Below are 44,634 nucleotides of genomic sequence, written 5' to 3' on the forward strand. Positions count from 1 at the left end.
CGGGCGCCCCCACCCCTCCTCCTGGGCTGGTGCGCGGCGGGTCACCCCGCCCCCCGTGGCGCCCCCGCCGCCCCCCCCCCGGGCGGGCGGGGCGCGCGACCAGCGCCGGGCCGGCCCGGCGCTGCGCGCCACCGGTGCCGCGCTGAGCATCCTCGCCGTACTGCTCCTCGCGTTCGTCGCGAATCTGGGGCCGCTCGGCGATCTGCGCCACGGCAGGGACCAGCAGGTGGCGAACTCCGCCCTGCGCGGGGAACTCGCCAACGCCACGGCGCCGGTCGGGCCGCGCGCCCAGAACGGCGAGCCGCTGGCCCTCGGCACCTCGGTCGCGCTGCTGGACATCCCGCAGCTCGGACTGCGGACGGTCATCGGGGAGGGCACCACCGCACAGGTGCTCGCCACCGGGCCCGGACACCGCAGGGACAGCGTGCTGCCCGGCCAGCCCGGCGTCAGCGTCGTGATGGGCCGTCAGGCCGCCTACGGGGGCCCGTTCGCGCATCTCGAACAGCTCAGGGCCGGTGAGACCTTCACCGTCAGCACCGGCCAGGGCAAGCACACCTACCGGGTGCTGGGCGTGCGCAGGGAGGGCGACCCGCAGCCGTCCGTCCTCGAAGCGGGCAAGGGCAGGCTCACGCTGATCACCGGCGACGGGCACGCCTTCCTGCCCGGCGGACTGCTGCGGGTGGACGCGGATCTCGTCTCCGCCGTCCAGCCCGGCGCAGCGCCGCTGTACACGGCCGGTTCACTGCCCGCCGACGAGAGGCCGATGGCCGTCCAGGCGTCCGCCTGGATGCCGCTGGTGCTCTGGGGCCAGGCCCTGCTGCTCGCCGCCGCGGCCCTGACCTGGATACGGGCCCGCTCGGGCCGCCGCGAGGCCTGGGTCGTCGGCGTCCCCGTACTCGGCGCGCTCGGCTTCGTCGTCGCGGACCAGGCCGCGCTGCTGCTGCCCAACCTCCTCTGACCGCCGGGCCTCCGGCCGCCGTATCCCCGGCCGCCCGGGACCCCGACCCCCCGCAACCCCCGCGACCTCGAAGGACATGACGTGACCGCCTCCACCTCCGACACCATCCCCCTTCCGTCGGCGGGGATCCCCGCCCCGGGCACCGCCGCCGAGCTGGAGGCGCGCCGCGTCTCGGCCTGGTTCGGTGACCACAAGGTGCTGGACCGGGTGTCGCTGACCATGCCGGCCGGAGAGGTCATGGCGCTGATCGGTCCCTCCGGCTGCGGCAAGTCCACCTTCCTCCGGATCCTCAACCGGATGCACGAGCTGATCCCGTCGGCCGCGCTCGCCGGCGAGGTGCTGCTCGGCGGGCAGGACATCTACGCGCCGGAGCGGCGGCTGACCGACGCCAGGAAGCGGATCGGCATGGTCTTCCAGAAGCCGAACCCCTTCCCGGCCATGTCCGTGTACGAGAACGTCACCGCCGGTCTGAAGCTCACCGGCGTCCGGCTCGGCCGGGACGCCAGGGACGAGCTGGTCGAGCACTGCCTGACCAAGGCGGGGCTGTGGAACGAGGTACGTGACCGGCTGCGCCAGCCGGGCGGCGCGCTCTCCGGCGGCCAGCAGCAGCGGCTCTGCATCGCCCGCTCGCTGGCGGTCAGACCGCGGGTGCTGCTGATGGACGAGCCCTGCTCGGCGCTCGACCCGACCTCCACCCGGCGGGTGGAGGAGACGATCAAGGAACTGGCCGGCGAGGTCACCGTCGTCATCGTCACCCACAACATGCAGCAGGCGGCCCGGGTCTCCGACCGGTGCGCCTTCTTCCTCGCCGAACAGGGCACGCCCGGCGGCATCGTCGAGCACGGCGACACCACCGCGATGTTCCACAGCCCGGCCGACCCCCGTACCGCCGACTACGTCAACGGCCGCTTCGGCTAGGTCGTACAGGTCCCCCGGGGACCCCTTGAACCGAACGCCCGTCGGGGTGCGTTCGAACGCGCGTCGCGCCAGGTGCCCTGCCTGGTGCGACGCGCGTAGTTCGTTGCGATGGAACGCGGTTTCCCACGATTGTTCTCGGTGTCTGTTGGTGACCTTGCCGTAACCAAGGGGCAACTTCCTGGCGAATCATCTCGTCAGGTAGTCGGTTGAATCCCACGTGTCACGAACGTCTCACTAGGTTGCACCTGCTGCTCCAAGGGCCGTAACCGCGGCCCGACTGGGACGAGTGGCAGGGGTGGGGACATGGGATCGCCCGATGAGACCGGGAGATTACGGAGCGCCGCCGGCGTGCGCTGTCAGACCGACATCGACGCCGACGGCCGCTACGGATGGCGCGTCGTCGCACAGAACGGGCGGGTGGTGGCCGTTTCGGCCATCGCTTTCGCCACGTACGAGCGGTGCCGCGCTTCTTTCGAGGAGGTCTGCCGACAACACGCGGTCCTCACCGGAGGTGTCCAGCACACGCAGGAGAACAACGGCTGGATGTGGATCGTCAGGGACCAGGGCGGACAGCGCACGATCGTGTCCGCCCGTTCGTACGAGCGGTACTCGACCTGCCGGGCGGCGTACGCCCGGTTCCGTGACCTGTTACGGGAGTTGGGCGACAGCGGCGACTTCCCGTGGAGCGGCCGTTGAAACGGATTTCGATCCTCATGCGCACAGGAGTCTGGCGCCGCGCATGGTTCTCCGCACGCCACTTGCACACGTTCGTAACCCGAAGTTGCCTCTAGGGCGCCCCTCGTTCACGTGAAGGTGCCCACGTGTCAACCGCGCCCCGTGAGCGTCTTGGTTGTGCTGAGACGAACAAGGGAGCGAACTGTGGCCGCCGGGGTGACCGGCCGGCCGTTCGGCGGTGATTCCGGCGAGGCGCCGGCCGTCGACAGTTCACGCGTGCTGTACGCCGACCCCGGGCTGCCCGACCGGATCTTCCGAGGGGTGGCCCGAGGCGGCGGTGGCCTGGTCCTCGCCGTCATGCTGCTGGTCGGCGGTTTTCTGCTGTACCGGGCGTGGCCGGCGCTCGACCGGGCCCGCTGGTCCTTCCTGACCACCGAGGCCTGGGAGCCGGACGCGGGCAATTTCGGTATCGCGGCCGTGATGGTCGGTACCGTGCTGATCGCCCTGGTGGCGATCGTGGTGGCGGTGCCGCTCGCGGTCTGCGCGGCGCTCTACATCTCCGAGTACGCGCGGCCCGGGATCCGCTCCACGCTGATCAGCGTCGTCGACCTGATGGCGGCGGTGCCCAGCGTGGTCTACGGACTCTGGGGGCTGTTCTTCTTCGAGGGCGCCATCCTGCCCACCGCCCGCTGGATCGCCACCTATCTGGGCTGGTTCCCGCCGTTCAGTGTGGTCGGCACCGACCCGAACGACCCGCTCTCCACCGCGACCGTCTACACCTCCTCGACCCTGATCGCGGGCATCGTGGTGGGCTTCATGGTCGCGCCCGTCATCTGCTCGGTGATGCGTGAGGTCTTCACCCAGGCCCCGGCCGGTGAGCGCGAGGGCGCCTACGCGCTGGGCGCCACCCGCTGGGGGATGATCCGCAGCGTCGTCCTGCCCTTCGGCAAGGGCGGCATGATCGGCGGCACCATGCTCGGCCTCGGCCGGGCCCTGGGCGAGACCATCGCCGTCTACCTGATCATCTCGCCGGTCTTCGTGATCCAGTGGCACATCATCCAGAGCGGGACCAGCTCGGTCTCCTCACTGATCGCGCTGCGGTACGGAGAGGCCAGCCCCTTCGCCATGTCCGCGCTGATGGCGGCGGGCCTCGCGCTCTTCGTGATGACCCTGATCGTCAACTTCGCCGCCTCGTCGATCGTCGCCCGCAGCCGCTCCGGCGCGGCGAGCGACGCGTAGCGCCATGAGCGGCTGTCCGCCGGACCTGTCCGGCCACCGGTTCCTCCGTCACCGCGGGACGGGCGCCCGCGCCCGGTCCGCCGCCGCCGGGGCGGGCTCACGCGCCCTGTACCCAACCGCCGCACGGGCCGGCGTCACCGGCCCACCGCAAGCCGTCTCTAAGGGGATTCACCCGCTATGACCCTCGCACCCGAGACGCCGCCGGCCGTCACGGCGGAACGGCGCACCGTGCTGCCCGCGAGCCGGCCGCGGCCCGCCGAGCCGGGCGGGGAGCGGCGGCGTTCCCTGGGGCTGGGCCGGGCCACGGACATCTACGCGCTGCTGGGCGCGGGCGCCGCGGCCACCGGCCTGACCGCGCTGCTCTTCGTATGGCTGCTGCCGTTCAACGGGGTGGTCGGATTCGTCTGCGTCGGGTACGCGATCTTCCTCGCCCTGTACGCGCTGCTGGTCTCCTTCGACGAGGACGCGGCGACCGTACGGGACCGGCTCGCCGGGGTCTTCGTCCGCAGCATGGGCCTGGTCCTGCTCACCGCCCTGGTCTTCGTGATCGTCTTCACGCTGTGGGAGGGCCGCAAGGCGCTGCCCCACCTCAACTTCTTCACCGAGGACATGAAGCTCTCGGGCCCGCTCGAACCGCTGAGCGTGGGCGGCATCCTGCACGCCGTCGTCGGCACGCTGGAGCAGATCGGTATCGCGCTGGTGCTCACCGTGCCGGCCGGGCTGCTCTGCGCGGTCTTCCTCAACGAGGTGCCGGGACGGTTCGCGCGGTTCGTCCGCACCGTCGTCGAGGCCATGACCGCGCTGCCGTCCATCGTCGCGGGTCTGTTCATCTACGCGACCGTGATCCTCACCCTGGGCACCGGCAGGTCGGGCCTCGCCGCCTCCCTCGCCCTGGCGGTGATGATGCTGCCCATCATCATCCGCGCCTCCGACGTGGTGATCAGGCTGGTGCCCGGCACGCTGCGCGAGGCGTCGTACGCGCTGGGCACCTCCCGCTGGCGCACCGCCTGGCACGTGGTGCTGCCCACCGCCCGCTCCGGTCTGACCACCTCGGTGATCCTCGGCACCGCGCGCGGAGTCGGCGAGACCTCTCCGGTGCTGCTCACCGCGGGCTTCAGCGCCGAGATGAACGCCGATCCGTTCGACGGGTCGCAGGTGTCCCTGCCGCTCGCCACCTTCGAGTTCGTCAAGTCGCCCGAACCGAACATGATCGCCCGCGGCTTCGGCACCGCGGCGACGCTGATGGCCCTGGTGCTGCTGCTGTTCATCATCGCCCGGATCATCGGCGGGCGCGCGCCGGGTCAGTTGACGCGCCGTCAGACCCATCGGCGGGTGCTCGCCTCACGCCGTGACGCCGAGCGCTTCGCCACCCGTACCCGCACCGGTACGGACGGCCACAAGCCGGCCGTACCCTCCGCCACACCCTTCAGGAGTTCCCCGTGAGACCCGCGACCGTCTCCCGTCTGGCCATGGGGCTGGCCGCGCTGCTCTGTGCGCTGCTGGCCATCGGGCCGCCGCCCGCCTGGGCGGCGACCTATCCGAAGATCAACGGCGCGGGCTCCACCTGGAGTGCCAACGCGCTGGACCAGTGGCGCCGCAATGTCGCCTCCAACTTCGGTATGACCGTCAACTTCGCCGCGACCGGATCGTCCAACGGGCGTGAGCAGTTCAGAAACGGCTCGGTCGACTTCGGTGTCTCCGAGATCCCGTACGGGCTCAAGGAGGGCGGCGTCACCGACACCCCGCCCACGCGCGGTTTCGCCTATATGCCGATCGTGGCCGGCGGTACCGCCTTCATGTACAACCTGAAGATCGGCGGCAAGCGGGTCACCAATCTGCGGCTGTCCGGCGATGTCCTCGCGAAGATCTTCACCTCGAAGGTCACCATGTGGAACGCGCCCGAGATCCGGGCCGACAATCCGGGACTTACCCTCCCCGCCCGCCGGATCGTGCCGGTCGTACGCTCCGACGGCTCCGGTACGACGGCGCAGCTCACCGCCTGGCTGGCCAAGGAGCACGGCCCGACGTGGAACGACTACTGCGGACGCGCCGGACGCGCCTCGCCGTGCGGTCTGACCTCGTACTTCCCGGTCGTGCCCGGCACCTCGACCATCGCCAAGTCCGGTTCGCTCGGGGTCTCCAGCTATGTGAAGCAGAACCAGGCCGAGGGCGCGATCACCTATGTCGAGTACTCGTACGCCATCTCGACCGGCTTCCCGGTCGCCAAGGTGCTCAACGACTCCGACTACTACGTGGAGCCGACCGCGTCCAGCGTCGCCGTGGCCCTGCTCGACGCCAAGATCAACCCGGACAAGAACTCGACCAACTATCTGACGCAGATCCTCGACGGCGTCTACGGGTCGAAGGACAGCAGGTCCTATCCGCTCTCCAGCTACAGCTACATGATCATTCCCACCTCGCTGGCCGGTGACCAGAATCCGATGACCGAGGCCAAGGGCCTCTCGCTGGGCACCTTCGCCAACTACTTCCTCTGCGACGGTCAGCAGATGGCCGAGGAACTGGGCTACTCGCCGCTGCCGAAGAACCTGGTCCTGGCGGGCTTCGAGCAGGTCAGGCGGATCCCGGGCGCGCCCAAGGACAAGATCAACATCGAATCCTGCCGGAACCCCACCTTCTCCTCCAACGGGACCAACACGCTCGCCAACAACGCCCCGCGGCCGAAGGCCTGTGACAAGAGGGGCACGACCCAGTGCTCGACCGGCACCGCGGGTGCCAAGGGCACGCAGACCCCGGTGAAGCCGTCGGCGCAGGGCTCGAACGGCGGCTCGGGCAGCGGCGGTTCGGGCGGCAGCACGGGCGGCAGCGGCGGTACGGGAGCGACCGGCGGTACGGGCGGCACCTCGGCCGGCACCGGGGGAGCGGGCACCACGGGCGGCGCCTCCGGCTCCCAGGACCCGTCCGCCGCGGCGTCCGGCACGTCCGGCGGAACGATCGACCCCGACACCGGCGAGCTGATCACCGAGGACGGCGCCTCCGGCGGCGACTCCTCGGTCGTCGCGAACCCGGTCACCCTCGCCTCGGGCGAGTCGTCGGCGCTGCGCGGCGCGCTGATGGGGCTCTCCGCCCTGCTGCTCGTCGGCGTCGTCATCGGCCCGCCGCTGACCGCACGCGCCCTGTCCGCCCGCTCCCGCCGCAGGGAGGGATCGGGATGAGCGTGCGCGAGATGACGGTGTCCCGGCGGGTCAAGGCCGGTCTCGGCGCGCTGGCCGGCGCCCTGCTGCTGGCCCTCGTACCGCTGCCGTCAGGACCGGTCCAGGCGGCGGAGGCGCCGCTGGCGGACGTCACCGCCGAGGACTCCGCGGTGACGAAGACCGGCAAGAAGGGCCCGCACGACGACTTCTCCGGTCTCAAGGTGACGGTCCATCAGACCAGGAATCTACGCGCGCAGGGCGTCGAGGTGAGCTGGACGGGCCAGGAGACGTCGGCCGCGAAATATATGAACTTCCTCCAGATCATGCAGTGCTGGGGGGACGACCCGGCGGGCCCCGAACGCGAGCAGTGCGAGTTCGGCGCGAACAACGCGGGCGAGCGCTTCATGGGTCTGCGGGCGCTGCCCAGGGGCCTGGACCCGGGGGAGACGGAGTACACCGAGGCCCCCGGCGGCGGCAACCCGTTCGTCCCGTTCCGGCCGGTGGTCGGGGAACAGACCGATACGGGCACCGACTGGACGTACTTCACCAACAACGACACCAACACCCAGCCCTGGCTGCGCACGAGGCAGGACGGCACCGGCGAAGCGATCTTCGAGGTGAAGACGGCGCTCGAAGCACCTCATCTGGGATGCGGCGAGGTCGACCCGGCAGCCGGGCGGACGACGCCCCGGCGGTGCTGGCTGGTCGTCGTCCCCCGTGGCACACACGATCCCGACGGTTCCTCCGACATCGGTATGGGACTGAAGACCTCCGGCCTGAGCCAGTCCAACTGGGACCAGCGGATCGTCTTCCCGATGGACTTCGGTCCGGTGGGCAACACCTGTGACGCCGACAAGGCCGAGCGCCGCGTCATCGGCTCCGAGCTGTTGACCGACGCCATCACGTCCTGGCAGACGCGGCTGTGCTCGGGCGCCGACGCGCGGTTCACCTTCAGCCAGGCGGGCGAGGAGTACACGCGCGGGCTCATCTCGAATCCCACGCCGAGTTCGCCCGGACTGGGCATCACCGTGGCGCCGGTCGAGGGCGGGGCGGAGGTCGTGCACGCTCCCGTGGCCGTCAGCGCCCTGACCGTCGGCTTCTTCTGGGAGGACGGGGACGCCGGGCAGGTGCACGATCTCAAGCTCAGTCCACGGCTGCTGGCCAAGCTGATGACCGGTTCGTACCCGTACGACGTACGGCAGATCACCTTCCAGAGTCCGGTTCCGAAGCATCTCGAAGGAAACGCGCTCTCCATCATCGTCGATCCGGAATTCAGAGAACTGAACCCGTACTTCGAGCGTCCTACGGCTCCTCAGCTCGGGCCCGACGGAATATTGCTTCAGGCCGGTAATTCGGATGTCAATTCCCTTGTCTGGCGCTATCTCCAGTCGGACACCGACGCCCGGGAATTCCTACAGGGAAAGCCTGACCCCTGGGGCATGAAGGTGAATCCCTCCTACCAGGGACTGGGTCTCGACAAGGACGCCCCTTTCGATTTCCCGAAGGCGGACCCGACCGAGACCGAGGTGTCGCTGGCACTCGGCGATGACCAGACGGGGAAGATCTCGTACGGACAGCAGGAGAAGTCGCCCTACTCCAACGACCTGCACAACGGAGCGCTGCGGATCCGGCGAGGGGCCAGCGGGGCGACCTTCGTCCCCGCCCAGGACCCCAACTCCCCCGGCGGTGTCAAGCTGGTGACCTCGGACGCCATCCCGGGCGACCGCAGGACGTACGGCATCGTCGACGCCGCGTCCGCGTCCCGCTACGAGCTGGACGTCGCCGCGCTTCCGAACGCCGACGGCGAGTACGTCAAGCCGACCGCCGACGCCCTGCTCAAGGCCGTCGACCGGATGCCCGACTCGGCCGTCAAGGGTGTGAAGGCACCCACCCCGGCCACCGCGAAGGGCGGTGCCTATCCGCTGGCGGCGGTCGCCTACGCCGTCGCTCCGCTGGACCAGCCCGCGAAGGTGCGCCAGGACTACGCGCGGCTGATCCGGTACGCGGCGGGCGCCGGGCAGACACCGGGCCTGGCACCCGGTGAGCTGCCGCCCGGATACGCGCCGCTGCCCGAGGCCCTGCGCGACCAGGCGTCGGCCGCCGCCGACGAGCTCGAACGCGGCAAGCCGGCCACCCCCGGCGGTGACGAGAGCGCTTCGAACGGTTCCGGCGGCTCCGGTGGCGGCGGTGCCGCCGGCGGCGGGTCCGCGGGCGGCGCCGGTGACGGTACGGCGGCGGCCGGCGGCACCGCGGACGAGGAGGCGGCGGCCGGCGGTTCCGCTACGGACGCGCCCAGCGCCTCCGCCACTCCGGGCGCCGCGGCGGGCGGCGGTCCGGGCCCCGCCAAGAGCGTCGCGGCCTCGGCCGGCGGACTGACCCCCGGCGAGGTCCTGGGCATCGTCCGCTGGGTGCTGCTCGGGGTCCTGGTCGCGGGCGGTGTCGCCGCGCTGGCCGGCCCCGTACTCCTGCGGCTCTCCGTACGACGGGCGGCGACGGGCGGCTCCGGATGATCTGACGGGACCGTGGCCCTGGAATTCCCGGAGTGGCGTTCCGCCCTCCGGGAATTCCGTGCAACCACCGGTGAATTCCCTAGGAGTCACCTAGGAAATGCCCTCGTAACCTTTTCCTTCAATGGAGTTGGTGGATCTCCGGCGGGAGAATGAGGAACTGTTCACGGTGTCGGCCGACGGGTCGGCAGCAACGAAATCCGGATTCCTCTTGACCGTCCATTCCTCGCAATCCGTTTTTCACGGAGGAGAACAGAAGTGAACGTCAAGTCCCGTATTCGCATGGCCGCCGCCGCCGGTGCCGTCGCCATGGGCCTCAGCCTCTTCGCGACCCCCGCGTCCGCCGACTCCGAGACCCGCCAGATCGTCGGCGTGGGCTCCGACACCACGCAGGACGTCGTCAACGGTCTGGGCAACGTCATCCTCGACCCGAACAACATCCCGGACAACCAGCTCATCCAGTCGTACAACGCGACGGGCACCGGATCGGTCACCTGCCGTGTCGGCCTCCCGATCAACCGGCCCAACGGCTCCTCGGCCGGCATCGACGCGCTGCGCAACGACCTCACCAACACCGCGATCGACTGTGTCGACTTCGCCCGCTCCTCCCGGGGCCCGGTCGACTTCAGCACGACCCGGCTGACCTGGATCCCGTTCGCCAAGGACGCGGTGACCGTCGCGGTCCGTTCGAACAGCGCCCTCAACGACAACGTCGGCTTCACCACCGCCGAGCTGCGCGCCATCTACACCTGCACCAAGATCACGCACAACAGCGTGGCGCTCAAGCCGCTGCTGCCGCAGTCGGGCTCCGGTACCCGCACCTTCTTCCTGGAGAAGATCGGCGTCACCGAGGCTCAGCTCGGCTCCTGCGTCAACGGCACCGTCCAGGAGCACGACGGCACCGCCCTGACGGACGTCGGCAACGTCGCCCCGTACTCCATCGCCCAGTACATCGCCCAGACCGGTGGTGTGGTGACGGACCGTCACGGCGCCACGGTCCTGGCCAAGGTGGACACCATCCAGCCCCGCATCGCCGGCAAGCTGAACACCGCCTTCCCGTACAACCGTGACGTCTACAACGTCGTCCCGACCGCCAAGCTGAACGGTGGCACCGCTCCCGACGCCGACCTGATCAGGGCCTTCGAGAGCATCCCGAACGCGAACCCGGCCCTGGCCACCACCGCCGAGATCTGCGCCCAGACGGCCGTCATCGAGAACTACGGCTTCGGCACGATCACCAACTGCGGCAACACCAGCGTCAAGGCCGAGCGCTGATGACCCGGGGCGGGCACTGACCACGGTCTCCGCCCCGGTTCTTCTCCCAGTACTCGCCGCACCACCAGTACTCACCGCACCACACGCCCCACCGCACCACACGCCCCACCGCACCACACGCCCCACCGCACCACGGCCGGGCACCCTCCACGGGTGCCCGGCCCCCGGTCCCCGCACCCGCGGCCGGCCGACGGCTCCAGGTACCGCGATCACGGAGGAGAGGCACAGCGTGAACATCACATCCGCCATCCGGTCGGCGGCCGTCGCCGTCACCGCCGCTCTCGCCGTGAGCTTCCTCGCCCCCGCGGCCGTCGCCGACCCTCCCCAGTACCGCCGGCTCGTCGGCGTGGGCTCCGACACCACGCAGGACGTGCTCAGCGGTCTGGGCTCCGTCGTCGCCGACCCCGACGGTGTTCCGCACAGCCTTCTGATCGGTTCGTACGACGCGACGGGCTCCTCGCCCATCAAGACCCGTCCCGTCGGCTGCCAGATCCCCCGGCCCAACGGGTCGCACGCCGGTATCGACGCGTTGCGCGTCGACATCGCCGCCGGTACGCACTGCGTCGACTTCGCCCGCTCCTCCGTCGGTCCGGAGGACATCGTGGAGACCCGGAGCAACCGGCTGACGTTCATTCCGTTCGCCAAGGACGCGGTGACCGTCGCGGTCCGTTCGAACAGCGCCCTCAACGACGGCGTGGGCTTCACGACCGAGCAGCTCCGTGACATCTACACCTGCGCGCTGACCACGCACGGCGGTGTCGCCCTGACCCCGCTGCTGCCGCAGCCGGGTTCCGGCACGCGGAGCTTCTTCCTGCGCCGGATCGGTGTCACCGAGCCGCAGCTCGGCTCCTGTGTCGACGACACCGTCCAGGAGCACGACGGCACGGCCCTGGACACGGCCGGCGACATCGCCCCGTACTCGATCGCGCGGTACATCGCCCAGACGGGCGGTGTGGTGGCGGACCGTCACGGTGTGACGGTCCTCAGCCGGGTGGAGGGCGTCGCGCCGCGCGTCAGCGGCAGGCTGAACACCGCCTTCCCCTTCACCCGTGCCGTCTACAACGTCGTCCGGACCGCCGAGCTGACCGGTGGCCCCACCCCGGACCCCGACCTCATCAGCGCCTTCGCCGGCCCCACTTCCACGGTCTGCGCCCAGGCCAATCTGATCCAGGTGTACGGCTTCGCCACACTCGGCTCCGCCTGCGGCAGCACATTGTGACGGGGGTGCGCTGATCAATATCCCTTCTCTCCCACGCAGGCCGGACACCCCTCCAGGTGCCCGGCCCGGCGGCGTATCCGGATCCGACCGGCAGCGGCGCCCGACACCGCACCTCGTGCCTGACCTACACCTACTAGGAGTAACGACCATGACACGCCTCGCGCGAGCGAGAACATTTCCGGCGCTGCTGATGTGCTGCGCCCTGATCCTGGGCGCCGCCGCCGCCGTGCTCGGCGCCGCGGCCACCGCGAGGGCGGCGGACCGGCTGGGTGATCTGACCCTCAGCCGGACCTCCGGGAACATCACCGACAACCCCCTGGTCCCGCATGTGACCACGGACGCGCCGTGCCCGGCGGGCCAGGGCGACGCCCTCCAGCTCCGGGTGGTCCACCCGACGACCGGACTGCGTCCGAGTCTCGGCCAGCTGAGCGCCGGCGGCTATGACGCCGCGCCCGTGGACGTCGACCTGCCGGTGTGGGGCACCTCCTTCGCCAACATCCTCGACGGCTGGTTCGGCGCCGAGTCCCATGACGGCACCTACACACTGCAGTTGGAGTGCCCCAACTGGGACGACACGAACGCGTTCGCGTTCTTCTCCACGAACATCGAGGTCACCGGCGACACCTGGACACTGCCGCAGGCGGAGGCCACCAGCGTCGAGCTGACGGCGGTCCCGGAGATCGAGTCCAGCCTGGGCGACACGGTGACCATCACGGCGAAGGTGACCCCCGCCGTGGCCGGTGACTTCACCCTGACCGCGAAGCAGCTCAACGCCGAGCCGGTCGAGCTGGGCAGCAAGGCGGCCGACAACGGCACCGCCGTGTTCACCACCACGGCCCTGCCCCTGGGCGTGATGAGCCTCGGGGCGCAGTTCACCCCCGCCGACCCGGACGCCTACACCGGTTCTGTGGGGTCCATCGCCGACTACACGGTCAAGCCGGCCACGAGCCCGTCCGGTTCCCCGTCGCCCAGCGGCTCCCAGAGCCCCGAGGAGCCCGCCGACCTCGAAGTCGTCGACGCGGACGGCAACCCGCTGGGTGAGAACCCCAATCTGGAGGCCGGTCAGAAGGTCGCCGTCACCGCCCGCGGCTACTCCCCGAGCGCTGTGGTGAAGGTCTCCCTCTCCGACAGCGAGACGGCCTTCGCCGACGCCACGGCGGACGCCGAAGGCATCGTGCAGGGCTACGACTTCACCGTCCCGGACGAGATCGCCGACGGCGACCACACGCTGACCCTCGCCGAGGACAAGGCGGACGGCCACAGCGTCGCGTTCGCCTTCACCACCGGCGAGGCGGCCGACCCGGACCCCAGCCCCGAGCCCAGTGACAGCACCGGCGAGGACGGCGGTACGACGGACGGCGCGACCGGTGGCGACACCGGCGGGTCGGACACCGGCGGTACGGGCGGCTCGGACGGCGGCAGCGGCAGCGCCGGCGGCAGCGGTGGCGGGGGCGGTTCGCTCGCCTCGACCGGCACCGGTGTCGCGGCGATCGGCCTCGGCTCGCTGGCACTGCTCTTCGTGGGCGCGGCCTTCGTGGTCGGCGCGCGCCGCAGGGGCATGCTCACGTTCGCCGCACCGGCCGGCCCGCCGGTCGACTGACGCGCGACGGACGGCGGAACGGGAGAGTGAGGGCTTCCGGGGGCAGACCGTATGTCTGCCCCCGGGCCCGCGCTCGTATCCGTACCCGTACCGCCGGCCACCCGCTCACCCCCCTCCACCCCTTCACTTCCCGCCCCACCACCACCCCTCCACCCCGAGAGCGAGGAGCGCAGCCACCGTGGCCGTTCTGATATCGCCGCCCTCCGCCCCCGCGCCGCAGGCCGGGGCCCGCCGGCCCGCCGGGCGCGGCGGAGGCGCCCCGACCGCCGCCCGTCCCGGGCTGGCGCTGGCCGGGGCCGCGCTGTGCGTGCTCGCCGCCGTGCTGCTCGGCTTCGCCGCCAATCTCACCGTCGTCGGGCATCTCAAGCACGAGCGTGACCAGCAGGTCTCGTACGACGAACTGCGCAAGCAGCTCGCCGAGGGCACCGCCCCGGTGGGCGGGCGCGATGTCGAGGGCAAGCCCCTCGCGCTCGGCGCGCCCGTGGCGCTGCTGGACATCCCGGAGCTCGGTGTCCACGAGGTGGTCGGCGAGGGCACCACCTCGGGTGTGCTGATGTCCGGCCCCGGACACCGCCGTGACACCCCGCTGCCGGGACAGGCGGGCACCGCCGTGATCATGGGCAGGCTGTGGGGGTACGGCAGTCCCTTCGCCAACCTCGACCGGCTCCCGGTTAACGCCACCTTCACGGTGATGACCGGTCAGGGCAAGGCGGAGTACCGGGTCACCGGCAGCAGGCGGGCCGGTGACGCCCTGCCCTCGGCCGCCGACCCCACCAAGGGCAGGCTCACCCTGATCACCGCCACCGGCCCCGCGTACACCCCCTCGGGGGTGCTGCGGGTGGACGCCGAGCTGACCGGTCCCGTACAGCCCAGCCCGCCGCGCGACCGGCGCTCCGGCTGGATCGGTACGGCGGAGGAGGCGCTCAAGGGCGACAGCGGAGCCTGGCTCGCGGTCTTCCTCTGGACCCAGGCACTCTTCCTCGCCGCGCTGCTCGCGGCCTGGGCACAGCGCGTCTGGGGCCGCTGGCAGACCTGGATCTGCGCCGTGCCCGTACTGGCCGCCCTGGGCCTGGCCTGCGCCGGCGCCATCACCCGCCTTCTGCCCAACCTGCTCTGAACCACCGGGAGTTGATCCATCATGACCGCCACCACCTCGCATGACCTCGCCGACACCCTGGGCCTGCCCGCGGTGGGCCGTGACACCGCCGCCTCGCTGGAGGCCGAGAGCGTCTCCGCGTGGTTCGGCGACCACAAGGTGCTCGACCGCGTCTCGCTCACCATGCCCGCGCACGAGGTCACGGCGCTGATCGGCCCGTCGGGCTGCGGCAAGTCGACCTTCCTGCGCATCCTCAACCGTATGCACGAGCTGATCCCGTCCGCCGGTCTCGCCGGACGCGTGCTGCTCGACGGCGGGGACATCTACGACCGGGGGCGCCGTATCACCCACGCCCGGCGCCAGATCGGCATGGTCTTCCAGAAGCCCAACCCGTTCCCCGCCATGTCCCTGTACGACAACGTCGTGGCCGGTCTCAAGCTCAACGGCATGAAGGCCCACCGCGGCGGCAAGGACGACCTCGTGGAGGAGTGCCTCACCAAGGCGGGCCTCTGGCGCGAGGTCAAGGACCGCCTCCGCCAGCCGGGCGGCGCCCTCTCCGGCGGCCAGCAGCAGCGCCTCTGCATCGCCCGCTCCCTGGCCGTACGACCCAGGGTCCTGCTGATGGACGAGCCCTGCTCGGCCCTCGACCCCACCTCGACCCGCCGGATCGAGGAGACCATCGCCGAACTCAAGTCGGAGGTGACGATCGTCATCGTCACCCACAACATGCAGCAGGCCGCCCGCGTCTCCGACTCCTGCGCCTTCTTCCTCGCGGAACAGGGCACCCCCGGAGTCATCGTCGAACACGGCGACACGGACGCGATGTTCAACACTCCCCAGGATTCGAGGACGGCCGACTACGTCAACGGCCGCTTCGGATAAGGGCTCCTGGCCTTCCAACGGCTCCGCCCTCCCCGGAGCCACGGACCTTGGACCGGTACGAGCGGCGGGCGCGGCGCGGGGGCGGGCCGTGCTTCGTCCGCGAGCGTACGTATCCGCTCCGGGCGGGCGGCCCGGCCCGAGGCCGGGCCCCCGGGCCTCAGCGCGCCGGGAAGGCGTGGCGGCGCGCGGCCGTGACCGTCGCCAGGGCCACGGCGATCAGTGGCAGCGTGGTCCAGGGCAGCGCGCCCGCGCCGGTCCCCGCGCTCTCCAGGACGACACCGCCCGCCAGGGACCCCGCCGCGATGCCCGCGTTGTAGACCGTCGTCTGCATCGACGTCGCCACATCCGCCCTCCCGGGCCCCGAGATACGCACCAGCGCGGTCTGCAACAGCGTCGGCGCTCCGCCGAAAGCGACGCCCCACGCCGCGACGGCGGCCAGCAGGACGGCCGGGTTCCGCCCGAAGAGCCCCAGCGCGAGCATCGCCGCCGCGATCAGGGCCAGGGCGCCCAGCAGCGTCGGCCGCGGGTGACGGTCGATCAGTACGCCGACGAGCCAGATCCCGCCCACCGCGGCGAGCCCGAAGACGAACAGGACCAGGCCGGCCCGGCCGGAGCCGAGGCCCGAGCGCTCGGTGAACGGCGCCATGTACGTGTACATCGCCTGGTGCCCCAGCAGCAGGAGCAGCGTGATGGTCAGCACCGTCCGGATGCCGGGCATGGCGGCGATACGCCACAACGGAACGCGCTCCGAGGCCGGTTCACCGGGAAAGTCGGGGACGCGCCACGCCACCCAGGCCACCAGCACCGCCGCCAGTACGGCCACCGTCGCGAAGGCGGCCCGCCAGCCCAGCGGTTGGGCCAGGGCCGTGCCCGCGGGGATGCCGAAGGAGAGCGCGACCGTGATCCCGGCCAGCACGATCGCGATGGCGCGGCCCCGGCGCTCGGCCGGGACCATACGGGCCGCGTATCCCGCGAGCATCGCCCACAGCGTGCCGCCCATGACACCGGCCGTCAGCCGGGCCCCGAAGGTCAGGGCGTAGTCGGAGGAGAGCGCCGTGACGGCGTTGCAGAGCGCGAAGCCGGCCAGTGTGCCGATGAGCACCGGACGTCTGCGCAGACCGCGCAGCACGGCCGTGAGCGGGATGGCCGCGAGGAAGGAGGCGGCGGCGTAACCGGTCACCAGGAACCCCACCCGGCTCTCGGACACCCCCAGACTCCGGCTCATGTCCGGCAGCAGCCCGGCGGGCAGCAGTTCGGTCATCACGGCCGTGAACGCCGCCGTGAACAGGGCGAGCAGCCCCAGGAGCGGCAGCCCGGGGTGCCCGGACCCCGCCTCGGTGCCGGAGCCGTCTCTCGATGCGATGGACATGCGAGCATGGTGAAACCTTCACACCAGTGTGAAGGCAAGCCCGCCCCTTGAGCCCGTCGCTTGGGGCCCGACCCCCGCACGGAGCGCCATGAAGATCGGTGAACTCTCCCGGCGCACCGGCGTCCCCACCCGGATGCTGCGCTACTACGAGGAGCAGGAACTGCTCCCTCCCGAGCGCGCCGACAACGGCTACCGCTCCCCCTCGTACGCCGCGTCCCCCTACGCCGCCTCCCCCTACACCGCGTCGTTCGGACGGGACATCCGGAGGGCCAGTTCCCGCAGAAGCGCCTCCGACGTGATGTCCGTACGGCCGCTGTCATGGACCTCGGCCAGCTCGGAGTAGACGAAGCTGAACGCCCCGATCAGCTGCATGATGGCGGGCAGCGCCGCCTCGGTCACCGCGTGCGCCGCCTCCAGCGGGGTGGCCTCGGAGGAGACCGTGAACGAGGGGAAGACCTCGGCGAGCAACGACCCGATCTGGCCCGCGCCCTGACCCGCCCCCGACTCGGCGCCGGCGGCCGGATTCCGGTCGGCGCTGCGGATCCACTCCGCGGACTGGGTCAGAATGCCGATGGCCCTGAGAACGACTTCGCTCTGTTCCATGAGCAGAGCCTAGGGTCTTTCGTTTGGATCAGGCTGGGTGAGGGAGCGGGGTCTGGTGCCGTGGATCGCAAGGCGGAGGAGGGAGCCCACGCGGAGCGTAGGCGACCGACGACAACGCGGCGAGGCGCGGTGCCAGGGCACGCGAGCCCAGCAAGATCCAAACGAGAGGCCCTTTAGGCGGCCCGCCCCGCTCCGCCCGGAGCGGAAGTCGGTAAAACCCGGACGCGGCCACGGAGTCCGACCTACTCTCGACATGTGTCAGGCGCGTCCGGTCGGGTGCTTGTCGTGGACGACAACAGGGTCATCCGGCAGTTGATCAGGGTCAATCTCGAACTGGAGGGTTTCGAGGTCGTGACCGCGGCCGATGGTGCCGAGTGCCTGGACGTGGTGCACGAGGTCATGCCCGATGTCGTCACCCTCGATGTGGTGATGCCGCGCCTGGACGGGCCACGCACCGCCGCGCGGCTGCGCGCGGACCCGAGGACGAGCCGGCTGCCGATAGCGATCATCAGCGCCTGTACGCAGTACGAGGTGGAGTCCGGGATCGCCGCCGGGGTGGACGCCTTTCTGGCCAAGCCCTTCGAACCGTCCGAGCTGGTCCGTCTCGTACGGCGGCTGACCCGCCGGGACGCCCCGCCCCCGCCCCCGCTCGACCTCGACGGCAGACACGGCGCGGGCCACGCGGGAAGCGCCCGGGGCTGACGGCGACGGACAGGCCGACCCCCGGTGAGCGCCCCCGGTGCCCGCATCGCGAAACCGGTTCGCGAAGTGGCCCCCCTCCTCCCCTACGCTGGTGCCGTGACCCCCGCAGAACTCTCCCGGACCGTGCGGCACGCCGTGTGCCGCGCGGTCGAGGACGACGTCCTGCCGGGGCCCGTACCCGAACAGGTCACCGTCGAGCGCTCCCGCCCCGGTGGCCGGGGGGACTACGCCTCCAATGTCGCGCTGCGGCTCGCGGGCCCGGCCGGCCGGCCGCCCCGTGAGATCGCCGAGATCCTGCGCGGCCGCGTCGACACCACCCGGGGCATCGCACGGGTCGAGATCACCGGACCCGGCTTTCTGAACTTCACACTCGGCCGGGACAGCCGGGCCGAACTGATCCGTACGATCCTCCGCGACCCCGCCCGGTACGGATACGGCGAGGCGCTCGCCGGTACGGCCGTGGCCTTCGCGCCCCCGCCCGCCGCCGACGTCCGCGCCCGGGTCTGGACCGACACCGTCGTACGGCTGCTCCGCGGCCAGGGCGCCGAGGCGGCCGTCGTACCGGGCGCCGTGGAGCGACCGGCGCTCGTACCCGCCGACCTCGGCCCCGGCCCCGGCCCCCACGCGGACACCGGCCCCGACGCTCTCTTCGTCCGGCTCGGGCGCGACGCCGCCCACTGGGCGCTGCTGCGGCCCGCCGCCCACGACCGTCCGTACACGGGCCCGGACCTCCTCGTGCAGCGCGAGAGCAACGCCCTGTTCCGGGTGCGGTACGCCCACGCCCGTACCCGCGCGGTCGTCCGCAACGCCGCCCAGCTCGGTGTGACGCCCGCCCCGGACCGGTACACCGAGGACACCCCGGGAATCCCGCCGGCCGAGCCCCCCGCCCGGACGACCCCCGCCCAGGCCACCGCCACCTCCGCCCTGTTCACCGCCCTCGGCGACCACCCCGCCGTCCTCGAAGCCGCCGCCCGGCTGCGCGCGCCCGACCGGCTCGCCCGCCATCTCGAACTCACCGCGGAAGCGTTCCTGTGCTTCCAGGAGAGCTGTCGTCCGCTGCCGATCGGCGACGAGAAACCCTCGGCCGCCCACCGCTCCAGGACCGCGCTCGCCGAAGCCGCTGGGGCCGTGCTGGCCGGCGGCCTGTCCCTGCTCGGCATCGATGCGCCAGAACACCTCTGACCGCCTGTCCGGGGCCCGCCCTCTGTCCGGGGCCCGCCTTCGTACGGCGCGGCTTCGTACGGCACGGCCGCGCCGCACACACCGAATCCCCCGAACAGCGCGTACGAACACCGCACACACACGAACACCGCACACGAACACCTCTGAGAGAGCCAAGAGAGCCACGAGATGAGCCGTTCCGCACACCCCGCAGGCCCCCGCCACGCGGATGTACTCCCCGAAGGGCACTACACCGCCCCGGCCGCCGATCTGAACGTTCTCGACGAGAAGGTCTGGTCGCGTACGGTCCGCAGGAACGAGGACGGCGTCGCCACCGTCGCGGGCATCGAGGTGACCCGGCTGGCCGAGGAGTTCGGCACCCCGGCGTACATCCTCGACGAGGCCGACTTCCGCGCCCGCTGCCGCGCCTGGTCCGACGCCTTCGGCGGTGACGCGGACGTGTTCTACGCGGGCAAGGCGTTCCTGTCCCGGGCCGTGGTCCGCTGGCTGAACGAGGAGGGGCTCAATCTCGACGTGTGCTCCGGCGGTGAACTCGCCACCGCGCTCGCCGCCGGAATGCCTGCCGAGCGCATCGCCTTCCACGGCAACAACAAGTCCCTCCAGGAGATCGAGCGCGCCGTCTCGGCCGGTGTCGGCCGTATCGTCCTCGACTCCTTCCAGGAGATCGTCCAGGTCGCGCACGCTGCCCAGCGCCTCGGTACCCGCCAGCGGGTGCAGATCCGGGTCACCGTGGGCGTCGAGGCCCATACGCACGAGTTCATCGCCACCGCCCACGAGGACCAGAAGTTCGGTATCGCGCTGGCCGGCGGGCAGGCCGCCGAGGCCGTCAGAAGGGCGCTCACGCTCGACGGTCTCGAACTGATCGGTATCCACTCGCACATCGGCTCGCAGATCTTCGACATGGCGGGCTTCGAGGTCTCCGCCCGCCGTGTGGTGCAGCTGCTCGCCCAGGTGCGCGACGAGCACGGGGTGGAACTGCCCGAGATCGACCTCGGCGGCGGCCTCGGCATCGCGTACACCTCCGAGGACGATCCGCGCGAGCCGCACGAGATCGCCAAGGCGCTCAGCGACATCGTCACCCGGGAGTGTGAGTCCGCCGGGCTCCGCACCCCGCGTATCTCCGTCGAGCCGGGCCGCGCGATCGTCGGGCCCACGGCCTTCACGCTCTACGAGGTCGGCACCATCAAGCCGCTCGAAGGACTGCGCACCTATGTCAGTGTGGACGGCGGCATGTCCGACAACATCCGTACCGCCCTCTACGACGCCGAGTACAGCGTGGCGCTCGTCTCGCGCCGCTCCGACGCCGAGGCGATGCTGACACGCGTGGTCGGCAAGCACTGCGAGAGCGGCGACATCGTCGTACGGGACGCGTTCCTGCCCGCCGACCTGGCGCCCGGGGACCTGATCGCCGTGCCCGCCACCGGCGCGTACTGCCGCTCGATGGCGAGCAACTACAACCACGCGCTCCGGCCGCCCGTGGTCGCCGTCAAGGACGGCGGGGCCCGGGTGATCGTCCGGCGTGAGACGGAGGAAGATCTTCTGCGTCTCGACATCGGAGAGTGAAATACATGTCTCGCAATCTGGACGGGGGACAGAAACCCCCGTCCAGTGAGTGAGACTGGTTCGGGTTCCCGCTTGAAAAAGCCGTGATGGATGAAAGGCGTAGGTGGATGATGCGTACGCGTCCGCTGAAGGTGGCACTGCTGGGCTGTGGCGTGGTCGGCTCAGAGGTGGCGCGCATCATGACGACGCACGCCGACGACCTCACGGCCCGGATCGGCGCCCCGGTGGAGCTGGCCGGAGTCGCCGTCCGGCGGCCCTCCAAGGTCCGTCAGGGCATCGACCCCGCCCTGATCACCACCGATGCCACCGCCCTGGTCAAGCGCGGTGACATAGACGTGGTGGTGGAGGTCATCGGCGGGATCGAGCCCGCCCGTACGCTGATCACCACCGCGTTCGAGCACGGCGCCTCCGTCGTCTCCGCCAACAAGGCGCTGCTGGCCGAGGACGGTACGACCCTCTACGAGGCCGCCGAGCGGCACGGCAGGGACCTGTACTTCGAGGCGGCCGTCGCCGGTGCCATACCGCTGATCCGGCCGCTGCGCGAGTCCCTCGCCGGGGACAAGGTCAACCGCGTCCTCGGCATCGTCAACGGCACGACCAACTTCATCCTGGACCGGATGGACACCGCGGGCTCCGGCTACTCGGAGGCGCTGGACGAGGCCACCGCGCTCGGTTACGCCGAGGCCGACCCGACCGCGGACGTCGAGGGCTTCGACGCCGCCGCCAAGGCCGCCATCCTCGCCGGGATCGCCTTCCACACCCGGGTCCGGCTGGACGACGTGCACCGCGAGGGGATCACCGAGGTCACCTCCGCCGATCTCGCCTCCGCGAAACAGATGGGCTGTACGGTCAAACTCCTCGCCATCTGCGAGCGCGCCGCCGACGGCCGGTCCGTCACCGCCCGTGTCCACCCGGCGATGATCCCGCTCAGCCATCCGCTGGCCTCCGTGCGCGAGGCGTACAACGCGGTCTTCGTCGAGGCCGACGCGGCCGGGCAGCTCATGTTCTACGGCCCCGGCGCCGGCGGCTCACCGACCGCCTCCGCCGTACTGGGCGATCTGGTCGCCGTCTGCCGCAACCGGCTGAGCGGCGCCACGGGCCCGGGGGAGTCCGCGTACACCCGGCTTCCCGTGAGCGGTATGGGCGAGGTCGTGACGCGCTACCACATCAGCCTCGACGTGGCCGACAAACCGGGTGTACTCGCCCAGGTCGCCACGGTCTTCGCCGAGCACGGCGTATCGATCGACACCGTGCGCCAGAAAGGCCGACAGGACGGCGACGGCGAGGCCTCCCTCGTCGTCGTCACCCACCGCGCGCCCGACGCCGCCCTCTCCGGGACCGTCGAGGCGCTGCGCAAGCTCGACACCGTGCGCGGTGTCGCCAGCATCATGCGTGTTGAAGGGGAGTAAGGGACCCATGACCAGCATCGGCACCCAGCGCGGCACCCACCAGTGGCGCGGCATCATCGAGGAGTACCGGGACCGCCTCCCGGTGACGGACACGACGCGGGTCATCACACTCCGTGAGGGGGGCACGCCGCTCGTCCCGGCGCAGGTGCTGTCCGAGCGGACGGGGTGTGACGTTCATCTCAAGGTCGAGGGTGCCAACCCCACCGGATCCTTCAAGGACCGTGGCATGACCATGGCCATCACCCGGGCCAAGGAGGAGGGCGCCCAGGCGGTCATCTGCGCCTCCACCGGAAACACCTCGGCCTCGGCCGCCGCCTACGCGGTACGGGCCGGCATGGTCTGCGCCGTACTGGTGCCCCGGGGCAAGATCGCCCTCGGCAAGATGGGCCAGGCGCTGGTCCACGGTGCGAAGATCCTCCAGGTCGACGGCAACTTCGACGACTGTCTGACGCTGGCGCGCTCGCTCTCCGACAACTACCCGGTGGCACTGGTCAATTCGGTCAATCCGGTACGGATCGAGGGCCAGAAGACCGCCGCGTTCGAGATCGTGGACGCGCTCGGCGACGCCCCGGACATCCATGTGCTGCCCGTCGGCAACGCCGGCAACATCACGGCGTACTGGAAGGGCTACACCGAGTACGCCGCCGACGGCATGGCGGCCCGTACCCCGCGTATGTGGGGCTTCCAGGCCTCCGGCTCCGCGCCCATCGTGCGCGGTGAGGTCGTCAAGGACCCGCACACCGTCGCCACCGCGATCCGGATCGGCAACCCCGCGTCCTGGCGGTACGCGCTGGCCGCGCGCGACGAGTCCGGCGGCTTCATCGACGAGGTGACGGACCGGCAGATCCTGTCCGCCTACCGGCTGTTGGCCGCCCAGGAGGGCGTCTTCGTGGAGCCCGCCTCGGCCGCCTCCGTGGCCGGTCTGCTCAAGGCCGCCGAGGAGGGCAAGGTCGACCCCGGGCAGCGCGTCGTCTGCACCGTCACGGGCAACGGCCTCAAGGACCCGGACTGGGCGGTCGCGGGAGCGCCCCAGCCGGTGACCGTGCCGGTCGACGCGACCGTCGCCGCACAGCGCCTCGGCCTGAACTGACACGGGAATCACACCGGGACCGCGCGCCGGGACCACGCCCCGGACACGCCCCGGTCGCCGCCCAAGGACGGCAAGACCGACAAAGGCGCACAGGAGAGACGCGACACGCATCGTGCGCCTCCTGTGCGCCCTATGTCGCCATACAACCTTCCTTCGATACGCTGTACCCCACCCGCCCCGCCGCATATGCCGCGGTGTTGTCGCCCCCGTGGCCCCCGGGCGTTCCGCATGTCCTCGAACATCTCGCAGTCGCCCCACACCACCGTCATAGTCAGCACAGTCCCCAGCACGCAGTCACGCCGTCACAAGGAGAGTCGTCAGAGCGATGGCCGGTCCCGCGTTCCGCGCCGCCGCCGTACGGGTGCGCACCCCCGCCACCAGCGCCAATCTCGGTCCGGGCTTCGACGCCCTGGGTCTGTCGCTGGGGCTCTACGACGACGTGGTCGTCCGCGTCGCCGACTCCGGCCTCCATGTCGACATCGCGGGTGAGGGCGCCGAAACGCTGCCCAGGGACGAGAACCACCTGCTCGTACGCTCCCTGCGCACGGCCTTCGACCTGCTCGGCGGGCAGCCGCGCGGACTGGAGGTCGTCTGCGCCAACCGCATCCCGCACGGCCGGGGTCTGGGCTCCTCCTCGGCGGCGATCTGCGCCGGGATCGTGGCCGCCCGCGCCGTGACCATAGGCGGGGACGCCAGATTCGACGACGCGGCGCTGCTGGAGCTGGCCACCGAGATCGAGGGCCACCCCGACAATGTCGCGGCCTGTCTGTACGGCGGATTCACGCTGGCCTGGATGGACGGGGGAGCGGCGCGCGCCATCAGGATGGATCCCGCCGGTTCCATCGTTCCGGTGGTTTTCGTCCCCGACAGTCCGGTGCTCACGGAGACCGCCCGCGGCCTGCTGCCGCGTACGGTTCCCCATGTGGACGCCGCCGTCAACGCCGGCCGCGCGGCCCTGCTCGTCGAGGCGCTGACCAGGCGCCCCGAGCTGCTGTTCCCGGCCACCGAGGACCGGCTCCACCAGGACTACCGGACCCCGGCGATGCCGCAGAGCATCGCCCTGGTCAACCGACTGCGCGCGGACGGCGTCCCCGCGGTCATCTCCGGCGCGGGCCCCACGGTGCTCGCGCTGGTCGAGGACGGTGCGGCCGACAAGGTCGCACGGCTGGCGGGCGAGGGGTGGGCGGCCAACCGGCTCTCCCTCGACGCCGGGGGCGCGAGCGTACTGCCGCTCGGCTCTTAGTCGCACAAGATTGCCGGTGAGTGAGAGGGGGAATGTTTGTTGGAGCCGGTAGTGTTAACCTCAAGTCTGCAACCGACGTCTTTGCGGCGCGGTGCTTCGTGTCCCGTTTCGGGGCCAACCTTCTTCCGGGAGCCTCCCCAACTGCCTGAGCAGCCTGCCTGAGCAGTTTTGAGCACGCACCGGAACCGGCACGACACCCCCCGTTTTTCCTAGCGGAGGGCCAGCAGGGGGACCTCGGGCCGGACCCATTTGCACGTATGCGTATTTCTCCGCCGTACCCGGCGGGACCACCGCCCCGGCACGGTCCACAGGATGGGACCGCCGTCGGACAGCACAACCGGTCGCCGAGCCAGAAGGCCGACGTCCGCTCCAGGGAAGGACCCTTCGTGAGCGACACCACCGATCTGATGGGCGTGACTGCCGACAACAGTGTCGACGCCACCGCGCCCGCCGCAGGTGCTGCCACTGGCACCACCGCACGGCGCCGCCGCTCCGGCACCGGCCTTGAGGGCATGGTCCTGGCCGAGCTGCAGCAGGTCGCGTCCGGCCTCGGTATCAGGGGCACCGCGCGGATGCGTAAGAGCCAGCTGATCGAGGTCATCAAGGAGGCGCAGGCCGGCGGCCCGTCCGCGCCCAAGACCGCCGAAGCGGACAGCGCCGAAGCCGAGGCCAAGCCGAAGCGGCGCGCCACCTCCAAGGCCCGTACGGGTGAGGCCGCGGCCGCCGGGGAGAGCGCGGGCGAGGCCGAGAAGGCCGTGGCCCCGCAGCAGATCGACATTCCCGGCCAGCCCGCCAGTGACGACCAGCCCGTGGGCGAGCGCCGCCGCCGCCGGGCCACCGCGCAGGCGGGCAGCCCGGAGACCACGGCGGAGGCCCCGGCCGACGTCAAGGCCGAGGCGCAGCCGGACAGCAGGGCCGAGGCCGCCGTCGGCGCCTCCGGAGCGGGAGCGGCGCAGACCGACGCCGACGGCCGGCGCGGCGAGCGCCAGGACCGCGGCCAGCGGGGCGAGCGCGGTGACCGTGACCGCGGTGACCGCCGCGACCGGCAGCGCGACCGCCGGGGCAAGACCGATGAACAGCAGGGCGGCCAGGCCGGCCCGAGCGCCGGCCAGAGCGCCGGCCAGCGCCAGCAGCGGGACAACCGCGGCGGCGGCCAGAACACCGGCCCCCAGGACGACTTCGACGACGAGGCGGGCGGCCGGCGCGGCCGGCGCGGCCGGTACCGCGACCGCCGTGGCCGCCGCGGCCGTGACGAGTTCGGTCCCGGTGAGCCGCAGGTCGCCGACGACGATGTGCTGATCCCCGTCGCGGGCATCCTCGACATCCTCGACAACTACGCGTTCATCAGGACCTCCGGCTATCTGCCGGGCCCGAACGACGTGTACGTCTCGCTCGCCCAGGTCCGCAAGAACGGACTGCGCAAGGGCGACCATGTCACCGGTGCCGTGCGCCAGCCCAAGGAGGGCGAGCGCCGCGAGAAGTTCAACGCGCTGGTGCGCCTCGACTCCGTCAACGGCATGGCGCCCGAAACCGGCCGCGGCCGCCCGGAGTTCCAGAAGCTGACCCCGCTCTACCCGCAGGACAGGCTCCGTCTGGAGACCGACCCGGGTGTGCTGACCACCCGTATCATCGATCTGGTCGCCCCCATCGGCAAGGGCCAGCGCGGTCTGATCGTGGCCCCGCCGAAGACCGGCAAGACCATGATCCTCCAGGCCATCGCCAACGCGATCACGGTCAACAGCCCCGAATGCCACCTCATGGTCGTCCTCGTGGACGAGCGCCCGGAGGAGGTCACCGACATGCAGCGGTCGGTCAAGGGCGAGGTCATCTCCTCGACCTTCGACCGCCCGGCCGAGGACCACACCACCGTCGCCGAGCTGGCCATCGAGCGCGCCAAGCGCCTGGTCGAGCTGGGCCACGACGTGGTCGTCCTGCTGGACTCCATCACCCGTCTGGGCCGTGCGTACAACCTCGCCGCGCCCGCCTCCGGACGCATCCTGTCCGGTGGTGTCGACTCGACCGCGCTCTACCCGCCGAAGCGCTTCTTCGGTGCCGCGCGCAACATCGAGGACGGCGGTTCGCTGACCATCCTGGCCACCGCGCTGGTCGAGACCGGCTCGCGCATGGACGAGGTGATCTTCGAGGAGTTCAAGGGCACCGGCAACATGGAGCTGAAGCTCGACCGGAAGCTCTCCGACAAGCGCATCTTCCCGGCGGTGGACGTGGACGCGTCCAGCACCCGTAAGGAAGAGATCCTGCTCGGCGGCGAGGAACTGGCCGTCGTCTGGAAGCTGCGCCGGGTGCTGCACGCCCTCGACCAGCAGCAGGCGATCGAGCTGCTCCTGGACAAGATGAAGCAGACGAAGTCGAACGCGGAGTTCCTGCTCCAGATCCAGAAGACGACGCCCGGTCCGGGCAACGGCAACGACTGATCCGGTCCGCTCGCTGTCCCACCGAACCGCCCCGGCGCCCCGTGCGCCGGGGCGGTTCCGCGTCCCGGCCCACGAGGCCCGGCGCGACAGCGACGGGCCCGGCGTACGCGACCCGTACGGACCCGTAGGCCGCGAGCCCCGTACGCCTCGGGAAGACCGTCAGCGGCCCGCTGACGGCCCCGTACCGGATCCCCCGGTGGGGTGGAGCCCGGCGGGCGGCCGTGGCCCGCTCACGGGGTGCCGTGCTCCCGCCTTGATGTTTGACTGACTGGATATGTGGCGACAGGGCGCGCCTCATCACCGAGGACAGGAGGCGGCGGGACCGGCACCACGGACGGAGGGAGACCATGACCGACGGGAGCAGCAGCCGGAGCAGCGGCCGAATACCCGGCCGTCGCGGACGCCGGGGGGCCAGGGGCGGCGGCAGGCGCCGCCGCAGGGCGACCGCCGTCGTCGCGTGGTCGGCCGCCGTTCTGGTCCTGCTCGGCGGGTCGGGACTGGGCTATGTCTATGTCAAGCTCGACGGCAATCTCAGAGGCATCGACATCGACCGCATCCTGGGCCGGGACCGCCCCGCCGATGTCGACAACGGCTCCGAGGACATCCTGGTCCTCGGCTCCGACTCCCGCGCCGGCGCCAACGCCGTGTACGGCGACGACGGCGGCGGTGCCCGCTCCGACACGGCCATGATCATCCATGTCTACCCGGGCCACAGGAAGGCCAGTGTCGTCTCCGTACCGCGCGACACCCTGATCGACCGCCCCGACTGCGCGGGACCCGGCGGGGGCACCGTCCCCGGCGAGCGGCTCGCCATGTTCAACACCGCGTACGAGGTCGGCGGCGCCGCCTGCGCGGTCAAGACCGTCGAGACCATGTCCGGGATCCGGATGGACCACTACATCGAGGTCGACTTCACCGGCTTCAAGCGGCTCGTCGACGAGCTGGGGGGTGTGCGGATCACCACCACCCGGCCGATCGACGACGCCAGGAGCCATCTGACCCTGGCGCCCGGCACCCACACCCTCGACGGGGAGCAGGCCCTCGGTCTCGTACGGACCCGCAAGAGCGTCGGCGACGGCAGTGACCTGGGCCGTATCGAGCTCCAGCAGGCTTTCGTCAAGGCGCTGATCGAGCAGGTCGGACGCATCGGTCTGTTCAGCAGCCCGAAGAAGCTCTACGACCTCGCCGACACCGCCACCCGGGCGATCACCCCCGACTCCCGGCTCGATTCCGTCGAGGCGCTGATCGGCTTCGCCGGCGGCCTCAAGGGGATCGACACCCGGAATCTGCGGATGATCACGCTCCCGGTGACCTACGACCCCGCCGACCCGAACCGTGTCCTGCCCATCCCGGCCGGTGTCCAGCAGGTCTGGACGGCCCTCAAACAGGACAAACCGATCCCCGCCTCCGCGACGAAGGACTCCGCGGGCGACCCCGGCGAGGCGGCCGGCACGGTCGTCGGCGACTGAGCCCCTCCGGCGCGCGCCCCCGCGCGCCCGCCCCAGGAATACCTCCGGCCGACCCCCGGTTTTGGGAGATACGGCCGGTCCTGGCAGACTGGTACGTCGGCCCCGGTTCACGTACGAGCAATCCGCGTGTACGACCCGGTGCCCTCCAGAACTAGGAGAACCCCTTGAAGCGCGACATCCACCCCGCGTACGTCGAGACCCAGGTGAGCTGCACCTGCGGCGCGTCGTTCACCACCCGGAGCACCATCGAGTCCGGCACCATCCGTGCGGACCTCTGCTCCGAGTGCCACCCGTTCTACACGGGCAAGCAGAAGATCCTCGACACCGGTGGGCGTGTGGCCCGCTTCGAGGCCCGCTTCGGCAAGGCCGCCGCCGCCGCCAAGAAGTAGCGAGCCATCTGCGCCGGTTCTCGGTGCCCCGTTCCGGGGTGCCGAGACCGGCGCTTTGGCGTCCCGAAGCACCTTCGTACGAACCCAGGAGCACCCGATGTTCGAGGCGGTCGAGGAACTGATCGGCGAGCACGCCGATCTGGAGAAGAAGCTCGCCGACCCGTCGGTCCACGCGGACCAGGCGAACGCACGCAAGCTCAACAAGCGCTATGCCGAGCTGACCCCGATCGTCGGCACGTACCGCTCCTGGAAGCAGACCGGTGAGGACATCGTCACCGCCCGCGAGTTCGCGGCCGACGATCCCGACTTCGCCGCGGAGGTGAAGGAGCTGGAGAAGCAGCGCGAGGAACTGACCGAACGGCTCAGGCTGCTGCTCGTACCGCGCGACCCCAGCGACGACAAGGACGTCATCCTGGAGGTCAAGGCCGGTGCGGGCGGCGACGAGTCCGCGCTCTTCGCCGGTGATCTGCTGCGGATGTATCTGCGCTACGCGGAGCGCGTCGGCTGGAAGACCGAGATCATCGACGCCACCGAGTCCGAGCTGGGCGGCTACAAGGACGTCCAGGTCGCGGTGAAGACCAAGGGCGGCAACGGCGCCACCGAGCCCGGACAGGGCGTCTGGGCCCGGCTGAAGTACGAGGGCGGCGTGCACCGTGTGCAGCGTGTGCCCGCGACCGAGTCGCAGGGCCGTATCCACACCTCCGCCGCCGGTGTGCTGGTCACACCCGAGGCCGAGGAGATCGACGTCGAGGTCAACCCCAACGATCTGCGGATCGACGTCTACCGCTCCTCGGGGCCCGGCGGCCAGTCCGTCAACACCACGGACTCCGCCGTCCGCATCACCCATCTGCCCACCGGTGTGGTCGCCTCCTGCCAGAACGAGAAGAGCCAGCTCCAGAACAAGGAGCAGGCCTTGCGTATCCTGCGGTCGCGGCTGCTCGCCGCCGCGCAGGAGGAGGCGGAGAGGGAGGCCGCCGACGCGCGGCGCAGCCAGGTCCGTACCGTCGACCGGTCCGAGAAGATCCGTACGTACAACTTCCCGGAAAACCGGATCTCGGACCACCGTGTCGGATTCAAGGCGTACAACTTGGACCAAGTGCTCGACGGAGAACTGGACGCCGTCATCCAGGCCTGTGTCGACGCCGATTCGGCCGCGAAGCTCGCGGCCGCGCAGTAAGCAAGCACCCGCGTAAACGACCGTACGACTCCAGCCCGGAGGACCAGCGTGCAGCTACCCCCCGGGGGGCGACCCCCGCACCCCCGCTCCGTGCTGCTCGCGGAGGTGGCACAGGCCACCCAGCGGCTGGCCGACGCGGGCGTACCCTCACCGCGCTTCGACGCGGAGGAACTGGCCGCGTATGTGCACGGCGTCAAGCGGGGAGAACTGCACCGCGTCAAGGACGCGGACTTCGACGCCCGTTACTGGGAGGCGGTGGCCCGCCGCGAGGCCAGGGAGCCGCTCCAGCACATCACCGGCCGGGCCTTCTTCCGCTATCTGGAACTCCAGGTCGGGCCCGGGGTGTTCGTACCGCGCCCGGAGACCGAGTCGGTCGTCGGCTGGGCCATAGACGCCGTACGGGCGATGGACGTGGTCGAGCCCCTGATCGTCGATCTGTGCTCGGGCTCCGGCGCGATCGCGCTCGCCATGGCACAGGAGGTGCCGCGTTCCCGGGTGCACGCCGTGGAACTGTCCGAGGACGCCCTCACCTGGACGCGGAAGAACGCCGACGGGTCCCGGGTCACCGTGCACCAGGGGAACGCCCTGACGGCCCTTCCCGAACTCGACGGCCAGGTCGACCTGGTGATCTCCAACCCGCCGTACATCCCGCTCACCGAATGGGAGTACGTCGCCCCCGAGGCCCGCGACCACGACCCCGAGATGGCGCTCTTCTCCGGTGAGGACGGACTCGACACGATCCGGGGCATCGAGCGCACCGCCCACCGGCTGCTGCGGCCGGGCGGTCTGGTCGTCGTCGAACACGCGGACACCCAGGGCGGACAGGTCCCGTGGATCTTCAGCGAGGAGTCCGGCTGGGCGGACGCCGCGGACCACCCCGACCTCAACAAGCGGCCCCGCTTCGCCACGGCGCGCAAGGCACTGCCGTGACGACCCCGGCACACCTCCTCGCCCCGCCCCGTGCCTTTCGGGTGAGCGCCCGCCCCGAGCACGATCGACCGTCGACGGTGGCGGAGAGCGCCCCGGAGGCGAACCGAGCCTCAAAAAATAGGGAGTCAGGCTGATGGCACGGCGATACGACTGCAACGACGCGACCGACCGCTCGACGGGTCTGCGTGAGGCCGCGTCGGCCGTACGCCGTGGTGAGCTGGTCGTGCTGCCCACCGACACCGTGTACGGGATCGGGGCGGACGCCTTCAGCTCCGAGGGTGTCGCCGATCTGCTGGACGCCAAGGGCCGCGGACGCAATATGCCCACACCCGTGCTGATCGGCTCCCCGAACACCCTGCACGGCCTCGTCACCGAGTTCTCCGAACAGGCGTGGGAACTGGTCGACGCGTTCTGGCCCGGCGCGCTCACCCTGGTCGCCAAGCACCAGCCGTCCCTCCAGTGGGACTTGGGCGACACCCGCGGCACCGTGGCGATCCGGATGCCGCTGCACCCCGTCGCCATCGAACTGCTCACCGAGGTCGGCCCGATGGCGGTCTCCAGCGCCAATCTCACGGGACACCCGTCCCCCGAGGACTGCGACGCGGCACAGGAGATGCTCGGGGACTCCGTCTCGGTCTATCTCGACGGCGGCCCCACGCCCGGCATCGTGCCCTCCTCGATCGTCGATGTCACCGGCCCGGTCCCGGTACTGCTGCGGGCCGGCGCCCTCGACGCCGAGGAACTGCGCAAGGTGGTACCCGACCTCGAGGTGGCCAATTGACCGCCCCTGAGGGGCGTGGCATAGCGGAGACCGCACACACCGGCAACACCTTCCGCATCCTCCACGTCAGTACCGGCAACGTCTGCCGCTCGCCGATCACCGAGCGGCTGACCAGGCATGCCCTGACCGTCCGCCTCGGCGAACGGCTCACCGGCGGCCTGATCGTGGAGAGCGCCGGCACCTGGGGACACGAGGGCGCGCCCATGGAGGCCAACGCCGAGGCCGTACTGGCCGACTTCGGCGCGGACGCGTCCGGCTTCGTCGGCCGCGAACTGCTCGACGAGCATGTGATCCGCGCCGATCTGGTGCTCACCGCGACCCGCGACCACCGCGCCCAGGTGATCTCCATGGGCCACTCCGCGGGTCTGCGCACCTTCACGCTCAAGGAGTTCACCCGGCTGGTACGGGCCATAGACCCGGCGACACTGCCCGACGCGGTCGACGAGGGCGTGGTCGAACGCGCCCGCGCCCTGGTCCGCGCGGCGGCGGCGCTGCGGGGGTGGCTGCTGGCCCCGACGGCGGAGGCGGACGAGGTCTACGACCCGTACGGGGCGCCGATCACTTTTTTCCGCTCGATCGGCGAGGAGATCCACCAGGCACTGGAACCGGTCGTCACAGCCCTGACGGGCGTCCCGTCTGATTTTTAGGGGCTCGGTTCGCCTCCGGGCACCTTCTTTTTGGGGCTCGGTTCGCCTCCGGGCGCTTTATGCCACTGTCGACGGTCGACCGTGCTCGGTCCGCTCGTTCCTCACGGACCTGCGCGCGCTCTCCCTTTCGACAGCGGCGCGCCCTTCGGCTCACTCGCCGGCGGCCGTGCGGGGCCGGAACGTCTCCGCGGCCGGGGGCCGGGCGGGAGGGGGTCGGGGTCGTAGGAGGTGCGTGTTCGGACACTAAAGCGTGATTTGTGCCGCACGCCGAGCCGCACCTGACAACGAGACCCGCACGCGGCGTAAATCATGCCGTCCGGACATGTGCCTCCGGAGTGCCCCGGCCCCCGCACCACCCACACACCGCACCCCGCGCCGCCAGGCGCACCCCGCACCACGGTCCCCCGCCGGGAGGCGACCCGCCGGGAGGCGTATCGGCCTACATTGGAGAGCGCACGTACCCCCCAGGTCCGGAGCCCGTCATGGCGGTCCCCAGCGCAGCCGACACCCGCGCAGCCGATACGCGCGCGCCCCACACCCGCGCGCCCCACACCGCGGTGCCCGACGCCCTGCTGCGGCAGGATCCCGAGATGGCCGAGGTGATCCTCGGGGAGACGCGCCGCCAGGCCGACAGTCTCCAGCTCATCGCCGCGGAGAACTTCACCTCGCCCGCCGTCCTCGCCGCACTCGGCTCCCCCCTCGCCAACAAGTACGCCGAGGGCTACCCCGGCCACCGCCACCACGGTGGCTGCGAGCTCGTCGACGCCGCCGAGCGGATCGCGATCGCGCGGGCGAAGGCGCTCTTCGGCGCGGAACACGCCAATGTGCAGTCGCACTCCGGCTCCTCCGCCGTCCTCGCCGCGTACGCCGCGCTGCTGCGGCCCGGGGACACCGTGCTGGCCATGGGGCTGCCGTACGGCGGCCATCTCACGCATGGCGCGCCCGTCAACTTCTCCGGCCGCTGGTTCGACTTCGTCGGGTACGGGGTCGACGCCAGGACCGGGTTCATCGACTACCCGCAGGTGCGCGCCCTGGCCCGGGAGCACCGCCCCAAGGCGATCGTCTGCGGGTCGATCTCGTATCCGCGTCATATCGACTACGCGGTGTTCCGGCAGATCGCCGATGACGTCGGCGCGTATCTGATCGCTGACGCCGCGCATCCGATCGGACTGGTGGCCGGGGGCGCGGCGCCCAATCCGGTGGCGTACGCCGATGTCGTGTGCGCGACCACCCACAAGGTGCTGCGCGGACCGCGCGGCGGGATGATCCTGTGCGCCGAGGAGCTGGCCGAGCGGGTCGACCGCGCGGTGTTCCCGTTCACCCAGGGCGGCGCGCAGATGCACACGATCGCCGCCAAGGCCGTCGCGTTCGGCGAGGCGGCGACCCCCGCGTTCACGGTGTACGCGCACCAGGTCGTCGCCAACGCCCGCGCGCTCGCCAAGGCGCTGGCCGCGGAGGGTCTGCGGATCACCACGGACGGTACGGACACGCATCTGATCACCGCCGATCCGGCGCCGCTCGGTGTGGACGGCAGGACGGCCCGCGGCCGGCTGGCCGCCGCGGGTGTGGTTCTCGACACATGCGCGCTGCCGTACGCGGACGGCCGGGGCATCCGGCTGGGGACCGCCGCCGTGACCACTCAGGGCATGTCAGAGGCCGAAATGGCGCGGCTCGCGCCCCTCTTCACCTCGGCGCTGCGCGGAGGCGCGGAAGCGGCGCGCAGGGCCCGCGCCGAAGTGCGGGAGCTGGTCGGCCGATTCCCTCCGTATGGGAAGCTTTCCTGACGGGAACACGTGCGACGACAAGCCGTGCAACCATTCCGCTCAGCTGCCCGTCCTGGCTCATATGGCGACTCGGTATCCGACAGTGGGTCCCGCGCGGGCTAGTGTGTGGGGCTGAGATGGCCAGCGATTCCTGTGGGGCAGCCCGTGCGTGATTACCTGCTGACGCTCTGTGTGACGGCTGCGGTGACCTATCTGCTGACCGGCCCGGTGCGGAAGTTCGCCATCGCGACCGGGGCGATGCCGGAGATCCGCGCCCGTGACGTGCACCGTGAACCGACGCCGAGGCTCGGCGGTATCGCCATGTTCTTCGGCCTCTGCGCCGGACTGCTCGTGGCGGACAACCTCCAGAACCTCAACGGGGTCTTCGAGCTCTCCAACGAGCCGCGCGCGCTGCTCTCCGGTGCCGCTCTGATCTGGCTGATCGGTGTCCTGGACGACAAGTTCGAGATCGACGCGCTGATCAAACTCGGCGCCCAGATGATCGCCGCCGGTGTGATGGTCATGCAGGGTCTGACCATCCTGTGGATCCCGGTGCCGGGCGCCGGCATGGTCTCGCTGACCTCCTGGCAGGGCACGCTGCTCACCGTCGCGCTGGTCGTGATCACCATCAACGCGGTCAACTTCGTGGACGGTCTGGACGGTCTCGCGGGCGGCATGGTCTGTATCGCCGCCGCGGCCTTCTTCCTGTACACCTACCGGCTCTGGTACAGCTACGGCATCGAGGCCGCGGCGCCCGCCACCCTCTTCTCGGCGATCCTGATGGGCATGTGTGTCGGCTTCCTCCCGCACAACATGCACCCGGCCCGGATCTTCATGGGCGACTCGGGATCGATGCTGATCGGCCTGGTGCTCGCCGCGGGCGCGATCTCGGTGACCGGCCAGGTCGACCTCGATGTGCTGAAGATCTTCGAGGGCTCCACCCGGCAGGCCACCCACACCGCGCTGCCGGTCTTCATCCCGCTGCTGCTGCCCCTGACGATCATCGCGATCCCCTTCGCCGACCTGGTGCTGGCGATCGTGCGCCGTACCTGGAACGGCCAGTCGCCGTTCGCCGCGGACCGGGGCCATCTGCACCACCGGCTGCTGGAGATCGGGCACTCGCACAGCAGGTCGGTGCTGATCATGTACTTCTGGTCCGCGCTGATCGCGTTCGGTGTGGTCGCCTACTCGGTGCACTCGGCGTCGACATGGATCCTGCTGGTCATCGTCGTGCTGAGCGCCGTGGGTCTGGTGCTTCTGCTGCTGCCGCGTTTCACCCCGCGGGCCCCGCTCTGGGCCCAGTCGTTCGTACCGCCGCGTTACCGCCGTAAGCGGAGGGGCGAACCGGCCGCCGGGGAACTCGCCCCGCCCGTCGCGGCACCGGCGCCCGCCGCCGGGACAGAGCCCGTGGCGGAGGAGCGCACGCCTGTTCCCGCGGGTGTCAACGGGGCGACCGCGCTCGGCGCTCGTTCGCGTCTTCCCGACCGCCGGAAAGCCGGTTCGAGGAACTGACGGGACTGTTATTTACCTCACCGAGGGGCAATACCAGACAAGATGGCCCGGTGTCCTGCACACACGCGCGGGGTAACTCTCACGTGTGACAGTCAGCACACCACCATGGTAAAGACCTCATCAAATAGTTTGTGATACTGTTCACGAGACCCGGCGACAGAGCCGAAGGACCGTAGTGCGACGGTTCGTTGGCCCGAGAAACCTTCTCTCGGACCGGGCCTACGCTCGTCCATGACGACACCATCTGCCCCACCCAGTAAGCGGAGCTGCCGCCATGCCGTCCAACGACGCCCGGATCCTCCTGCACACCGCCGTACCCACGGCCGCCGTCGGCGTGCTCGCCACGGTGATCAGTGGTGTGGTCGCGGGCGGCAAAGGGGCTCTGGGGGCCGCGGTCGGCACGCTGGTGGTCGTGCTCTTCATGGGTATCGGGCTGGTGGTCCTCCAACGAACGGCGAAGTCGCTTCCGCACCTGTTCCAGGCGATGGGCCTGATGCTCTACACGGCCCAGCTCCTGCTGCTCTTCATCTTCGTGGCCGCCTTCAAGAACACCTCGCTGTTCAATCCGAAGGCCTTCGCCCTCACGCTCGTCGTGACGACCCTCGGCTGGGTCGCCGCCCAGGCACGTGCGCACATGAAAGCCAAGATTCTCTACGTCGACCCCGAATCCTCGTCGTCCAGCAGGGCCGAGAAGTCGGGGTCGTCGGCGTGAGGAGTAGGGCCGGGATAAGTGCCCGTTCGAGATCCTGCTATCGTCCGGTGCCAACTGCGGCATTGCGGGCGCGGGCATCCGAGCTGACGCCTGTTCTCACGCGAGGCTCAACGCCCGACCGCCGTCTCCACATCCGTAACACCCCCAGTCCAGTGCCGAACCGCGGCTCCGCGCCGCGCCGACACAACGAGGTTGCCGTACCTATGCGCCATGCTGAAGGAGCCCGCGGTGAGTGCTGACCCGACGCAGGTGCTCGCCTTCGAGACCGACTGCCACATCTTCGACGGATGTGGCTTCCCGGCACCCGGCCTGCACTCGTTCCTGTTCGAGCCCCTCGTGGGCAACGCGGACAGTGACTTGTACTTCAACAAGACGATGCTGCTGGCGCTGCTCGGCTCCATCATCATCATCGGGTTCTTCTGGGCCGCTTTCCGCAAGCCGAAGGTCGTCCCGGGCAAGCTCCAGATGGTGGCCGAGGCCGGCTACGACTTCGTGCGCCGGGGCGTTGTCTACGAGATCATCGGCAAGAAGGAAGGCGAGAAGTACGTACCGATCATCGTCTCGCTCTTCTTCTTCGTCTGGATGATGAACCTCTGGTCGATCATCCCGGTCGCGCAGTTCCCGGTGACGGCGATCATCTCCTACCCGGCGGGGCTCGCGCTCATCGTCTATGTCCTGTGGGTGTCGCTCACCTTCAAGCGGCACGGCTTCGTGGGCGCCTTCAAGAACTTCAGCGGCTACGACAAGTCGCTCGGCGCGGTGCTGCCGCTCTCGATGACCATCGAGCTGTTCTCGAATCTGCTGGTCCGCCCGTTCACCCACGCGGTGCGACTCTTCGCGAACATGTTCGCCGGCCACACGCTGCTGCTGCTCTTCACGATCGCGAGCTGGTACCTGCTGAACGGTCTCGGCATCGCCTACGCCGGTGTCTCGTTCGTGATGGTCATCGTGATGACCGTCTTCGAGCTCTTCATCCAGGCCCTTCAGGCGTATGTCTTCGTGCTGCTGACGTGCAGCTTCATCCAGGGCGCGCTCGCCGAGCACCACTGATCCCCCTCCCGTCCCAGACCCCACAGTCGTCCGGTGGCCAACCCCCACCGGTCCGTGAAAGAGAAGGAAGAACTGGCATGTCCTCGACTCTTGCCGCCGTATCCGGCTCGCTCGGCTCCATCGGCTACGGCCTGGCCGCCATCGGCCCCGGCGTCGGCGTCGGCATCATCTTCGGTAACGGCACCCAGGCCCTCGCCCGTCAGCCCGAGGCGGCCGGCCTGATCCGTACGAACCAGATCCTTGGTTTCGCGTTCTGTGAGGCGCTCGCCCTCATCGGTCTGGTCATGCCGTTCGTCTACGGCACGTGATCTCTGATTCACGACCAGCCCACTAGACGAAAGGCACTGATGTGAGCCCACTGCTCAATATCGCGGCTGCGGAGATGGAAAACCCTCTCGTTCCGCCGATTCCCGAGCTTGTCATCGGTCTTCTCGCCTTCGTCATCGTCTTCGGCTTCCTCGCCAAGAAGCTCCTCCCGAACATCAACAAGGTTCTGGAAGAGCGCCGAGAGGCCATCGAGGGCGGTATCGAGAAGGCGGAGGAGGCCAAGACCGAGGCCCAGAGCGTGCTGGAGCAGTACAAAGCCCAGCTCGCCGAGGCCCGTCACGAGGCCGCCCGTCTCCGCCAGGAGGCGACCGAGCAGGGCGCCGTCATCATCCAGGAGATGAAGGCGGAGGGTCAGCGGCAGCGTGAGGAGATCGTCGCCGCCGGTCACGCCCAGATCGAGGCCGACCGCAAGGCCGCGGCCAGTGCGCTGCGTCAGGACGTGGGCAAGCTCGCCACGGATCTGGCCGGCAAGCTCGTCGGCGAGTCCCTGGAGGACCACGCCCGGCAGAGCCGCACGATCGACCGCTTCCTCGACGAACTCGAGGACGGCGCCGAGAAGGCCGAGGCCAGGCGATGAACGGAGCGAGCCGCGAGGCACTGGCTGCCGCACGTGAGCGTCTCGACGCGCTGACCGACAGCACGTCGGTCGACGCCGCGAAGCTCGCAGAGGAGCTGGCCGCCGTTACCGCGCTGCTCGACCGCGAGGTGTCGCTGCGCCGGGTCCTGACCGACCCGGCGCAGCCCGGCGAGGCCAAGGCCGAGCTGGCCGGACGGCTGCTGAGCGGCCAGGTGGGCGGCCCGACCGCCGATCTGGTCTCCGGCATGGTCCGCTCCCGCTGGTCACAGCCGCGTGACCTGGTCGACTCCGTCGAGGAGCTGTCGGCCCTCGCCGAGCTGACCGCCGCACAGCGGACCGGGACGCTCGACGACGTGGAGGACGAGCTGTTCCGGTTCGGCCGGATCGTCGAGTCCAGCACCGGGCTGCGCGCGGCGCTGACCGACCGGTCGGCCACGGTCTCCGCCAAGACCGCGCTGCTGCACGGGCTGCTCGGCGGCCGGGCCGAACCGGCCACCGAACGCCTGGTCGCGCGTCTTGTGACCCAGCCCCGGGGACGTAGCCTGGAATCGGGTCTCCAGACCCTGTCCCGGCTCGCCGCGGCGCGCCGGGACCGGATGGTCGCCGTCGTCACCTCGGCGGTACCGCTCAGCGAGGGACAGAAGCGGCGCCTCGGCGCGGCACTGACGAAGCTGTACGGCCACCCGATGCATCTGAACCTGGACGTGGACCCCGAGGTCCTCGGCGGGATTTCGGTGCGGGTCGGCGACGAGATCATCAACGGCACGGTCGCGGACCGTCTCGAAGAGGCGGAACGGCGGCTCGCCGGCTGACCGCGGGCAGCGCCGGGCGGCTGACGCCGGCCGAGCGGAACAGAGCAACACCAGCGGCCCGGTTGGGCCGTGCAGAGATTGCAGAAGATTCCTGGGGGTCGCCCCCAGACCCCGATTCACGCAGACCCCCAAAGAAACTTCGGGCCCAACAAGGAGAGCAGGGAACCCAGATGGCGGAGCTCACGATCCGGCCGGAGGAGATCCGGGACGCGCTGGAGAACTTTGTCCAGTCGTACAAGCCGGACGCGGCCTCGCGCGAGGAGGTCGGTACGGTCAGCGTTGCCGGCGACGGCATCGCGAAGGTCGAGGGGCTGCCCTCGGCCATGGCGAACGAGCTGCTGAAGTTCGAGGACGGCACCCTCGGTCTCGCCCTCAACCTCGAGGAGCGCGAGATCGGTTCGATCATCCTCGGTGAGTTCAGCGGTATCGAGGAGGGACAGTCGGTCACCCGTACCGGCGAGGTCCTCTCCGTCGCCGTCGGCGAGGGATACCTGGGTCGCGTCGTCGACCCGCTCGGCAACCCGATCGACGGACTCGGCGAGATCGAGACCGAAGGCCGCCGCGCCCTGGAGCTTCAGGCTCCTGGCGTCATGGTCCGCAAGTCGGTCCACGAGCCGATGCAGACCGGCTACAAGGCTGTCGACGCCATGGTGCCGATCGGCCGTGGCCAGCGTCAGCTCATCATCGGCGACCGCCAGACCGGCAAGACCGCGCTGGCCGTCGACACGATCATCAACCAGCGTGACAACTGGCGCTCGGGCGACACGAACAAGCAGGTCCGCTGCATCTACGTCGCCATCGGCCAGAAGGGCTCCACCATCGCGTCCGTACGCGGTGCGCTGGAGGAGGCGGGCGCGCTCGAGTACACGACGATCGTCGCCGCCCCCGCGTCCGACCCGGCCGGCTTCAAGTACCTGGCGCCGTACACGGGCTCGGCCATCGGCCAGCACTGGATGTACCAGGGCAAGCACGTCCTGATCATCTTCGACGACCTCTCGAAGCAGGCCGACGCCTACCGCGCCGTGTCGCTGCTGCTGCGCCGTCCGCCGGGCCGTGAGGCCTACCCGGGCGATGTCTTCTATCTGCACTCGCGTCTGCTGGAGCGCTGCGCCAAGCTCTCCGACGACCTGGGCGCCGGTTCGATGACGGGTCTCCCGATCGTCGAGACGAAGGCCAACGACGTCTCGGCGTTCATCCCGACCAACGTCATCTCCATCACCGACGGCCAGTGCTTCCTGGAGTCCGACCTGTTCAACGCCGGCCAGCGGCCCGCGCTGAACGTCGGTATCTCGGTCTCCCGAGTCGGTGGCTCCGCCCAGCACAAGGCGATGCGGCAGGTCTCGGGACGACTGCGTGTGGACCTCGCCCAGTACCGTGAGCTGGAGGCGTTCGCGTCCTTCGGCTCCGACCTGGACGCGGCCTCCAAGGCGTCCCTGGAGCGCGGCAAGCGCATGGTCGAGCTGCTGAAGCAGCCGCAGTACTCGCCGTACCCGATCGAGGAGCAGGTCGTCTCCGTCTGGGCCGGCACCAACGGCAAGATGGACGACGTACCGGTCGCCGACATCCGCCGCTTCGAGACCGAGCTGCTGGAGTACCTGCGCCGTGAGCGCAAGGAGCTGCTGACCAGCATCGCCGAGGGCGGCAAGATGTCCGACGACACGCTCCAGTCCATCGCGGACGCCATCACCGCCTTCAAGCGGCAGTTCGAGACCTCGGACGGCAAGCTCCTGGGCGACGACGCGCCGGCCGTCAACGTCTCCAAGTGACGACGGAAGGGACCTGACTCATGGGAGCCCAGCTCCGGGTCTACAAGCGTCGCATCCGATCCGTCACCGCGACCAAGAAGATCACCAAGGCGATGGAGATGATCGCCGCCTCGCGCATCGTCAAGGCGCAGCGCCAGGTGGCGGCCTCCACGCCGTACGCGACCGAGCTGACCCGCGCGGTCACCGCGGTGGCGACGGGATCGACGACCAAGCACCCGCTGACCACCGAGGCGGAGACGCCGGTCCGGGCCGCGGTCCTGCTCATCACGAGCGACCGGGGTCTGGCCGGCGGGTACTCCTCGAACGCCATCAAGGCGGCGGACCAGCTCACCGAGCGGCTCCGTGGTGAGGGCAAGGAGGTCGACTCGTACATCGTCGGCCGCAAGGGTGTCTCCTACTACGGCTTCCGCGAGCGCAAGATCGTGGAGTCGTGGACCGGCTTCACCGACAATCCGACGTACGCGGACGCCAAGAAGGTCGCGGCGCCGCTGATCGCGGCCGTCCAGCAGGACACGGCCGAGGGCGGCGTGGACGAGCTCCACATCGTCTTCACCGAGTTCGTCTCGATGCTGACGCAGACGCCGGTACAGCGCCGGCTGCTGCCGCTCAGCCTCGGCGAGGCGGCCGAGGAGTCGGCGGCGAAGGGCGAGATCCTTCCGCTCTTCGACTTCGAGCCGTCGGCGGAGGACGTCCTCGACGCCCTGCTGCCGCGCTACGTCGAGAGCCGTATCTACAACGCGCTGTTGCAGGCCGCCGCCTCCAAGCACGCCGCCACCCGGCGTGCGATGAAGTCGGCGACCGACAACGCCGGGGACCTCATCAAGAGCCTCTCCCGGCTTGCCAACGCGGCCCGCCAGGCCGAAATCACCCAGGAAATCAGCGAGATCGTCGGAGGCGCCAGCGCTCTGGCCGACGCGACCGCGGGGAGTGACAAGTAAATGACGACGACTACCGAGAATGCTGTGACGGCCGCGGCCACGGGCCGCGTCGCCCGGGTCATCGGCCCGGTCGTCGACGTGGAGTTCCCCGTCGACGCGATGCCGGACATCTACAACGCCCTGCATGTCGAGGTCGCGGACCCGGCCGAGGAGGGCAGGAAGAAGACGCTGACCCTCGAAGTCGCCCAGCACCTGGGTGACGGCGTGGTCCGCGCCATCTCGATGCAGCCCACCGACGGTCTGGTCCGCCAGGCCACGGTGGTCAACACGGGCAACGGCATCACCGTACCGGTCGGCGATGTGACCAAGGGCAAGGTGTTCAACACCCTCGGTCAGATCCTGAACGTGCCGGAGGCCGAGTCCCAGATCACGGAGCGCTGGCCGATCCACCGCAAGGCCCCGGCCTTCGACCAGCTCGAGTCCAAGACCGAGATGTTCGAGACCGGCCTGAAGGTCGTCGACCTGCTGACCCCGTACGTCAAGGGCGGCAAGATCGGTCTGTTCGGTGGTGCGGGCGTCGGCAAGACGGTCCTCATCCAGGAAATGATCATGCGTGTGGCCAATCTGCACGATGGTGTTTCCGTGTTCGCCGGTGTCGGTGAGCGCACCCGTGAGGGCAACGACCTGATCGACGAGATGACCGAGTCGGGCGTGCTCGACAAGACCGCGCTGGTCTTCGGTCAGATGGACGAGCCGCCGGGCACGCGTCTGCGGGTCGCGCTCTCCGCGCTGACCATGGCGGAGTACTTCCGCGATGTGCAGAAGCAGGACGTGCTGCTCTTCATCGACAACATCTTCCGCTTCACCCAGGCCGGTTCCGAGGTCTCCACGCTGCTCGGGCGCATGCCGTCCGCGGTGGGTTACCAGCCGACCCTGGCGGACGAGATGGGTGTGCTCCAGGAGCGCATCACCTCGACCCGTGGTCACTCGATCACCTCGATGCAGGCGATCTACGTGCCCGCGGACGACCTGACCGACCCGGCCCCGGCCACGACCTTCGCGCACCTCGACGCGACGACCGTGCTGTCGCGTCCGATCTCGGAGAAGGGCATCTACCCGGCGGTGGACCCGCTGGACTCGACGTCCCGCATCCTGGACCCCCGTTACATCTCGCAGGACCACTACGACGCGGCCAGCCGTGTCAAGGGAATCCTCCAGAAGTACAAGGACCTCCAGGACATCATCGCGATCCTCGGTATCGACGAGCTGGGCGAGGAGGACAAGCTCGTTGTCCACCGTGCCCGTCGCGTCGAGCGCTTCCTGTCGCAGAACACCCACGCCGCCAAGCAGTTCACCGGTGTGGACGGCTCCGACGTGCCGCTCGACGAGTCGATCACCGCGTTCAACGCGATCTGCGACGGGGACTACGACCACTTCCCCGAGCAGGCGTTCTTCATGTGCGGTGGCATCGAGGACCTCAAGGCCAACGCCAAGGAGCTGGGCGTCTCCTGAGCCCTCGGCTCAAGGAGGGGGGCGGGTTCGTCCCGCCCCCCTCCGACGCTCTCCATGACAACCCATAGAATCAAGCCCAACACCCGGCCGAACAGCCGGGTGGTGACCCGAGGAGCCACCCTTGGCTGCTGAGCTGCATGTCGAGCTGGTCGCCGCGGACCGCAGTGTCTGGTCCGGCGAGGCCACCCTGGTCGTCGCGCGCACCACGTCCGGCGACATCGGCGTCATGCCCGGTCACCAGCCGCTGCTCGGTGTGCTGGAGTCGGGCCCGGTGACCATCCGTACGACCGACGGTGGAACGGTGGTGGCCGCGGTGCACGGCGGCTTCCTGTCGTTCGCCGACAACAAGCTCTCGCTGCTGGCGGAGATCGCCGAGCTGGCGGACGAGATCGACACCCAGCGCGCGGAGCTGGCGCTGGAACGTGCGAAGTCCGACGACGACGCCGCCGCCGAGCGGCGCGCCGATGTCCGGCTGCGTGCGGTGGCGGTGCGCTGAGCCCTGTCACAACGGTTCTACCCTCAGCCGCGGCCCTGGCTGGACTCTCCAGACCGGGTCGCGGCTGAGGCGATGCGGGTGCGATTTCTGTTCCGGTACTGAATGAGGCGAGGAGGTCGGTGTTGATGGTCCTCGCTCTGCTCGTATGCGGACTGGTCGTCGTACTGGTTGCGGTAGGACTCTTCGTCTTCGGTCTGCGCCGGCGGCTGATCCAGCGTTCCGGCGGGACGTTCGACTGCAGTCTGCGCTGGAATGTGCCGGAAGAGCCCGATTTCTCCGGCAAGGGCTGGGTGTACGGCGTGGCCCGCTACAACGGCGACCGGATCAACTGGTACCGGGTCTTCTCGTACGCCCCCCGCCCGCGCCGCACGCTGGAGCGCTCCGCGATCGAGGTGCTGGCACGCCGGGCGCCGCAGGGCGAGGAGGAGCTGGCGCTGCTCTCCGACGCGGTCGTTCTCGGCTGTGCGCACCGCGGGGTCCGGCTGGAACTCGCCATGAGCGACGACGCCCTGACGGGCTTTCTCGCCTGGCTGGAGGCGGCCCCGCCGGGACAGCGGGTGAATGTGGCCTGAGCCCCGCGCTCACGGGTCTCATCGGTACGGACATGGCGGAGGGGGCGGCGCTCGGGCGCCGCCCCCCCCGGCGTTCAGTACCGCGTACCGCGTACCAGTGTCTTATACACAACTGACGCGGCCGCCGGGGTAGGGGGGGTAGATGTCGGG

At 70.3% G+C, this 44,634-nt stretch carries 39 protein-coding genes and 1 pseudogene; 38 read left to right on the top strand and 2 right to left on the bottom strand.

The window, feature by feature from the left end; genetic code table 11:
• From ACWGDX_RS32135 to ACWGDX_RS32190, 12 genes are all read left to right on the top strand, one after another.
• A partial coding sequence (locus tag ACWGDX_RS32135) for a sortase (protein WP_453631295.1) occupies positions 1-958 on the top strand: 958 nt, incomplete at its 5' end.
• A 126-nt stretch (positions 959-1,084) separates the two neighbouring features.
• Complete coding sequence (locus ACWGDX_RS32140) at positions 1,085-1,876, top strand: phosphate ABC transporter ATP-binding protein (RefSeq protein ID WP_382858349.1); 792 nt, start codon at positions 1,085-1,087, stop codon at positions 1,874-1,876.
• A 348-nt stretch (positions 1,877-2,224) separates the two neighbouring features.
• Complete coding sequence (locus ACWGDX_RS32145; protein WP_453631297.1) at positions 2,225-2,572, top strand: hypothetical protein; 348 nt, start codon at positions 2,225-2,227, stop codon at positions 2,570-2,572.
• A gap of 183 nt (positions 2,573-2,755) precedes the next feature.
• Positions 2,756-3,790, top strand: a complete 1,035-nt coding sequence (gene pstC / locus ACWGDX_RS32150) for a phosphate ABC transporter permease subunit PstC (RefSeq protein WP_453631299.1) — start codon at positions 2,756-2,758, stop codon at positions 3,788-3,790.
• Positions 3,791-3,967: 177 nt separating this feature from the next.
• Positions 3,968-5,233, top strand: coding sequence for a phosphate ABC transporter permease PstA (gene pstA / locus ACWGDX_RS32155; protein ID WP_453631300.1), 1,266 nt, complete (start codon positions 3,968-3,970; stop codon positions 5,231-5,233).
• On the top strand, positions 5,230-6,963 hold the full coding sequence (locus ACWGDX_RS32160; RefSeq protein ID WP_453631302.1) for a phosphate ABC transporter substrate-binding protein PstS: 1,734 nt from the start codon (positions 5,230-5,232) through the stop codon (positions 6,961-6,963). The genes pstA and ACWGDX_RS32160 overlap by 4 nt, the downstream gene beginning before the upstream one ends.
• Entirely contained in the window at positions 6,960-9,452 is a 2,493-nt protein-coding gene (locus tag ACWGDX_RS32165; protein WP_453631304.1) for a hypothetical protein, read from the top strand. Before ACWGDX_RS32160 ends, ACWGDX_RS32165 begins: the two co-directional genes overlap by 4 nt.
• A gap of 255 nt (positions 9,453-9,707) precedes the next feature.
• Complete coding sequence (locus ACWGDX_RS32170; protein ID WP_453631306.1) at positions 9,708-10,724, top strand: hypothetical protein; 1,017 nt, start codon at positions 9,708-9,710, stop codon at positions 10,722-10,724.
• Positions 10,725-10,953: 229 nt separating this feature from the next.
• The gene (locus ACWGDX_RS32175; protein ID WP_453631307.1) at positions 10,954-11,943 is read left to right on the top strand and encodes a substrate-binding domain-containing protein; all 990 of its coding nucleotides are present in this window, start codon (positions 10,954-10,956) and stop codon (positions 11,941-11,943) included.
• Between the two features lie 148 nt (positions 11,944-12,091).
• Positions 12,092-13,543: an Ig-like domain-containing protein gene (locus tag ACWGDX_RS32180; protein ID WP_453631309.1), complete on the top strand. Its 1,452-nt coding sequence runs from the start codon at positions 12,092-12,094 to the stop codon at positions 13,541-13,543.
• A 178-nt stretch (positions 13,544-13,721) separates the two neighbouring features.
• Entirely contained in the window at positions 13,722-14,660 is a 939-nt protein-coding gene (locus tag ACWGDX_RS32185; protein ID WP_453631311.1) for a sortase, read from the top strand.
• A 21-nt stretch (positions 14,661-14,681) separates the two neighbouring features.
• A complete protein-coding gene (locus ACWGDX_RS32190) occupies positions 14,682-15,521 on the top strand; it encodes a phosphate ABC transporter ATP-binding protein (RefSeq protein WP_453631313.1) in 840 nt (279 codons plus the stop codon).
• A 157-nt stretch (positions 15,522-15,678) separates the two neighbouring features.
• On the opposite strand, the gene ACWGDX_RS32195 is transcribed toward ACWGDX_RS32190, so the two are convergent.
• Positions 15,679-16,890 carry an MFS transporter gene (locus tag ACWGDX_RS32195; protein ID WP_453631315.1) on the bottom strand — a complete coding sequence of 404 codons (1,212 nt, stop codon included), beginning with the start codon at positions 16,888-16,890 and terminating at the stop codon, positions 15,679-15,681.
• Between the two features lie 88 nt (positions 16,891-16,978).
• On the opposite strand from ACWGDX_RS32195, the pseudogene ACWGDX_RS32200 reads away from it, so the two are divergent.
• Positions 16,979-17,089 (top strand): annotated as a pseudogene (locus tag ACWGDX_RS32200) (MerR family DNA-binding transcriptional regulator); the annotation flags it as partial.
• Between the two features lie 35 nt (positions 17,090-17,124).
• On the opposite strand, the gene ACWGDX_RS32205 reads toward ACWGDX_RS32200, so the two are convergent.
• Positions 17,125-17,493, bottom strand: a complete 369-nt coding sequence (locus ACWGDX_RS32205; protein WP_453631317.1) for a hypothetical protein — start codon at positions 17,491-17,493, stop codon at positions 17,125-17,127.
• A gap of 255 nt (positions 17,494-17,748) precedes the next feature.
• Here ACWGDX_RS32205 and ACWGDX_RS32210 point away from each other — a divergent pair, with 255 nt between their 5' ends.
• The 25 genes from ACWGDX_RS32210 to ACWGDX_RS32330 all read left to right on the top strand — a co-directional run bounded on the left by ACWGDX_RS32210 (position 17,749) and on the right by ACWGDX_RS32330 (position 44,484).
• A complete protein-coding gene (locus ACWGDX_RS32210; RefSeq protein ID WP_453631318.1) occupies positions 17,749-18,195 on the top strand; it encodes a response regulator in 447 nt (148 codons plus the stop codon).
• A gap of 96 nt (positions 18,196-18,291) precedes the next feature.
• On the top strand, positions 18,292-19,377 hold the full coding sequence (gene nrtL / locus ACWGDX_RS32215; RefSeq protein ID WP_453631320.1) for an ArgS-related anticodon-binding protein NrtL: 1,086 nt from the start codon (positions 18,292-18,294) through the stop codon (positions 19,375-19,377).
• Positions 19,378-19,545: 168 nt separating this feature from the next.
• Positions 19,546-20,940, top strand: coding sequence for a diaminopimelate decarboxylase (lysA, locus tag ACWGDX_RS32220; protein WP_363084612.1), 1,395 nt, complete (start codon positions 19,546-19,548; stop codon positions 20,938-20,940).
• Between the two features lie 107 nt (positions 20,941-21,047).
• Complete coding sequence (locus ACWGDX_RS32225) at positions 21,048-22,349, top strand: homoserine dehydrogenase (protein ID WP_363084611.1); 1,302 nt, start codon at positions 21,048-21,050, stop codon at positions 22,347-22,349.
• Positions 22,350-22,356: 7 nt separating this feature from the next.
• Entirely contained in the window at positions 22,357-23,439 is a 1,083-nt protein-coding gene (gene thrC / locus ACWGDX_RS32230; RefSeq protein WP_453631323.1) for a threonine synthase, read from the top strand.
• A 325-nt stretch (positions 23,440-23,764) separates the two neighbouring features.
• Complete coding sequence (thrB, locus tag ACWGDX_RS32235) at positions 23,765-24,682, top strand: homoserine kinase (protein ID WP_453631325.1); 918 nt, start codon at positions 23,765-23,767, stop codon at positions 24,680-24,682.
• Between the two features lie 386 nt (positions 24,683-25,068).
• Entirely contained in the window at positions 25,069-27,114 is a 2,046-nt protein-coding gene (gene rho, locus ACWGDX_RS32240) for a transcription termination factor Rho (protein WP_453631327.1), read from the top strand.
• Positions 27,115-27,461: 347 nt separating this feature from the next.
• Entirely contained in the window at positions 27,462-28,583 is a 1,122-nt protein-coding gene (locus tag ACWGDX_RS32245; RefSeq protein ID WP_453631329.1) for an LCP family protein, read from the top strand.
• Positions 28,584-28,747: 164 nt separating this feature from the next.
• On the top strand, positions 28,748-28,972 hold the full coding sequence (gene rpmE / locus ACWGDX_RS32250; protein ID WP_453631331.1) for a 50S ribosomal protein L31: 225 nt from the start codon (positions 28,748-28,750) through the stop codon (positions 28,970-28,972).
• Positions 28,973-29,069: 97 nt separating this feature from the next.
• Positions 29,070-30,149 carry a peptide chain release factor 1 gene (gene prfA / locus ACWGDX_RS32255; protein ID WP_453631333.1) on the top strand — a complete coding sequence of 360 codons (1,080 nt, stop codon included), beginning with the start codon at positions 29,070-29,072 and terminating at the stop codon, positions 30,147-30,149.
• Between the two features lie 48 nt (positions 30,150-30,197).
• Positions 30,198-31,079, top strand: coding sequence for a peptide chain release factor N(5)-glutamine methyltransferase (prmC, locus tag ACWGDX_RS32260; RefSeq protein WP_363084517.1), 882 nt, complete (start codon positions 30,198-30,200; stop codon positions 31,077-31,079).
• Between the two features lie 133 nt (positions 31,080-31,212).
• Positions 31,213-31,860, top strand: a complete 648-nt coding sequence (locus ACWGDX_RS32265; RefSeq protein ID WP_453631335.1) for an L-threonylcarbamoyladenylate synthase — start codon at positions 31,213-31,215, stop codon at positions 31,858-31,860.
• Positions 31,857-32,507 carry an arsenate reductase/protein-tyrosine-phosphatase family protein gene (locus ACWGDX_RS32270; RefSeq protein ID WP_453631337.1) on the top strand — a complete coding sequence of 217 codons (651 nt, stop codon included), beginning with the start codon at positions 31,857-31,859 and terminating at the stop codon, positions 32,505-32,507. The genes ACWGDX_RS32265 and ACWGDX_RS32270 overlap by 4 nt, the downstream gene beginning before the upstream one ends.
• A gap of 590 nt (positions 32,508-33,097) precedes the next feature.
• On the top strand, positions 33,098-34,291 hold the full coding sequence (locus ACWGDX_RS32275) for a serine hydroxymethyltransferase (protein WP_453631352.1): 1,194 nt from the start codon (positions 33,098-33,100) through the stop codon (positions 34,289-34,291).
• A gap of 144 nt (positions 34,292-34,435) precedes the next feature.
• Entirely contained in the window at positions 34,436-35,782 is a 1,347-nt protein-coding gene (locus tag ACWGDX_RS32280; RefSeq protein ID WP_453631339.1) for an MraY family glycosyltransferase, read from the top strand.
• A gap of 274 nt (positions 35,783-36,056) precedes the next feature.
• Positions 36,057-36,494 (top strand): hypothetical protein, encoded by a 438-nt coding sequence (locus ACWGDX_RS32285; RefSeq protein WP_453631341.1) that lies wholly within the window; start codon positions 36,057-36,059, stop codon positions 36,492-36,494.
• 213 nt (positions 36,495-36,707) lie between these two features.
• Positions 36,708-37,544 (top strand): F0F1 ATP synthase subunit A, encoded by an 837-nt coding sequence (gene atpB / locus ACWGDX_RS32290; protein WP_453631354.1) that lies wholly within the window; start codon positions 36,708-36,710, stop codon positions 37,542-37,544.
• A gap of 77 nt (positions 37,545-37,621) precedes the next feature.
• A complete protein-coding gene (atpE, locus tag ACWGDX_RS32295) occupies positions 37,622-37,852 on the top strand; it encodes an ATP synthase F0 subunit C (RefSeq protein ID WP_030351998.1) in 231 nt (76 codons plus the stop codon).
• 41 nt (positions 37,853-37,893) lie between these two features.
• Positions 37,894-38,448: a F0F1 ATP synthase subunit B gene (locus ACWGDX_RS32300; protein WP_453631343.1), complete on the top strand. Its 555-nt coding sequence runs from the start codon at positions 37,894-37,896 to the stop codon at positions 38,446-38,448.
• Positions 38,445-39,260 carry a F0F1 ATP synthase subunit delta gene (locus ACWGDX_RS32305; protein WP_453631345.1) on the top strand — a complete coding sequence of 272 codons (816 nt, stop codon included), beginning with the start codon at positions 38,445-38,447 and terminating at the stop codon, positions 39,258-39,260. Before ACWGDX_RS32300 ends, ACWGDX_RS32305 begins: the two co-directional genes overlap by 4 nt.
• A gap of 170 nt (positions 39,261-39,430) precedes the next feature.
• Entirely contained in the window at positions 39,431-41,026 is a 1,596-nt protein-coding gene (atpA, locus tag ACWGDX_RS32310) for a F0F1 ATP synthase subunit alpha (protein WP_365905773.1), read from the top strand.
• A 20-nt stretch (positions 41,027-41,046) separates the two neighbouring features.
• Positions 41,047-41,964, top strand: coding sequence for a F0F1 ATP synthase subunit gamma (locus tag ACWGDX_RS32315; RefSeq protein WP_453631347.1), 918 nt, complete (start codon positions 41,047-41,049; stop codon positions 41,962-41,964).
• Positions 41,965-43,416, top strand: a complete 1,452-nt coding sequence (gene atpD / locus ACWGDX_RS32320) for a F0F1 ATP synthase subunit beta (RefSeq protein WP_453631349.1) — start codon at positions 41,965-41,967, stop codon at positions 43,414-43,416.
• Between the two features lie 121 nt (positions 43,417-43,537).
• On the top strand, positions 43,538-43,912 hold the full coding sequence (locus tag ACWGDX_RS32325) for a F0F1 ATP synthase subunit epsilon (RefSeq protein WP_066950094.1): 375 nt from the start codon (positions 43,538-43,540) through the stop codon (positions 43,910-43,912).
• A gap of 125 nt (positions 43,913-44,037) precedes the next feature.
• On the top strand, positions 44,038-44,484 hold the full coding sequence (locus ACWGDX_RS32330) for a DUF2550 domain-containing protein (protein WP_363085637.1): 447 nt from the start codon (positions 44,038-44,040) through the stop codon (positions 44,482-44,484).
• Positions 44,485-44,634: the final 150 nt, after the last annotated feature.

It is taken from the genome of Streptomyces sp. NPDC055025, from assembly GCF_053608565.1.

Excerpts from the sequence above, each read along its gene's own strand:
- atpD (WP_453631349.1), top strand. The coding sequence starts at position 41,965 with ATGACGACGACTACCGAGAATGCTGTGACGGCCGCGGCCACGGGCCGC.
- lysA (WP_363084612.1), top strand. The coding sequence starts at position 19,546 with ATGAGCCGTTCCGCACACCCCGCAGGCCCCCGCCACGCGGATGTACTC.
- ACWGDX_RS32165 (WP_453631304.1), top strand. The coding sequence starts at position 6,960 with ATGAGCGTGCGCGAGATGACGGTGTCCCGGCGGGTCAAGGCCGGTCTC.
- ACWGDX_RS32190 (WP_453631313.1), top strand. The coding sequence starts at position 14,682 with ATGACCGCCACCACCTCGCATGACCTCGCCGACACCCTGGGCCTGCCC.
- ACWGDX_RS32225 (WP_363084611.1), top strand. The coding sequence starts at position 21,048 with ATGATGCGTACGCGTCCGCTGAAGGTGGCACTGCTGGGCTGTGGCGTG.
- pstA (WP_453631300.1), top strand. The coding sequence starts at position 3,968 with ATGACCCTCGCACCCGAGACGCCGCCGGCCGTCACGGCGGAACGGCGC.
- prfA (WP_453631333.1), top strand. The coding sequence starts at position 29,070 with ATGTTCGAGGCGGTCGAGGAACTGATCGGCGAGCACGCCGATCTGGAG.
- ACWGDX_RS32195 (WP_453631315.1), bottom strand. The coding sequence starts at position 16,890 with ATGTCCATCGCATCGAGAGACGGCTCCGGCACCGAGGCGGGGTCCGGG.
- thrC (WP_453631323.1), top strand. The coding sequence starts at position 22,357 with ATGACCAGCATCGGCACCCAGCGCGGCACCCACCAGTGGCGCGGCATC.
- atpA (WP_365905773.1), top strand. The coding sequence starts at position 39,431 with ATGGCGGAGCTCACGATCCGGCCGGAGGAGATCCGGGACGCGCTGGAG.
- ACWGDX_RS32285 (WP_453631341.1), top strand. The coding sequence starts at position 36,057 with ATGCCGTCCAACGACGCCCGGATCCTCCTGCACACCGCCGTACCCACG.
- ACWGDX_RS32315 (WP_453631347.1), top strand. The coding sequence starts at position 41,047 with ATGGGAGCCCAGCTCCGGGTCTACAAGCGTCGCATCCGATCCGTCACC.
- ACWGDX_RS32275 (WP_453631352.1), top strand. The coding sequence starts at position 33,098 with ATGGCCGAGGTGATCCTCGGGGAGACGCGCCGCCAGGCCGACAGTCTC.
- ACWGDX_RS32265 (WP_453631335.1), top strand. The coding sequence starts at position 31,213 with ATGGCACGGCGATACGACTGCAACGACGCGACCGACCGCTCGACGGGT.
- ACWGDX_RS32180 (WP_453631309.1), top strand. The coding sequence starts at position 12,092 with ATGACACGCCTCGCGCGAGCGAGAACATTTCCGGCGCTGCTGATGTGC.
- ACWGDX_RS32205 (WP_453631317.1), bottom strand. The coding sequence starts at position 17,493 with ATGGAACAGAGCGAAGTCGTTCTCAGGGCCATCGGCATTCTGACCCAG.
- ACWGDX_RS32245 (WP_453631329.1), top strand. The coding sequence starts at position 27,462 with ATGACCGACGGGAGCAGCAGCCGGAGCAGCGGCCGAATACCCGGCCGT.
- ACWGDX_RS32305 (WP_453631345.1), top strand. The coding sequence starts at position 38,445 with ATGAACGGAGCGAGCCGCGAGGCACTGGCTGCCGCACGTGAGCGTCTC.
- ACWGDX_RS32330 (WP_363085637.1), top strand. The coding sequence starts at position 44,038 with ATGGTCCTCGCTCTGCTCGTATGCGGACTGGTCGTCGTACTGGTTGCG.
- atpE (WP_030351998.1), top strand. The coding sequence starts at position 37,622 with ATGTCCTCGACTCTTGCCGCCGTATCCGGCTCGCTCGGCTCCATCGGC.
- thrB (WP_453631325.1), top strand. The coding sequence starts at position 23,765 with ATGGCCGGTCCCGCGTTCCGCGCCGCCGCCGTACGGGTGCGCACCCCC.